The sequence below is a fragment of the Paenibacillus sp. ACRRX genome, from assembly GCF_022346885.1.
Lineage (GTDB): Bacteria > Bacillota > Bacilli > Paenibacillales > Paenibacillaceae > Paenibacillus_B.
This window is the reverse complement of sequence record NZ_JAKRNK010000007.1, coordinates 173014-230684: the sequence shown is the minus strand read 5'-3', so window position 1 is coordinate 230684 and position 57671 is coordinate 173014. Positions and strand designations below refer to the sequence as shown.

The window sequence follows — 57671 nt, the reverse complement described above, 5'->3', positions numbered from 1 at the left end:
CGTCCATACCAGGTCACCTGATCCAGTGTCCCCGGCACGGTAATTGACCAGCCAATTCGCGGCAGCAGTTCCGGTGGCGAGCCAATTGGCTCGCCATTAGCTTCCCAGCGCATTGCTCCACTACGAAAAACCATGTATTTGATCTGACAACGGAATCCCCAATCGTATACAGGCGGTGCTATTCGAATATCAAATGTAATCGTAACACCATCAGTACTCTCTTCGATAGCGTAAGCGTCGACCTTTTGCACCAGACGATCTAGGCAAGCCTTCTTCCAGTTCTGCAAGACATACATATCGTTATCAATCGGGGCTCGCCAGAAGTCAAGCTTCGGCCCTGTATGCAGCAGTGCCTTGCCTTCCAACGTCCAACTATCGAGCGTCCCCTCAAGCATGTTAAACACCATTCTACATCTTTCACTTTCCACCCGCAGCAAATGTTGATCGATCCGACAGCGAAGTGGTGCCCATTGATCCTCATTTACAGCTGTGTCGGCTTCCAATATGTCGGCAGCTGAAGTTGTAGATGTCGTACTTGAGGTATTGGTCGTCCCCCTTGCAGCTGATGCTGCAGCTTCCTGCGCTGCAGCCTGCCTCAACGGATTTGGCATCATCAGCTGTGTCGAGGCTACTTCATGTCCGCGTGCAGCCCATGGTTCATCTTGGACAAGCGTCAGTTTTAAGTTCAGCCAGATTTCCGGCTGTGACGATGCATCTACGTCTGCAGCGCCGCCGCTGACCAACGAAGCAGCAAGCTGAGGGAGCGGCAGGACAACCTGCTCGGAAGCACCAGCTCGAATATGCGGTAAGGCACTGGTTCCACTAGCGAGCACTTGACCATATTTGACAATGGACCAGCCCAGCAACAGATGATCCAGTGAAATAAAATCATACAAATTATGAATCATAATTGCACCCACATTTAAATCTACTGCTGTAACTTGCAAGGGCTCGATTACCTTTTTATACTCCAGCAATCCTGGAGAAGGAACGCGATCTGGTCGCACAAGGCCGTCGATTACAAAGTTGCCGTTATTCGGTTCGTCACCGTAATCCCCGCCATAAGTGTAATAGGCTTCGCCATCGGCACTATATGCCAGTAATCCGTGATCTATCCACTCCCATACAAAGCCACCTTGAAGACGACGGTACTTTCGGTAAACTTCATCATATTCTTTCAATCCGCCCGGTCCATTGCCCATCGCATGAGCGTATTCACAAACAATATGGGGCTTATCCAACTCTTCAAGCTGCCCGAAGCCCTCCAGTTTCTCAACAGAGGAATACATCGTGCTAAATACATCGCATACTGCGGCTTCCCGATCCCCCTCATAATGAATAAGACGTGTCGGGTCAGCTTGATGCACCCATTGGCTCATCGCTTTATGATTGCAGCCAAATCCTGATTCATTACCAAGGGACCACATAATGATGGACGGATGGTTCTTGTCACGCTGTACCATTCTCTCAATTCGGTCGATATAAGCAGCTTCCCAGAGCGGATTGTCGCTCAGCCAATCTGGCTTACCTACCAGTTCGGTTCCATGGGTTTCCAGATCTGCTTCGTCCATCACGTATAGGCCTAACTCGTCACAGAGGTCATAGAAACGAGGATCGTTTGGATAATGAGCTGTACGTACAGCATTAATATTATGCTGCTTCATCATCAGTACGTCCTGCTTCATAACAGTGTAAGGTACATAACGGCCGAGCTCCGGGTGATGGTCATGGCGGTTTACACCTTTGAGCTGAATAGCTGTACCATTCACCAGCATCTGGCCGCCGCGGACTTCTACTTTGCGGAAACCGACTCGACTAGGAATGACCTCAACAAGCTGGTGATGAACATCATATAACGATAATAGCAGCGTATAAAGGTAAGGTGTCTCTGCTGTCCACTTGTTCGGATTCGTCACTGCCGCATTTATCTGCAGAGTATATGATGACAAAGTATGTCCAGCAGCCAATTGCTGCGATTCCTCCGATCCTGTGTGGGTCACTGCTTCACTTGCTCCTGAACTAATAAGACATCCATTTACATCCATCAGCTCATAGGTGACGTAATAACCGCTGCTTACACCTACATGGTCTGCTATTACGCTCTGAAGCTCACACTCTACCAATAGCATCGCATTATGATAAGCGCTGTCCAGCTCTGTCCTGATACTGAAGTCACGAATATGGACAGGTGGCTCCGCTATAATGGACACGTCCCGAAATATACCGCTCAGCCACCACATGTCCTGATCTTCTAAATAACTGCCATCAGACCATTGATATACACGAACAGCTAGTGTATTGCTGCCCTCGCGCACATACGCTGTAATATCAAATTCAGATGGCAATCGACTGCCTTGGCTATAACCGACAGACTGACCGTTGACCCAAACATGAAATGCGCTGTCAACCCCTTCGAATCTTAACGTCTTGCGCATGCCCGTCCAAGCTGGTGAAACGGTAAATTCCCGTCGGTATGAGCCTGTCGGGTTATGCGCAGGCGCATGAGGGGGGTCTAGCGGAAACGGATAATACAGGTCTGTATAATGGGGACTCCCGTATCCCTGTAACTGCCAGTGCCCAGGCACTTCAATGGCGGCCCAGCTTTCCGCGTCATAATCCTCCCTGTAGAAATGAGTAGGCGCTAGTTCCGGCCGCTCATCGTAACAAAACTGCCAGCTTCCGTTCAAGAGACGAAACCATGGTGACCCTCCACGCTCATACTGCCATGCAGTTTGCTTGCGCGCATGTGGAATAAAGTAAGAGCGGCTTGCTTCACGATTCAGATGGAGCACGTCCAGGTTGCTCCAATCCTTCTGCATGTTGTTTGTGGACGACACCTTCAATTTTGGGTCTGTATCATTTAATGAATGTCTGACGTTCATTTGTATATTCCTCCTTGCGGATTCTGCACCTAGTCCGATACCTAATTATCATTTTTCTTTCACAGTACTGAAAGAAGCTGTTCCATTTCTATCATATGACGTTATCCAGCAGTCAGGACTAGCTGCTCCATTTCGACTTTGCTCCATGCTGTGCATGTTCATCCTGATTTCTAAGTCGTTGCCGCGTAAACCTTTACACCTCCGTGCCTAGCTCTTAATACCTGTGGTCGCGATCCCCCCGACAATATAGCGCTGGGCAATAAAGAACAGAATCAGCGGCGGCAAGCAAATCAGGAACGTGACGGCCATTATGGACTCCATTTCTACACCGTACATGCCCCGGAACTGCGACAGACCAAGCGTAAGGGTATACATGCTTTGATCGTTTAAGAAAATAAGCGGCCCCAAGTAATCGTTCCAACTGCTCAGGAAGTGGAACACCCCGACCAAAATCAGCGCAGGACCCATAAGCGGGATGATAAGACGCACAAAAGATTGCAGCGGATTTGCACCGTCAATACGCGCAGCCTCTTCCAATTCAATCGGAATCGTCATAATAAATTGACGCAGCAGGAAAATAAAGAATGGTGCTCCAAAAAATGCGGGTACAATTAATGGCTTCAGCGTATTGATCCAGCCTAATGCGTTAAATTCCATATACAGCGGGATCATCGTCACTTCCCACGGAATCATCATCGACGCAAGCAAGATTACAAATAACGTATCCCGCCCTTTAAATCGAAAGCGGGCAAAGCCATAGGCTACCAGCGCCGACGAAGCTAACTGCCCGATAAGCGATAGAAGGGTTACAATTAATGAATTGGCCAAGAACGTATTAAATGGTTGAATCGTCCACGCTTTGGCAAAATTATCGAAATTAAAAACCGATGGCAGCCACTTCGGCGGAAAGACGTACAGCTCTTCTGGTGACTTGATCGCCGTCGTAATCATCCAATAGAACGGTGCAAGGAACATTAAAGAAAAGAGAACGAGCACCGCGTATACGAGCACTTTTTTCATAAGATCACCCCATCTATTAAGTGCGCAACCAAGCTCTGACCCTTGAGAAGTCGAAGCTAGATGCAAGTCTTGCGACTTCGATTCAAACTTTGTTGGAAGGGATTGGTAGGCGTAAGAAGCTTATATAACTTAATTGAGTACTACACTCATAGCTGCATCAGCTTATCCTTTCTGTCCCGCTTTCATTTCTCCTTCATAGTACACCCACGCAGAAGATGACTTAAACACCAGCATGGTCAACAGTAGAACTACAATGAACATAAACCAAGCGTTGGCAGAAGCGTATCCCATTTTCGAAAATTTAAAAGCGTTCTCATACATATACATGGCGTAAAAATAGGTGGAGTTAAGTGGCCCGCCGCCCGTCAACACCAACGCCAGCGTTAGCTGCTGGAAGGCCGATATAATCGTTGTAATCAAGTTAAACAGAATTGTCGGCGACAACATGGGAATTGTAATCTTAAAAAACTGTGCCACTTTCCCTGCCCCATCAATGGCAGAGGCTTCATAGAGATCTTTTGGAATATTTTTGAGACCTGCCAGAAAAATAAGCATCATCGTTCCTTGTCCCCACAAGCTTGCGATGACCATTGCAATCGGTGCCCATGTCGGATCGTTCAGCCAATTGGGGCCTTCAATACCTATCAGCGACAGGAAGTAGTTCAAGATGCCGTATTCTCCGTCGTACACCCAAGCCCAGATCATCGCCAGAGCGACACCTGAAATAACGGAAGGTAAATAAAACGCCGTTCGAAACAGCCCGCTTCCTTTGACATTTTTGTTCAACAGCATAGCCAGCAGCAGTGCAATAATAATATTAAGCGGCACAAACAATATGGCAAACTTCACGGTTACTTCCAAAGAGGTATAGAACAAGGGATCATCTGTAAACATCTCTTTAAAGTTGGCAAGGCCGACAAATGTCTTGTCTCCTACAATTGGCCAGTCATAAAAGCTGATGATCAGTGAGAAAATAAGTGGTCCGAGTGTAAAAGCGATAAACCCGATAATCCACGGCATAATGAACAAATAAGGAATCGTCTTTTGTAAACGTAGGCTTGTCGGTCTCTTTACTTTGCTCTCCATAGACTTCGTTCCTTTCCATCCTATTCGATGTGGGGCGTCCCCCGTTGTGTATTATTGTATTTCGATTGTAAGCGTTTTTACACACACGTCTGTCTGGCTGGAGGGGGCACTTTGTTAGCCTGTTTCCGCCTATATTTTTAGCCTAGGTGCCGAATTGTCCGCTTGATATCACCATATTGTTAGGTGCGATATAACCGTTGTCCAAGAGCAGCTAGCTGCTCAAGCAAAAGCCTGTGTTGCAATGCAGATTTGTCGGTAAACTAACAATTGTCCTTCCGTCTCTGCTTTAAGTATTTTCACATCAAAAAAAGGTGCTGTCCCACTGTCATCTGAGATGACTCATGGTACAGCACCTTTTCGAAGAGTGGACTACTTACTTCTCTCCCATATACTTGCTTGCATCCTTCACAGCCGCATCCAATACTTTCTGTGCTTCTTGACCCAACATAACAGAATCAACGGCCGTTGACAGGTGACGATTCACCAATTTCCAGTTCTTGCTCAACAAAAATGAAGGTGTCTTATCGGAACGCTCCAGCATGGTATAGAACGGCTTATACAGCGGATCCTGATCGAACTTCTTCTCCTGCACGATGCTCTTGCGGATCGGTAGATCAGCATCGCTCTTCATTTTGACTGCCTCTTCCGAAATAAAGAACTTCACGAACTCCCAAGCAAGCTCCTTCTGCTTGGACTGCTTTGCTACCGAGATCGCGCTCATCGCAATGACACCCTTCACCGGCTTACCGCTGAATGCAGGCATCTCAACTGTGCCAAAATCCACTTTCGCTTCTTTAAAGCTTTCTAGCGGCCAGACACCGCTCTCCCACATCGCCAACTTGCCTGCTTTAAAGATATCGTTGCCGTTCAGTTGGTTTTTGCCGCCTACGAGTACCGCTGAACCGTCCTTGACCATGTCCCCGAACATCTGCAGGGCTTGTGCAGTCTCCGGACTGTTCATATAACCCTCAATCGCCTTACCATCATCACTAATAAAGCTGCTCCCATTACTCCAAACAAAACCTTGCATATCGTATGGATCATTCTCGGCACGAACACCAAAACCATACTGCTTTTTGGACTTATCCGTCAGTTTGGCAGCAGCAGCCTTGAAGTCATCCCATGACCAGCCGTCTTTTGGATGCGGGACGCCTGCTGCATCAAAGAGTTTCTTGTTATAGTAGACAGCGCGGGAGGAGAAGCCAGCCGGGATGCCATAGCTCTTCCCGTCAACTTTTACATAATTAAACAAACTCTCGTAGATGTCATCGAGCTTTAAGCTGGCATCCTTAGCAATATATTCGTCCAGCGGCTCTAAATTGGTATAATAGGTTGGAAAATCCCACATCAGCATCACATCCGGTGGGTTGCTTGCTCCAAAGGAAGCTGCCAGCTTCTGATCAAATCCGTCTGCATAAGGCTCAATCTGTACCCTTACGTTCGGATTCGCTTTTTCAAACGCTTTTGCGATGTTCTCCATCACCTTGAGGCTCTCGCCTGTGTCCCAAGTCGCAAAACGGAGCACCGTCTTTTCTGACTTGCCGCCTTGCTGATCTGTTGAGCCCACGCTGTCCTGCCCGCCGCCGCATCCGCTCAGGATCGCTGTGCACATTACCATTAGAACGGTTATCCATTTTAACTTTGCGCTCATCCGTACGTCCCCCTAATTGATTTTTTTGTTGACGTACCCTCAATTTAAGAGAAATAAAGCGTTTTCAAAACAGTCATTTGTTTCTTTTTTGGGGCTATTTTGTCCGCCCATCCTTTAGTTTGGAGATGCAGCCACTTCTAAATTGATAGGTATTATTCTGCTTTTTGTCCGTTTCTAAATTGTGTAGGCGTCATGCCACAGCAGCGCTTGAACCATTTGCTTAAGTATTTGCCGTCTACCATACCGATCTGCTCAGCCACCTCCTGCAACGTCATAGGTGTGTTTGAAAGCAGATTCTTTGCCGTTTTTAAGCGCATACGATATAAAAATGATACATAATTCTCCCCTGTCACTTTCTTAAATAAGGTACTGAAATGACTTCTGCTCAAGCCCACACGGTGTGCGAGATCGCTCACACTCCATGGTTCACGGAGATTGTCAGCCGTCAGGCGAACCGCCAATGTGATTGTCTCCGGCCAGGAATACGTACGCAGCTCAAACCGCTTCTCCAACTCCGCCTCCTGGTGCAGCATCGTCACAGTTTGAAGCCACGCTTCCATCCCCTGTATCGGGGCGCTCCGACTCCAATAGAAGTCTGCGTTGCGGTGCTTCCATTCCTTTAATACATGTTCCAGCTTCTGCCCTTCTTTTTGGCTGACCATATAAAAGCAGCGGTCAGCTCCGCACGGCACCATTTCCAGAAATCCGTCCTGTTTGTATTCCTGCTTGAATTGACCCGCTACTTCCTCCCACAGCAGATGAGCCTGGCTAGCAGGGTTACTGCTGGCCTGATCCCGTCCCAGTTCGGCACTGCCGCCAGAGGGAAACAGCTTGGCTAAATAGACTTCATGGGGTTCATTCATCCATGACCAATGCTCATTCCATCGGGACAACAGCTCGCTTCGGAACTCGTTGCGGAAACCGCACAGCCAAGCGTAGAATGAGGCATCCCAGCGATCACGGTCATCGTGCGGCATGACCTCCACGGCTTTCATCGCCGCAGACAATTCGTCTTTGAATTTGCTCAAAAAGAAATCAAGTTCCTCGTCCTCAAATGAGGTCTTTAGCAAGTACCCTGACGCCCCGATTGCAATTCCTTGCTGCGCATATTCGAAGTCGCGATGACAGCTAAGCAGCAGCACTTTAGCATTTGGACATTGCCGCTTCACTCTTCTGGCCAGCTCAATCCCATCCATCTCAGGCATTACAATATCCGTAATAATGACTTCTGGCTTGAATTCCAGAAAAGCTTCCCAACCCTTCTGTCCGTTTGGTGCGTCAGCCACGACCTGCATATTGTAACGTGCCCAATCTATCGTAGCCTTCAAGCCCCGGCGTACAATGCTTTCATCGTCAACTAACAGAACCCTAATCGGATCATTCACTGTCATGCTTATCCCCCACTCTCTTTGGCCACCTAATGATAATGGTTGTTCCTGAACCTGCAACAGATTCAATCGTTAAGCCATAAGCAGGACCAAAATGCAGCTTAAACCTTTGATCCACATTAGCAACCCCAAGCCCTCTGCCATCCGCTTGCTCTCCAGCCCTCTCCTTTAACCGCAAAAGTGTAGATTCGCCGATACCCTTGCCATCATCCTGCAAGATCAGCACTAATTCTTTCCCCTCTTCTTTCAAAACAAGTGTAATCAGACCCTGACCGTCCTCAAATCCATGGAAAAATATATTTTCAAACAGCGGCTGCAAACTCATTCTTGGCAGCATGTAATGCAGCAGCTGCTTATCCACTCGCTCCTCGTAACCAAACTCATGCTCGTAGCGAGCTCGTTGAATGTGGAGAAAATGATCGATAATCGTAAGCTCCTGCTCTAACGTGACCAGCTCTTGTGAAATATCCAGATTCCCCTCCAGCAGCTTTGTCAAATGAAAGAGCATTCTGCGAATCTCCTCGTTCCCTTGCAGGCGGGCCTTCCATTGAATCGTATTCAGCGTATTAAACAATAAATGCGGGTTAATCTGGTAGTGAAACGCTCGCAGCTCAGCTTCTTTCTTCTGCTGCTCCGTCCTTCCGATCTCTTCCACGAGCGTCTGAATCTGGGCGACCATACGATTAAAGCTGTGCGCCAGTACGCCAAGTTCATCCTGCTCCTGTTCAGGCACCCGCGTGTGCAGCCGACCGGTGCCCGCCAGATGCATCGACTCTTTGAGACGCTTGATTCTGCCCGTTACGAGTGAGGAAAAGAAGTAACCCAGAAGCAGAGCCACCAACCCTGCGACCACCAAGCCGATGATTGTAAAAGAACGAATCACATTTGACGATTGATAGAATTGATCGTAAGGCAGCCTCGATTCTATTTGCCAATCGTTCATTGTAAGCCCTCTTGTCCAGACAACATCAGTCGGACTCGGTTCATATTGGTGTTCGGATTGATAAATGACCTGTCCCGCTTGGCTCCGAATCGTCAATGCGGCTTGTGTATCCTTTTCGAACAGGTGAAACAGTTCAAATAGCTTATCCGCTTTCATTTCAATGAGAATACGACTATTGTGAAGCAGCCCTTGCTGGTTGCGAATCGGAATTACCAGACCAAGCAGCCGCGTATGCTGATCCGTACTGCTTATATAATGGCTTGACGTATAAAAGCCAGCCCAGTACTTGCCCGCATAGCTTTCCGGCAGCGTACGCCACCATTTCTGATCCGCTAGTTCACTAGTATTTATAAGGCTTTCGCCAAAGTAATAGCCTGAGGGGAGCACAATATAAATACCTTGGTATTTCAACGTTTTAAGCGCTTTCAAAAAATCTTCCAAGTTGCGCTGTTCTTGCAGTTCCGCATAAGTATGCGGCACTTGTTGACCGATCACGACCCGTGTTGGGTCCAGTAAGAACGTGTGCACATACCCCGCAGTCATCTCCAATTGACTTAATTCGGCATCCAATTGGTATTGGAGCTGGGTAACTGCGTTATGCCCGTATTTGCCAAGCTGCTCGTCAAGCAGTTCCGTCGACTTCACGTATGATAACAGGCCAAGCGATATTAACGGCACAAGTGCGGCCGCAAGGAACGACAGAACAAGCTTAAAACGAAGGCTTCGGCGCGGCGCAGCCAGTCGACTGACAAACGAAGTTCTATTCAGACGAAGCATCCTTATCCTCTCCTTATGAGGCTCACGCTAACGGAAGTAAATGAAGTTTATCATAATCGTTATCTGCAATCTATATAAAATTGTAACAAAAAAGCGTGTTCCCAGGCAGCAGGAACACGCTAATTGGCCTTAATTGATACAGCCGCATAAGGTCAGGTTTAACTCGAGGCTTCCGTAATGTATTCATGGGCAAGCATTAAATATACGCTCGACGTCCATGTAAATGCGCGGTCACGCAGCCCCTCACCAGTCATCGCATTAAAGTTCTCAGCCATGCCGCTCTTCTCCGCCATACGACAGAAGCGATCGGCAGCTGTTTGTGCCAAACCACGTTCGCCAGCGCGGACCAAGCCGTCAACTAGCAGCATCATAACAGGTGCCCATATAGGACCGCGCCAATAACCGTCAGACTCATAAGCCTCACTACTAAGGCTTTCCGTGGCAAACCCGTGTGGAGCAAGAAATTTGCTGCTATCCGCCAAGCCGTTTACCAGCCATTCCTTCACATCTGTCGGAAGTCTGTCTGCTAGTATAATCGGCAGGTAGACAAGCAGACTATCTCCCCCCAGCGGCTCATGACTGCCAGAACGCAGCGCCCGCATCTCGCCGTTATGCCAGAAGTGCTCCAGCATAAGCGCTAAGGTACGCTCCCTTAGATTACGCCATGCTGTTCCGTCATGTGGTCTGCCAATACGCTCCGCAATTCTCATAAGCACCTCGCACTGCAGCACTAAATATGCGCACAAATCCGGACTTTCTACCGCACCTCGCTCATGGAAAATCGTACTGTTGTCCCAGCCGCTATCATTGCCGTGATTGTATTGCGGTACACCATCACGATCATCATCGCGGTAATTGAACCACCACCTTGTCCAACGCGATAGCGGCTCGTATACTTCAAGGAGCTGACGCTCGCCGATCCAATCGCTGCGCTCCATCATCCAAAGCAGCGTCCAGCCGTGGATCGGCGGTTTATTACAGTTCCATAGCGCATATTTATCGTTCATAAAATCAGGCAGCAGCCCGCTCTCATCTTGTCGGTCAAAGAAAATCATATACTGATCCCAAGCTAGTTCAGGATTTGAACGAATAAGTGCCATCGCATTAAAGCAATGATCCCAACTCCATATATTGGTCATCCAATTTTTAGACATATACATAGCTGATCGTGTCAGATATCCCCCTTTAGGTACGATACAAGACCAAGTGATATAAGCAGCCAATTCACGTCCCTTACTCAACGCAGGGTCCCCTGTTTGCAAAGTTCCGGTAAGCCATTGTTGGAACTCCGCATCAACCTGCTCAACATCCTGCTCAAAGGTAGTGGAGTGAGATAATTCCTGCCATACTGTGCGGTATTCTTCAATCGTAAATTCGGCACAACCGTCATCGTCTGGCTCAAATTGAAGTGCAACATGTGTGCATCGCGTACGATTCCAAGGTGCATCAACCGATAAAGTGCCTTGCAGGCGATTTGCCATAAACCGCACTTCATTTAAGAAGCTGTTAATTTCCCACCGATTATCTGCCAACTGCATCGCGTAATCATAATCGCCACCTTCTAACGTTAAGCGTACGCCTACTCCATGTGACTTCCATCTCACCGCAGCCGCACTACATATGCATAGATCTGCATAGCCCCTTGCACTTTTCAGCCGTAGGCGTGTTGGCGTGGCCTGAACCTGATAAACAACAGGACTTTGATTCTCTAGCAGCTCGATTCGGAATGCCGCTCCAGCCGTCAGGTCTCCCCCTCTAACCGTACGTAAATACACCCCCTCAGGACGTGAACCTGCTGCTTTCAAATACGAGACAGTTAGAAACGAACCATAGCGACTAAATGGAACTGTATGGATATCAAATGATAATGGCATGCGTATTCTCCCCTTTGCTTTATCCCCATTAAAGAACAACAAAATGTTCCCGATGCCAAGGGATGTCTTGTGCAAATGATTATTCTGCTATCCACGCTCTACGTTCATTATAGGCCGCTCTTATCCAAGTGCAGTTGTACAACTGTAGGGAAAAGTGTTCCTGCTTGTTAGATCATTACGTAAGCGCTTCCACAATAAAAACTGCAAGTGGATCATCTGTTTGGCCCTATTCGTCTATTTGTTTGTTCCATTGCCTATATCGTATTTTTCTTAACGCAAACAACCGTTGCAGCTGTGTTATCAGCCTACAACGGTTGTTTGGTAATCAGAAAATACAACAACGTACTTCACTTGCCTATTTTCCGCCCTCTTCCTTTGCAATATCCTCTAAGTTATAAATAACCTGCTTACATACATCAAGAAAAGCGTGCAGTTGTTCATCATGTACATTCTGGAAGAAACGCTCAAACATTTCCCCACGGTGGACGATCGTTTCTGTGATCGTCTTTCGCCCTTCCTCAGTCAACTCCACATGCACCGTACGGCGGTCCATCTCATCGCGACGGCGTGTCACCAACTGAAGCTCTATCAATTTGTCCGTTATGCCCGTCACTGCTCCTGGTGTAAGCCGCAATGACTTCGCCAGATCCGTTACTTTCATAGATTCATGTCGGTCCAATTGCTCCAGCACACTAAACTGGGTTGGATTAATACCATGATCCATTTGTTCATTCCATACTTTATACATCCCCCGAACCATTGTACGGAAATTCATTTGTAACTGATGCAGTTCTTTCTTATTCGGCAATTTGATTCACTCCATTCCATCCTGCTGGACGTTATTACAGCTTCAACCCTAGGCGTATTCGCCACTTTCCTTCTTCAAAGTGAATTTGTTTCACTTTTACGAACTCATGCAGCCAAGCTCCGGCCTGTATCTGAATCGGTTTTAATTCCATCCAGCCTTGCGGTATCGGAATATCCTTCACATATCCCCCTGTTGGCACAGCTTGAATGATCTGCTCGGATACATTCCAGGATAAGTCCATTGGTATCCGGACTAATGCTCGAATACCTTGCCATGGCTCTATTTCTGCCTTAATGAGCAATTGATCTTGATGCAATTCAATATGCATCCCTGTAGGTTTCCATTTCGTTAGGATTGGGCTCGTCTGGAGCTCCTTCCTAATCCATTCCGCAGCATATCCGTTCAGTTCCGCCTCACTGATTGCAATCTCTGGCGCATGCTGACGAATCATCTGATCGATGCGCTCTGTCAAGGTTACCTGTACAGGCGATGCCCAGCCCAAATTTTCATTTGGCTTTATATAAAAGTATAGCGCTGCTGCAACGATCACAATAAGTATAACGATACCAAAGAAGATACGTTTCAACCATTTCATGAAAGATTTCATTTTCCATCCATCCTTTCCGTTAGCGTTCAGTTACAGATACGGTTTCTAACAGGTCCAAAACCAGGCTAAAAAGTGCGTATGACAAGCTGTATCGCTCCAATTAGCTGCTTGAGACTGTATGTCCTGACGCTTCTTCATTCATCTTAAATTTTCCATTCCTGATTCATTCACACAGACAGCGGTTAGATAAAAGTAGGTGTCGCTGCCACACTTTTACTGTTTTAATCCTCGAAAGACCGCAACTTTTTACGATGAGGATTAATATAATTAATCGAACCTACCAATTGTATAACCATGAGAGGAGATATAACAACCATGAAGAGAATTTTGTCAGTTCTGGCACTAACATTGGCGTTCAGTACATTCTCTGGAGCTGCGCTCGCAGCCGCCTCAGATTCAACGGGTACAGTCATCAAACAGACAGATGCAATCGAACTAAAGCAGGCCACTCCATTTTATTCGACTCCAGGTGGAAAAAAGCTAGGAAGCATTAACCCGCAGCAGATCGGTGTACTGGAAGCAAGCAAAGACGGCAACAACGTGACCTGGTACAAAATCAATACTTGGAAAGGTATAGCATGGATTAAAGACCCAGCATCCCTTCCGCAGCTAAAATTAGTTGAGGTCGGCAACGGTACCGTATTCTACAAAGGCACGAATGGTGCTCGTCTCGGAACGTTGTCCAAACAGACTTTGCACGTTATTTCGCAAAAAACAGATAAAAATGGGTTCACTTGGTATCAAGTGAAAACGTGGAAAGAAAATTCCTGGGTAATAGCACCAGACCAAGCGTTTAAAAGTGTGCAGTTAAATAAGGCAACAGCGTTGTTCAACAAGCCAAATGGTAAAAAAACAGCCACCCTGCAGTCACAAAAGGTGACGGTGAAATACGTAGAATTTGATGGAAACGGAAAACGATGGGCAAAAATTAGCACTTGGAATGGCGACTTATGGATGAAATGGTAGCACAATAGCAGCGATGAAGCAGGCCCTTCTTTCACAAAAGGAAGGGTCTGCTTCATTTAACGTTAACATATACTGGGTTGCATACTATACATTGAAATTTGGATTATTTATATTATACTATCCCCGCGAACGCCATCTACACTCATCTGTACTTCCTCTGCACTTCCCCAATCGAAACTCTATCAAGGTATAGAAAAAGCTCCGCCCGTTAGGGACGAAGCCTGCCAACCTGTTTTGATCTCAACAAATAAACTTCACGCTATGGCGCTAGCAGAGCTTCTGCCACAACCTCATACATCGGTCGCTGTCCCATACGGGTTCGGTACAACACAATTCGGTCTACCTGCCACTCGGGACGCGATAGGGTCAACACCAGATCTTCATCATGTCCGCCACCCGTAATTACTCGCTCCATACCGATCAGATCAAATTCACCTTCACCCCTATATTGACGAGCTGTCGTAATATGTGGATGGTATGCTCTGTCTTCAGGTAAGAAGCCACTCATATGCATCTGTGCGGTCACATGATGATGAAGCTCTGTTAAGACCTGTAAGTTACCCTGTGTACCATACCATAGCACCTTAGGCGCATCTCTACGCCCAAACGTATCCCATTCCGACAACTGCAGCCAAAAGGGAGACAGTCTTTGGACTGCCAGCTGCATTCGGGCTTCAATTTCTGCTATGCGTGATATTTCCACATCTCCGAGAAACTGTACCGTTATATGATAGTCACGCGGATCCGTTATCCGTTTAAATAGCTGGTTTGTCGGAATGACAAAGCTGTTCATTCTGACCTGAATCCACTTTTTCACTTCTTCTGGCAGAGGGATAGCGATAAACACACGCCATTGTTGTTCCACTTTATTCGCTCCTCATCGATAAGTTCGACATTATTTCCCGGAAAATGTTTATCCATATCATCTGGTGCTGCAACATTTCTTTGCTTTGCGACCGCTGCCGCATATGCATCGTTCATTGCGGCCTGGTAGCGCTATGCCTTGTTGGAACATCCATTCATAGGCTAGCTTACGCATCCGTTCTTCCCCATATGCATACAGCATACGATAGCTCTCACAAAAATAGTCGACTTGATCCCTGCCTTGTACTCCCCCGTCGTTTACATCCAAGAAATCAGTACGATTGCGTGGACATCCACCTCCACAATAATGCAGGTATCTACATGTCATACACGGAGACGACATCCTTAGTTGAAGCGAACGGAACATAGACCACCGCTGCTCTTCCAATAGTTGTACAAGTGTATCCTCGTTGCAATTGCCTAGCCGGTAGCGCTCATGAATAAAAAAGTCACACGGATAGGCATCCCCGTTCTGTTCCAGAACTAGTACAGAAGGACATTCCTGCTGATGAATACAAAGTTCCGGCTCGCTGCCAATCAGCTTCTGCAGCCAGTTATCGAACATCCGTACGGATAGGCCAGGCCTTCCATCGTTATACCAACGATCAAAAGCTTCACACAAAAACTGCCCATATTGCTGCGGAGTAATGCGATACTGTCCCTTTGCATCTACATCCTGTGCGCTAAAATTCATACAAGGAATAAACTGTACATGTCGAAACTCATTCTCCTCCAGCCAATCCATCAGCATCGCTGCTTGACCCACATTATCTTCATGGATGACTGTCAGGATGTTGAAGTCCACTTCTGCCTGCTTCAGCGCAGAAACTCCTGCCATTACTCGTCTATAAGATCCCCTGTCTGAACCTGTTCGTCTTCGTTTATCATGAATCTCTTCCGGACCGTCCAAGCTAACACCAACCAAAACAGAATAACGACGAAAAAAGGCCGCCCAATGCTCATCAATTAGGGTGCCGTTCGTTTGCACAGCATTACTAATCGTAGTATTGGGCAGCGCATATAATGCTTGAAGCTGAACGACACGCTGAAAGAACGACAGCCCCGCTAACAAAGGCTCCCCGCCCTGCCAAGCAAATGATACGCTTCCTTCACATTCGTGCATCATCTGGCGGATGACGCGCTCCAGCAGTTTGTCTTCTATACGTCTGATCTCGCTTTGTGGTTTACCGCCACAAGTACTGTAGTAGCAATAATCACATGCCAAGTTACAGTCTCCTGCAACGGTTTTCCACATTATACTTGTTGGTGATTTACGCCGATAGGCAGCCCTCACGTCCATCGCCATCACTCCTCTTCCCGATATCCTGCAAGCCATGCTTCTATGTATCAGAATATAGCGGGACAACAGCCAAGACTAGGAGCATTTTCACAATGAGAGCTACGATTGGTTAGAAACAAGGACTTATCTACCGAATACGGTGCCACAATCCTCGAATAATCGCTACGATCCAGACGGCTGATACTACAACCATCATGTCAAATACGACATTAAACAAGAATAAGTGCTTACCAATATCCGCCTCGCCATCCCCTACCAGCGGAATGGCAGCGGCCAAGAGACCAATACCAGCTATAAGCAGCAGCACTTCTAATATTCCGCGCGAGTAGCGCTTACGAATCCATTCCCAAACAATAACACCGATGTATAATACATAAAAAGCTACAAAGAACAAAAGAGACTCTGGAACGAGGCGTTTCTTACCTTCGCTCCACGTACTATACGTATAAGTGACTTCGCCGCGGGATTTCCCCTCTTCTTTCACGTAATTTCCCAAATAATAAGGCCTAATAAAAGTCGCATTAGCTGCGGCAGCCTCCAGCTTGTCTATAATACGCGAAGGGTGCGTGGCATAATATCGAACGACATCAAAATGCCCCAGCTTGGAATAGACATCCTCCGTTAATTCAGGTGCGTCCTGTTTGATCGCCACATCTGTCTGGAAATAGTTCGTACCAGCCAGCACCTCGTATTTCTCTGGTATACCAAGCGACTTCAAGTCTTCTTTTACATGTGGTGAATCTTTAAGAATGCCAAAGAAGATCGTTTGATATAAATTAATCTGCTTCAGTTCTCCGGGTGCGAATACGTACATCAAAACAGTAGACAGCACCATAATGGACGAACCTGCAATCAGAATTCTCTTCCACTGCACGTCGCTTCTTCGGCGGTAAAGGCGAAATCCATAAGCTGCAAAAGCAAGACCTACAGGTGCATTCTGGATCTTCGACATCGCCAATATCCAAGCACATACAAACAGCAGCACCGCCAGCACAGAGGATGGCTTCTCCTGCGCTGCAAGCGCGATGGCTAATGATGCCGACAATAAGAGGAAGATGAGGGATACCGGCTCACCAAACAAGGACTGAAAATAAGCAACATATCCAATATCAAAAAAGATAAACAACATTAGTACACCCAGTGTAATTTGCAGCCATAAGCGTCCTTTGCCTAACACGTAGATCATAAAGCCAAGGGTAAGCAACATTAAGACACTGTACACGACTCCCATAGCATGCATTGTGAACAGATTGCTGTCCCACAATCTCCCCAACAGACCCGCGATAAATACAAACAATACTTGAGAAGAAGCATAGCCAATTCCAAAAGGAGCATATTCATATTGACTATGTGCGTATCCAAAGTATTTATCCTCATAAGTAAACGTATCATTCAGTACAGATATGCCCCCGCTGGACATAATTCTCGGGTAGTCGCCATTGTCCGCAATGCCGATAAATGGCGGCACAAACAACAGACCAATCAAAAGCGCTGCCCCGATAACTACGATAACGGCAGTCATTACTCGATCTTTGTTCAACATGATCTCTCCTATTAATTTCTCTTTGTTTAATCTCCTTTGGACTCCTCACTGACTCCTGCCGGCAACATGCCCTCCACGTTCTTGGATCGAGCCGGAGCAAAGGTAATGTAGCGATGCAGCAGGAAAGAAGCCCCCGTATAGATACATGCTTCAATTAATATGACGACATTCACCTTGGCGGCCATACTTAATTGGGGCTGTACAGCGTTAACAGCCTGTGTAATCCAATTGTGCATCGCCAGATAGGCTAGCACATAGCTAAGAAAGCTCACGCCAAAAAACAATAGCATACTTGTTGATGTTTTCCCTCGGTGTTGAAACGTGTAGTTGCGATTCATCACGTAGCTAAACATCACGCCTACGCTGTTGCCGACAAAGGTCGCCCATAGATGGGGCCAATGAAGCGCATGCAGCAGCAAAGCAATCGTCCCAAGCCCGATCACCGTATTAGCAACGCCAACCAAAGCGTATTTGATAAATTGAATCATTCCTTCCAACCTGCTTCCTTCCAAGGTGCAGCTGCGGCGCTCGGTTGCTCGTGGAGGACTTCATCTATAACATAGAGCGGACGATGCTTAACCTCGTTATATATCTTGCCTATGTATTCACCAATTACCCCCAGGGCCAACAGTTGAATGCTTCCTATAAACCAGACGGATACCATAAGGGAAGTCCAACCAGAGACGGTCATGCCCATGATTTTGGACATAAGCGCATATATAGCCGCAAGCAAACTGGCTCCCAAGCTTAAAAATCCGATCATCGTTACAATTCGCATCGGCTTCACACTAAATGAAGTAATACCTTCCCAAGCAAATGAGAGCATCTTCTTTAAAGGATACTTGGATTCTCCAGCGGCCCTTTCATGACGATCATATTCAACAACTGTCGTACGGAAGCCGATTAAGGGAACGATCCCTCTCAGAAATACGTTTACTTCCTTATACTCAGCCAAGTGCTCCAATGCACGTTTGCTCATCAGACGATAATCGGCGTGGTTGTATACTGTGTTAACTCCCATCCGCTGCATTAATTTGTAGAATTTCTCTGCGCTCCAACGTTTGAACCATGTATCTGTTTCGCGACTTCTTCTCACCCCATACACCACATCATAACCTTCACGATATCGGAGTACAAAGTCGCGCACAACTCCCGTGTCATCCTGAAGGTCAGCATCCATCGATACCACACAATCCGCAAATTCCTTCGCGTACATCAAGCCCGCTAACAATGCCTTCTGGTGCCCCGCGTTTCGAGCAAGCTTTAATCCGGTCACCCAAGGATTCTCCCTACGTGCCGCCGCAATCTGCAACCATGTCGTATCTCGACTACCGTCATCCACAAACATTAAACGGCTCTCCCTGGAAACTAGCTGCTCCTGCACCATCGACGTCATCACCTCAGTTAGATGCTCGACGGTTAAGGTGAATACCTCTTCTTCATTATAACAAGGTACTACAATATACAAGATAGGCTGTTGTTTGTAAGTAGATGACTGACTGCTGTTGTAAAATGACATTTCTGACTGAACCATATACGACTCCTTTCCACAATCCGTTAATTACTTATGTATCTATTCCTTTATACTCCTAACTTTCTCTATTCTATAACAACACGTTTCTAAAAAAAGTAAAAGCGATACGTCTTTTTTTTAACATTTTTTTAGCTTAAGATCGCATTTGGCCATCCTGCTCGGCCTGTTTGAACACAATAAACTTGTCTCTTTCGGTACATTTTAATTATAAGTGAAGCCTCATCTATAAGATGAACAGCGCTATAATCTGCTGATATCGGGAAATACGTGACACTTCGTCACTACCTCTACATCACTAAAGAGGACTGCATTCACTGGGATACAGTCCTCTATCTGTATACATTTATGTAAACATCAAGCTTCATCAAGCTGTTTCCACTTATTCCCGAATACAGGACGCTTAAATGCTTCCATCTGTTCCAGCAGCTCTATCGCTGTCGGTTCTGCAATAACCAAGCTTCGATGTGTATGAAGAGCAAATCCAGCTTCAATTGAATGATCAATCATTCTCAGCAATGGAGTATAAAAATCCGCGACATTTAATAACCCAACTGGCCTTTCATGAATACCAAGCTGGGACCAGCTCATCACTTCAAACCATTCTTCAAGCGTACCGAAACCGCCTGGCATCGCAATAAAGCCATCCGCCAGCCGGATCATCGTTGCTTTACGCTCATGCATATCTTTAACCTCGACCAGCTCAGTAAGGTCTGTATGCATCATTTCTCCCTTAAATAAGCCCGTTGGCATCACACCTGTCACTTTACCGCCATGCGCCAATACGCTGTTTGCGACTTCCCCCATCAGTCCCACTTTGGAACCTCCATAGATAAGCCGAATCCCCCGTTTAGCCAGTTCCACACCCAATTGGCGTGCCTGTTCCGCATACTCGGGCCGATTGCCCAAGTTAGAGCCAGCGTACACACAAATACTCTTCATCTCTGTTAACACTCCTATTACTTGTTCTTTGTTGCAGCTCCATATAAGCTATAAGAAGTATAAGCCTTAATGGCATAGAAAGGAAGCTTACATATGACAGAACACACAAAAATGGATATTCAATCTTTTGAACAATGGGTACATCAATTCTACGCCTCTCGCCAATGGTCTGATTATGACTCCTTTATCCGTGTCGGATTCCTCATGGAAGAAGTAGGCGAAGTTGCCAGAGCAGTACGTGCAATGGAGATCGGTCGTGATCGGCCAGATGAGGCTGTTCCAAGCGACAGCATGCTGCATCAGGAACTGGTTGAAGAACTTGGTGATGTACTGGCAAATCTGCTCGTGTTAGCGAAGCGATATGATATTTCTATGGATCGTATGATGCAAGCCCATCAGGACAAATTAATAAACCGATTCGGCTCCATATAGGGCCATGATCAAGCTTTGAACATAAGGGTTATCGGCGGTCTCTTATAAATCTCGCGTTGTCAAACTATACAACCCACGCTTCGTATGTCCAGTGTGGGTTTGAGTCTGATTAAAGTGTTACTTGGTTCTCTTATGATCTCAACATTATTAAATAAAGCGCTGGACCTTGTCGGCCCAACGCTCTTGTTTTCAAACGGTATGTACAGCTATAAATGTGACGAATTGTAGCAAACAGGATAGTCTTTTACCTTGAACATCCTTTGTGCTGCAGCTCCAGCATCATACAGGGTACGGATAACAATATAAGTTATGGGACGATCCGAATAAAGGATGTTAGGTAAGCATGATGTAAGAGGATTAACGACGGGAAGCTTGATGTGGATCTGAATAAGGGAACTTCTCTAACAAATTGGACATGTTATAATTGGACTCGAACCAAGTACTCACGAGCAGCGTATCCTGCTTAATTGTAAAGTCAAATACGATCTCACCGTGTGTCCAGTTCTTCTTGCGCTTCAATGCTTCCATCGCCATGAGGCGGAATGAGGTAACATGACTTTTCTGCAGTCCTTTGCGGAGCGGAACAATAACACCGTCATGGCTTTCCATAGCATCATGTCTAATGCCGAACTTACCTATGGAATCATTACGGATACAAACGACTAAGGTGCCCCCAGTCAGGCCTAGAAGTTCCGGTTCCAACTCCTCAAATACATAACTTAGCTGCCTAGCCAAACTCATCTCATAAGCCCTTGACATCTAATTCCTCCTCTCAAAAAATACCCATATATATGCAAGAACATAGTTCTACATGCCCATTATAAGGGGATATATGCTATTAATCAACATATATTCATATATTAATTAGTGCTTAGGTATAAGAAAGAATCTGAATACAAGGGCCTACCGTGATGAATCTCGTTTAAAAGGACTCCATTCGAACCAGACCTAATCGTTTTGCTTCTACAATGGCTTCTGATCTCGAACTAACACCTAACTTCTCAAAGATGCGGGTTAGATTGTACTCCACTGTACGTTGACTCATCATCAACATAAGCGCAATGTTCTTGTTGCTCATCCCATCCGCTACGCCCTGCAAAATCTGTTGTTCTCGTTCCGTAATGGAGGCTTCTTCGATTGATTTCTCGCCCTTCTGAATCTTAACCTCACTTCTGCGTAGCTGCCTCAACAGCGTTACAGGAATCATAGCCTCGCCATGCATTGCACAATAAATGGCATTATGAAGCTGGTCGCGTGGCGCCGTTTTTGAGATGAAGCCGGACACGCCCGTTTCAACAAGCAAGTTGAAATGAGTATTGATCTCATACCCCGTATAAATAAGGACCCGACGATCCGGGTCCTCCTGTATTAACCGTTTCGTTAATTCCATGCCACTTATTGTAGGCATATTCAGATCACACAGAAAAATGTCAAACTCCTCGTGCTTTACCGCTTCCAGCGCCTCAACTGCAGACAGCACAAATGTTACGTTTAAGTTCGGGTCCTGCTCTAACATGGTCTTCGTACCTTCTCCTACAGAAGGATGATCATCAACCAATAAGATACGAATCACGTATATCGTCCCTTTCTTCACGTCGTTTTGACAATTTAATCGGAATCTTCATGCTTACTGCGAACCCATGGCCCTCTTCCGCATGAAACTCAATCTCACCTTCCAGACTAATCACACGTTCACGAATCCCTGACAATCCCATATGGCTGAATGACGATTGTAAGTTGTCCAAATTCATGCCGATACCATCATCTTTATAGGCTAGGTAAATGTGGGTATCATCCTCTTCAATGTCGATAACCACTTTATTGGCCTTCGCATGCTTCTCCGTATTGCGCAGCAGTTCTTGCATAATCCGATATACCGCAGTGATCTGTTCTTCGCTTAAAGTTGCCGTTACAGGCTTGGCCTGAAGAACAACCGCAAAGTTCACCTGAAGCTGCAAATGATCTGTTAAAAACTCAACCGCTTCTACTACACCCAGCTCAGTTAACAAAGGTGGTCTGAGTTCGTTACACGTCTCACGAATCTGATGTATAACGTCAAGCAGCCCTTCCTTAATCAGAAACAGCTCATTTTGCATGTGCTTAGGGATCTTGTTGTCGGCCATAAAGGTTTCCAGCCTCCGGTACCAGATCAACTGGTCTTGAAGCGCGGAATCGTGCAGATCCGAACCAAGGCGACGTCGTTCATTCTCTGATAGCAAGAACAACAGCCGCAGCAGCCAAGGTGAGGTAGAAGACTGCGTTTGACGCATTTCATCTTCCAACTGCTCCATAAAGTTATCAAGAAAATGCAGGTTCTCGTACACAATACTTGTGTAATTAGCAATTGTTTTGAGCCAGCGCAGTTCGTCTACATTAAATAAGGTGCGATTACTCTTGTTGCCAATCCAGATGACATGAATCTCTTCTTTGCGTTGCCCTACTATTAATGCGACACCCTGTGGCATCGTGATGACCTCTGCTACTTGAAGAGATTCCACATTTGCTAGTAGATACTTTGCAATGTCATGATCTACATCATTAAAAGGGTCTGGGTTGACGATACGCTGTTCACCATTCACTGTAAGAAATTGAAAGCTGCATAACGGCAGCATGGAGGTCACTTCTTGCTCAATGGCGCGGACAAGATCTTCCTTTTTCATTACACGGGCCATTGATCTAGAAAATCGATCCAAACTATCTTGGTAGCTATACATCTGTTTAAAGAGCTTGGGTCTAAATTTATAATCGATTTGCTCTTTAAGATACAAGAAAAGAGTAAACCCAATGTGGATCACAACAAAGATTTGGAACCACTGTATCCATGTGTGATCATAATTAATATTGTAAACTAAGCCTAAAAAAAATAGAACAACAAGTGACGGAATAATAGCTAGTGAAGTGTAATATTTAAAACGTGTCAAAATAAAATCGATATCAAACAAACGATTTGATGTTATTAAGTACATATAACTTAATGGAAGAACCAACACAAATAACGTAGTGAACATAGAAGGAAGAAATTGCAAATTCAATAGAATTAATGGTAGTACATTCATCGTGACAAATGGTATGAACGCCATCATATGTGCAGCAAGCATAAATTTGAATAACGGATTAAGCTTAGTAAATCGATACTGCACAAATAAAGTAACAAGTCGGTATAAGCAAATTCCATAAACAACTGTGATAGAACCCAAATATAAGTAATTTAACATTATGTTTATATTCGAACGAATAATATCAAATTGATACAATGCTCGTATTATACATTGTGTTAATACAATAAGCGTCAAAGAGTTTAATATCACATTATTTATAAATTTAACTCTATACCGACATAAGTATGCATTCATGAAGTACATAAAAATACAGAAGCTTACAGGGAGCAAAGACATTACTATACGTCCAATATGATCAAGTCTTGTTGAAGCTGTTACACTAAAATACATCATGCCTAATGATACAAAAAATAGGATTAGCAGCCTTGCGGCCTTATCATCCCCTCGCTTTACATACACAATACTGGCCATCAAGAGGAAAACAATCAGTACAAGGCTGGGCATGATGATCTGAAAAAATAGTGGACCTGACCGTATATTAGTAAGCCAATCGTGATCAATTGTTATTGTCTGTACTGTGCCATTCAGCTTACGAATCATTAACGTATCTACTTGTTCAACCAAGCCAAACTTTCGAACAAACATATTATTTGCAGGTGGATCTCCATCGACTTGTAGTAATATGTCTCCTCGCTTAATTCCATTTTCGTCTGCTCTATCGTAAGGATTTATATCCGTTGCGATATATTGCCCCTCATTGTTCATAGAGACCGTTAATCCAATCTGAGCGCACTTCATAGATGCAGAAACGATTTGAATTATTAATAGGAGTAAACAAATCACAAATATGATGTCCTGCCACTTTTTAAATCGAATTTCAAGTCACCTCTTTATTGCCATTTAAGAAAAACCTTATCTTTTGGAGAATTTTTCTTTGGGCTAAAAGACTCCATGATAACTTGTTGTTGAACAGGTGTTACACCTGCGAAATTCAATTTCCCTTGTAAAAACATTTCTCTTTTAGAGATATCATTCATCAATTCTTTAATTATATCTTTAATCATTTTTAAAATCCTCCTATGATATAAGCTTAATGTGTGCTAACAATACGTTCAATAAACTAATTCAGTCTGTTGGACAAAGGAATCTATAAATTGCTGGCGTAATAACGGTGTTGGTGATAACGAGTCGAAATATTCCAGACACTGATAGTAATTCAATTTCAACAGTACTTGTATGTATTTCCCTACACCAGATTGGTCCAGCAGCGCAACAATCTCTTCCGTATTCTCATGTTCGCTTAAATATAGGGCTAACGGATTAGATCCTTCGCTTGACACAAGCCGTGCCTTCTCAAGCTCTTCCGACATTAATAAGATCGGCAGCGTACGTCTACCGGATATGATATCACTGGACTCATGCCAACGAAGCATATTACGGTAATCATTGTATAGCTGTGCCCCCAGACCCATTTCGGTAGCGTAATTAGCAACAGTTTCATTCCATGCCCCAGTAGCAAGGAGAACTCCTGCCATACAGGCCATTACTAATATGGATGCAGACTTCATGGTGATCATGTTCGTGTAACCATCAGAATCAGCCACATCATTTTGCAAATCCATCATCTGGCCATTAATTGACTTAAGAAGCAGTCGATCTACTTGATCAGTTACAATACGTATCCGCTCATGGTCTAATGAACTATTTCCTATACACTGATGCCCTAAAACCATAAAGCCTAATGCTACATTAATAGCAAGGGGTTGAGGAATCTGCATCCATGGCTTAGACGGCGCGTCCTGATCCTGAATATCATCAAACATGTCACAGCTCAACACAAACAGTTCAATAGCAGCCGCAGCCTTATAGATAAGCTCTCCTTCTCCTCCGAACATGCGATAGTGGAATACGGTTAACAAGCCAAAATGAGTGCCTTCCTCCAGCTTGTCATCCAAGAAAGTACGCGCATATTCCCGTAGCGAATCTTGAAAATATTCGTCGATTAATGCGAGCAATTCCTCTTTAATTCTCACTAACTCAACTTCCATGCCCCACCTCCAAATTGATACTTTACTACTACTGATAATAATAACTATAAAAGAAAAAACAGGCAACCATGAAGGAGTTCATAATGAAAAGAAATCCTCATTTTACTGCCTGAGATCTTCATTTAGCCTTAAAATAAAGTCGAAATATGTCGATTGCTGTGCAACATCACGATAACTAAATTATCATCGTACTCAAGTCCCCTATCTTACATCACAAAATGTATGATCCTAGTTTTATCACAGCTGTAACATTATCCTATATAGCATCCATAAAAAAACCAAATAAGCAGCGCTATTAACAAAGTTAGATATCATTCATCATTATTATGGTGTATTCCTTCGCTATCGCTGCTCCATGAATGAAGATGTATCTGATACATCAAGTAGCGATACACCAATTGGTTTTCATTAATAATGGGATGAATATCCGCAGTGAGATCACATCCGCAGATACTTTCTTTTTGTGTATAAACGAATGAATGCAGTTTCTCCCAATATTATCTTAAGCATATAGTAAAAACAGAAAATGAAAATAGTTTTTATAAACTCTTTAGAATCTAACAGTGAGATTTTTCAACCCAATAATCATAGTGATATTGAAATATTTTATAGTTAGCAAGAGTCTATATAGTGTGTACATGATTTCGTCCGATTTCCACCAATGTTCTTTAGGAGGTAAGACTGTGGGGGTTAAAAGAATACCCTCTCTCGCTTGGATAGCTCTATTCTGTTCTTTGGTTATAGTTATGAGTGTTAATGGACAGATGGCAACAGCTGAAGACGTCCAGTCCAATTACGTCATCAAGTTCGAGGGAAAAGTGGCTAGAGACGCTGAAGTGTACTTAAAAGACGGAAGAACTTACGTCCCCTTTAAGTTTCTGACTCATGCGCTTGGTTTGAACGTGAACTTCTCTCAATTTCATGAAGAATATGTCTATCACAACTATGAGACACAACATAATAACAAAGCCGTTAGGGTATGGGGCAACCTTGAGCGTGGTTACTGGATACAAACTCGTCCGCTCGGACAAGAGGATAGTCCTTATGATACGAAGATATCTGGACCTACATACATTTGTAAGCCAGGAACGGACAATTGCACATTGGATGAAAAGAAATATCACGGCCCATTTGTAAGAAAAGGGACCTTGTACGTACCTGTTCGCGATATGTCAAAGGTATTTGATCTAAACATAAACGTCCAGCGTACAGGCGCGCTAACTATTGTTGATTTACAATCAATGATCAAATAGCCTGAAGCAATCATTCTGACGGGAGTCAGCTTTTTGATTAATTCTGCTTACCAATGCTTTACTAGACATGCTGTTTCATACAAAAATTCGCAGCAGTATGTCATTGCAATGATTCAATCTAGCGTTATTCGGCACGCTCTCTCCCTTGCTATTATGCTCTCTTAATACATAATTTAAGTGCAGAAGAGAATAATGCTCAATACTCCGGACTATGTTCATTTTATAGTATCTAATAGGGCCCATACATAATTTACGTATGGTTCATTAACAGCACAAAAAAGGCAGCAGACTATAGGAACTACAAAGTATCCCTCTCTGCTACCTGCTAATGATACAATAGTTGTTGAGATTGTATAACTAAGATGTAGTGTAATTACGTACAATGAAATGTCATTATGCAACAGATGCGTAAAATGGATGTAGACCCACAGGCTGAAACGAGATGAGTAAAGTAAGGCGGATAGAAAAAGACTAGAGGCATCTGTAGAAGTAAAGAACGCGGACATACGTGAATCATTTAGGAACGTCTTATTTAAACTTGTCTTTTTCCGCGACATGGCCCTTAACGGCTTCGCGACTCAACCCTGCCATTGGATCGTTCATGCGTTGAAACAGGGAAGACAACGCCTGCATACGCATCTGAATAATACTCTCTACCGTTCTTGGAGGACCGCTTCGATGCTGGTTCACGTCCATAGGGTAGCCCTCCTTTACTTGTTATTGGGCGAAACTAGCTGCTGTACGCGTTGTAGTCACTGGCATCCTGCACCCAGCATATAGGCCTTGACTTTCCACGCGTTCCATACTTCGAATAAGCAAAAATTTCAGCATAAATTGTTCATGCCGATTAATATGAAACAATGGCATTAGTGCCACAACACTATCGTTTAGCACTTGATGAGCGGAATACTCATGACAATATCGCCCATAGGCAGCCAGTTGATTAGGGATCACGCCTACTTCAGAAAGTTTGCAGATTGCTTTGTACAGTTCCTTACGTGCGGCTGACCACCGACGCAGGATAACGTCTTCCCCCACATACAAGCCATCCTTGGTCGTATGCAGAATAACTTCCTGGACAACCTCATCGACAGCTCTGCCTAACTGAACATCTGCTGCTTCATACTGCTCCTGAACGAAGTCACGCTCCGGTAAACTTGAGATATATTGGCTCACTTTAGCACGGGGAGAAATGTGACCGCGCAGCAAAGTTTCCTGCAGGTCGTAGCCACCATTCACAGCCATCATCCGAAGCATTTGGAGAAAGCGAAATTGGCTGTTCGAACGGCTTCGTTCGATCTCGCTAAGAATTAGCTCATGTGTATAGGCATAAAAACTGTGCAGCAGCTCCATTATTGCTTCATTGCCATACCATTCGTTTGAAATATGGAGTTCGCTTGCTTCAATGCTGTTATTCGGTGCAATAAGCTCAAATGTCTTTGTATCACGCCCAGGCGATGACCACTTACTAAATAGAGCCTTATAACTTAGTTGATCCAATTGCTTAGTAGAAGGATGCTTCTTCAAATAGGAGCCAATTCGACGTCGGAGTACATGTAACGCGCGGTCAAAAGAAGCCTCGTGTTCTACTTCTACATGGATGGCAATGTGCGGCCCGAAATTCCATCGCCTCTGCACATAGGCTCTAATCACTTGCCCCTCTGCTTGAATGCGTTGCAATACCGGTCGTATGCCATCTAGGAGCAGCGATTCCTGCTTGTCCTCATAGTAGTATACGTGCACAGCTTTCCACACTAAGATAAACCTCCTTCGCCTGACCTAATTGCGCTGCTGTTGCGACTCGTATCCATATATTTCAGTAACTCTACGTCGCTATCGCATGCAATGGGCTGAATTCGAATCGATACTTATAGCTGGTAAGGTTCTACCTTCAGCAGCGAATGAAAAAGAGATGTGTTATCGATATCTCTCTGTATCTGAGACTGAAAACAATAAACGGTGCTGCAAGCGCAAGGGGGAGGCTGCTCGCAGCACCGTTAACCTAGCAGAGGAGGCAGTACCAACAACTAATTGTGCAAGAGGAGAAGTTGCACCTCATGAGTTGTTGACTGAGGAATGACTGACGTAACTGCAACCTTTGTCTTGTCTGTATCATATACTATATTCCGGATTTCTTCACCGACTTCATGCCCCGTAATTCCCACAATAATTTTGCGGGCTATCGGAATGTGTCGAACTTCCAGAATCAAGAATTAATTAGTTGTCGGATATGGCTGTAAAGCCTTTACTGACACGGGTTAAGCGCATTTATGACACAATTTTCAGAACCATTCTATCATATTTGAGAGGCTTTAATTCTACAAGTTTTACGTGTGTTTTCCGAACACCGCAACTTTTCCTCTAGCGTTATTGCGGGGGTATCAATTTGACCTTTTCCACTATTAGACAAGCAATGCACAAATGCCGAGGTTTCCCCCGGCATTTGTCAGTTTAATAAATAGAAGAACTAGTCTCATATGAATTGTCATATCATAACCAAACCTACAGTCCTATTTTTAAGAGTAGCATTCACTTCGATTCCCTGATTACAAGTTATTTACTAGAGTTACTAGTGGTATTAGGTACTGCTGTCGGCGGAATCTCTATCGGGAAAGCCCACGCCTCATCTCCATAGTAGTAACGCTTGGTTACTATAGGGGCGATAAGCTTCAGCTTCTTGTCTTCCCATGACGGATCATAATCCGGAATCCGAATCGTATACTTCGTTCGGGCTGTACCCGCAAGTTGATGCGATTGACGCGCCTCTACTTCATTGCGATTAGATTCAACCAACAAATGCTCCCGCAGCAAGTCTGACTCATTAGCGAGCATCCACGCCCCAAATTTGTAATCTGGTGCCTTCAAGGTGAGATCCATTTCGAGTACAGCATTTTGTTTGCCAGGCTCTCTTGGGTCAGCCTCCGTCTTAAATGAGGTTAACTTAAATTCATGACCATTTACTTTTAATATTACTATTCCTTTACGAACATCGGCAGGCCGAAACGTCAAAGTTAGATCAGACAATTCGTTGTACTCTTCATAATCCAGTCTAAACATTAACTTCTTCCCTTGCGGCCAACGACCCAGCAATAACTCGGGGTTGTTCGTGTCACTAATCACATTTCCCGCTTCGTCCAACAACTGCCATAGAAAGCGGCGCGTATTCAGATCATACTGAATATATTCATCCCGGCTTAGTTGGCTCCAAAATGGTGGTTTATGCTCTATTTGGCGCTGCTTGGCTTCTGCTGTCATTTCATGCGACAGTCCCAAAATCGTTTCTGTAGGAGTTAATACTAGCTTGTTTACGTTTAAAGTTACACCTTGCGGTGACTTCTTTGATTGATTTAACGGAATGTGAACTTTGGCGTGCTCACTCTTCCCGAATGAGAAAGGAACACTCACTTTCCAATGGCCTTCAACCTTCTCATTATATGAAATATTTAAAGATTCTGAAGCATACTCATCCTGTCCACCTACGACTTGAATTTCCATATGAAGAGTCAATTGCTTGCCTTCCAGACCGTAGGGCATATCCACTCGGACTGTAGAATAATCGTTGCTGCCCATCCTGCCGCCTGATCCTCCATTTGCCCTCGCTTCATATACCGTTCCTTGATCATCTGTAACATACAGTCTATTCTGCTTTCCTCTCTTACCCTCGAATCGTAAATAGGGGTCATACACCTGCCCGTCCTTGCTAACTTGATAGGTAATATATACAATCGGTGAATCAGGCAGTACCTGGTGCACCGACAGCGTTATCCCCTTATCCGTAGCTGATGCTTGCACCTGATCTGCAAAGCCCATCTCAGCGGCACGATCCAAATTGTCAAAGCCATAAGCAAAGAAGGACTTGATCATCTGGGCAAATGCCGGCGATGACGTAGCACCTACAACCAAAGCAAATGCAATTCCTGCTGCGATTAATCCCGTGTTTCTGCGCATTCGTTTTGGTTTGGTCGAGGCCTTATTTATCGCATGGATCTGTGCCATCACATCATTCGTAAATGATTCCGATACGTTTACATCTGGTAATTGAGTCATCAGATCCCACTCATCTCGTTCTTCTCCCGGCTCCAGTAGTACAGAACAGGATTCGCACGCTGCAGCATGTGCTTCTAGCGCAGTTATTTCTTGATTTGTTAATGGACGTTCTTCATCCAGCAGCGATATAAAGTGACTACACTTCAAGCAAATCCCTCCTTTCAGCCATCAATTCCCCTAGCTTCTTCTTCGCTCGATGGAGATGAACTTGTACAGTTGTCACCGGGACTTCTAGCACTTCTGCAATTTCTTTGTAGCTCATGTCCTGCGTGTATCGCATACACAGGACAGTACGGTATGGTAAAGACAACTGCTTAATCGCTTCCGCAACTTCCTCTCTTCGTTCCTGCTTAAGGAGTTGTACTTCCGGAGAGGGCTCACTCCCCACTAACGTGTCCTGAAGCTCCGACCATTGGCGTGTTTGATTTTTACGCCAATTGGAGATGCTCAAGTTGACTGCAATTCGATTCAACCAGGCCGGAAACTTGCTTTCAGGATTATACTTGCTTAAATGCTTGTACGCTCTCACAAAAGCGGCTTGCGCGATATCCTCCGCATCCGCAGCAGAATTCCCCATACCTACGAGCATAGCAACAAGCCTATGTTTATATTTATTCACAAGGTGAGCGTAACTCTCCGTGTCGCCGGCCAACACCCGAGCTACCCACTCCTGATCTTCCATCATGATCATTGTTCCTCCGTCTGTCATCTTCCCTATATGTCTTTCCTTGTAGAGCCACATGTGTATTCCTTGCTTCGATCAGCTTGGTCTCCATAGTTGATTCATCCTCATGTCACCCCAAAGTACCTTATTGAATCTTCATTCTTAATACGTTGAAAGTATGGCATATCTTTCATCATAAAAACGATTTCATGTTGCCGGACACAAAAATACCTCTTGGTGCCTCACCTTCTATACCATTTGATGGTATGAAGGAAGGCGTCCAAGAGGTTGCTGGAGAAAGTTAAGGTTGGGGTAATTGAAAACGGATTTGTTGCGCATAAGCGCTGAAGTTCCCCTTAAGGAGTAAAATAATTGTATTATGAGTTATGTCAATAGGATTAGGATCTGGTTCTTTCAAAAGTTTAATTACAACAATAAAATCCTTATAAGACCACTCTATTAAATTATTGTCTAATGAGATCACATTAACTTGCAAATGTTCCAACTCTTTATTGGGGTCTGTGAAATAATTCCTTACGTCCAAGTAGACGGCCTCTCCTACACTCATCGTAAGTGTAGACAGGTCCTTTCCAGGTATAGGCTTCATACCTGCAATCAGGGTTGCCATAAATGTTTGTTCGCTACAGCCACCATCTCGATCACTTACTAGAACAGTCACTTTTGTGGTACCCAGTTTTTTATTATTTGTAGACAGGACAAAGAATCCTTCACGATACGTTACAAAATAAGGCTCGAAAATATCAGTGTTTTCTACTTTTATTTCATATGTTAATTGATCCCCATCTGGATCCATAAAATATTCTTGAATATTTGGGAACCAGCTATTACCTTCTCCAAGTGTAATGTCCGGCAACTGCTTAAGAATAGTTGGCACTTGATTGTTTGCACGCAACGGTTTTACTTTTAGATGAAACTGCTTTTCAACAGATTGAGTAATCAGGGTTAACTTGGCGGTTAAGGTTACATTCTTATGCTCTGTCCCGATCGTGCGGAAAACTTCTCCTTTAGAAGAAATAACAGTTTCATCGGAAGAAGACCAGGCGATGGTAGAACTAATCCCAAAACCTGGAATCATTTCATTTATGCTAGAGTATAGCCTAATTGGTCCCGCCACGTCATCTGAAGAATCACCAGGATGAAATCCAATTTGGAGCATTCTTTCATCCCGTTCAAGCAGCCTTTCTTCCATTATGCGATCTTCTGGCATTGAAGGATACTTTATTACAATCATATTAAAAGTCTTGGACATCTTCGTTGCACCCTTTGTGATGTCGGCTGTCAATATAACATGACGATCCCCCGTCAAGTACCAAGGCCTGTTAACTTTACCGGTCGTGGCGTTAATAATGTAATCGTCACTGGACTTCCATGTAATAGTAGATCCATTCTTCCCAAGTTTAGGTAGCGTTACATCATAAGTAACTTCTGTCACCGATTTGTCGCGAGAATCCAGTAAGACTGCCAAAGCATCCGAATCCGCCTTAACCAACTGCTCATCCGACGGTGTGACAGTTCCTGTTCCTCCACCGCCTCCTCCTGCAAATCCCCCGCTTACAGGCGGAACTGTGTTCTGACCTTCTTGTTTCTTGCGCTCTTCTTCTAGACGTTTTAACTCATCTTCGCGTTTCTTCTCAGCTTCTTCTTTCTTACGCTTGGCTTCTTGCTGACTTTGTTCACGCATCTTCTGAATGGCTGCTTGTCCAGCAGAACTATTCTGGAAGCTGCTAGTTACAGCTGCCACTTGTTCACGAGTAGCCGTTCCTTTAGGATCGAATCGATCTTGAGACGCCCCTCCCATCAACTTCAACTCAATAGCGTAAGCAACAGCATCCTTAGCCCAAATTGAGATCTCCTTCTGGTCCGCAAACTTGAGCGTCTGCCCTTTACCAGCAGCATCAACCCCAAGTGCTCTTATAAAAATGGAAGCCAACTGCTCACGGGTTAGCGTCTCGTTGAGTCCAAATGTATGCTCGCTAAGTCCATTAAACAGCCCCGCCTTAATAACCGCTTCTATGTATGGGTACGCATAATGATCTACGGGTACATCTCTAAATTGGATTGTCCCCTTATTATTCAATTCAACTTCCAGCTTTAGCGCTTTGGCCATTATAATCGCAAAGTCCTGACGATTGATCTTACCTTGAGGATTAAATTTCCCATTCCCTACTCCACTAATCACACCTTGACTAGCCAACTCTTGTATCGCCTGCTTAGCAAACGATTTATCGATATCTTTAAAGGATGAAGATGCCGCCTTTACAGGTGGCACAACTAGACTAGCCGCTAATATGCAGCTTATCGCAACCTTAATAAGCTTGCTGTTCATTTGACTGAATTCGCCTCTCTCTCTGATATTCATACCCCTTCTTAAAATATCATATCTCACTCAACATTCCTACTATATTATTCCATAGTATTATATTGTTGGATTTTTGTCATATTCAGTATGCTATGAAGCTCTCCATCAATTCGTGATGTTCCTCCAATTCGCGGACGACTGCCCCTGCACCAAAGCCACCTAAATAGCCGCCACTTCAAAGCGAAGCAGCGGCTATTATTTAATCAAGCTCAAGCATAAAGGCGGCTTCCTGCTTACGTTCACCATTTACCCACACCGATACGATATGCTCACCAGCATGGTGCTTGCGTGTCGACAGGTCGCGGAATTCCTGCTCCCTAGTTACCTTTGTCCTACCAGGTAGATAGAGCTTGTCCGACAGCTGGAACTTTTTCAGGGATCGACTTCCATTTGCCTTCACATATTCCACTCCGTATTCAATTCGAAGCTTCTCTGACTCTATCGATTCATTTACAATGTTAAATTGAAAACGTAGTCTCTCCCCCAACAGCAACTTATCTGCAGACAGTTCCAGTTCTTCCACGTGCACCGGCAAATGTCCTTTATACCCAAACAATTGCAGCATTTCTTCATCTCCACGCTTCAGCAGCGTTCTCGCGCCATGACGAATAATCCAATCGGTATGTGGATGCCTGCCAATCCACGCGGTGGACAATTGTCTGACAAGTGCAGGATGATCCTTTGTAATATCATTGATATTATTCGCCACACTCTTCCGTACGTACAAGGAGTCATCCTCCTTAAGCAGCTCCAAAATAGGCAAAATCGGTTCTGGATTCCGCTTAAGCTCCCGTAGTGCCATCGCCCAAGGCAAGCGTGGTCTACAGCCCTCACTAGCTAGTCTACGAACATGCTCGTTAGAATGTGATGCCCACTTGAGCATCTGAGCCATCATACGCGGCTGGTCTCGTTCAATAAACGGCCTAACTGCAAACTCTGACGTAGAATAAGGTGTAAAACGTTCCAGCGCGCGAATAGACACGTCCCAATGCTCCTGTCCGTATACTTCCACGAAATCAGGGAACGTAATATAAGCAAGCCCTGACCCTAAAGGTGCAATTTCCATCAACACTTCGATTGCTTCCTCATACGAATCGGGCAGGGTCTTCCTTAATACTCCAGATACGTGACGTACTCGCTGTTTTAATTCACGTTCTTCCCAATCTGTGTCCTGAACGAGAGACAAAAAACGCTCACCATCAAACTTCGGATAAGCATCAGTTAAATGAGTAATCAGTGGACGAAAAAAAGAATCGCCGAAAATTTGTTTGCGCAGCTCAGACATTGGAAAGTCCTCCTATTTAGATGTAATCTCTGCACCCATCTTGTTATGAATCATTTATTCCCTGCTGCATATGTCATCATAATCTTTATGCATATATCAATGTTGCTGGTATAAATGCTGGAATAACTCTACAAAAATAATAAACAATAGCCTTTAAACTGCTTAACAAGTAATTAGCGCACATACGTTCCCTATATAGTATACTTTTTCTCGCTTTTTAGCTAATCCATTTTGTATACAAACCAAATAAATATAAAAAAAAACTTGATAAACTAATGTTATTAGTTATATACTAATGTTATTAGTTTAAAGCAAATAAACACACACCCTTCTGGGAGGTAATATACAATGCGAATGAGTAAAGTTCATCAGGTCTTTCAATTATCTTTTATGCCAAATCTATTTCCAGTGAATTGTTATCTCATTGAGGAGGAACGTGAGCTTACCTTGATTGATGCCGCGCTTCCATACAGCGATAAGAGCATCCTACAGGCAGCGGAGAGAATCGGCAAGCCAATTACCCGTATTGTGCTAACCCATGCGCACGACGATCATGTCGGCGCCTTAGACAAGTTAAAAGTACGATTACCGGAAGCAAAAGTATACATTTCAGCGCGGGATGCCAAGCTACTCCACGGTGATACGTCATTGGAGACCCAAGAACCCACTGTCCCCATACGAGGCAGCGTGCCGAAAAAGGTCAAGACTATACCTGACTGCCACATCCAAGATGGCGATCCTATCGGCTCGCTCATGGCCATATCCACTCCAGGTCATACGCCAGGTTCAATGTCTTTCCTGGATACACGAAGCAAGACGCTTATTGCAGGCGACGCTTTTCAGACAAGAGGAGGCATCGCTGTATCCGGCACGATGAAGCCGTGGTTCCCATTCCCAGCAATGGCTACCTGGCACAAAGAGTCCGCACTAAGCAGTGCCAAGCGCCTGATTGCTCTGCAGCCCGCCACCCTGGCTGTTGGCCATGGGCTTATGCTCGCTAATCCGCTGCCAGCAATGCAACAATCCATTACAGAAGCGGAAGCAGCCATCGAAAGGAGTGCTCATCATGCGGCAAGGTCTTGATCAATTTACCGTGTTACAGGCAGCAGCAGAGCTCGCCGACGCACACGGTTATGAGCAGCTTTCCTTAGCTTCGCTGGCTAAACAGCTTCAGATCCGCACTCCCTCGTTATACAATCACGTGAAAGGAATGCCTGGGCTTAAACAAGCGCTGGCTTCCTATGCTGTACGCAAGCTAAAAGAGGCACTGATCGAGGGCATTATCGGCAAGAGCGGTGATGAAGCGCTACATGCATTAGCGTTCGCCTATGTAGACTTCGTACGCCAACATCCCGGCATATATGAGGCATCTATGGGTGCACCTGATCCGTTAGACCCAGACTTCCAGACCGCTGGGACTGAGGTGGTTCAATTGATTATACGACTTATGGAATCTTATCAATTAGAACCAGAAGTAGCTATACATGCGGTACGCGGCATGCGCAGCATCGTGCATGGCTTTGCTTCTCTGGAGCTACGTAAAGAATTCAATATCGAAATAAGCAAGAATGAATCATTGCACTACGCCATAACCGCCTATCTGAGAGGGGTACAGCATGTAAGTCAAAACCCCGATTGAACAAAGGGAGACGTTATTCGGCTCCTTTCGTATTAGGCTCAAAGTTGAGGATAATAAAATCCGTTATTGTATCGTCTTAATGAAGTAATCTAGTTAAAAAGTCACATCCGAGTTACGTTACCTTATATGGGAATTATTCATATCAGTTCACACACATGAACATCAAGTCCCAACTGTTCGAAAGAATAGTTGGGACTTATTGCTGTTTTTCGTCACCTTCACTTATACTTAACCAGGTAGTTATAACACAATCGGAGGATAGTATGGACCGGAGCACTGCATTATTCGACAAAATGTTAACATTCACCTCATCCGCGTTTTTCGAGCTTGAGTCATCATTGCTATTAGGTCAGGTCTCTTCCTCCGCTCAACATGTACTGGATGTAGGCTGCGGCAATGGAGATTACCTAGCCAGATATATTAACCATTTCCCCCAAGCACAAGCTATCGGGCTGGATTTGGACCCCTTTATTATTCAGCAAGCGAAAGATCGATACGGAGAGGCGATCGCTTTTTACAATTGCAGTTATGAAAACTTGCCTGTCAACGATCCGTTCGATACGATACTGGCTCGCTTAGTCATTGACCATATCTCGGATCGGACTCATTTTTGGAACTGGCTGCAGCAGCGTGCCGCGATAACCGGCTCTATTTTAATTACAGATATAAATGGCTATGGTCTTTCAGATTCAGCCAAACTCCCATTGTTCACAAATATGTACAAAGGAATAAGAGATCGGATTCGCCGGCCCTCTTTTCTTCGACTTCAAGATTCATTACGGTTGGAGATGAAACAATTTCGTTTTCATCATGTGACTACAACAGAATATCAGTTAGCCATTCATACGAAAGAACTGCAAGCACAATTCTATCACTACCTAAGATCAGTAACCGAGCTAATGACCGCTGTGCAATCACACCTACATACTTCATTTGATCATAATCGTAGCGCCATATATGAGGAATTGGAGAATTGGCTGATTTCAGGGGATGACACGATGGAAATAAGTATGTTTTGTCTACATGCAAAACGTATTTAACGACATCTAAATAAACGGGGGACTACACATGTACTGGTTCGAGAAATATAAGCCTGAATTAGAGCTAATCTTCGCTCAAGCAAAAACATACATCAATCAATACCCTCCATCATTAAAGGAACATGGCTTTCGTTATATAGAAACTTACAATCCGCTAAATGAAACCAGCACAAAGAACTATATCTGCTACCTTCTTCCTTATTGGACACAAGAGGCAACCGGCATTACAACCGAGCAATGTCGCCAGTTGTCTCTAGCAGAGGTGTTTATTATGTTGTATCTGTTCCTTCAGGATGATGTTATGGACACTCGTCCTGCGCAAATAAAGGAGCCACTTGCCCTTAGCAGCTTATTTTATAACACAGCCTTATCCTTATACCGACAACTCTTCCCTTCCGAATCGCCATTTTGGAATGCGTTTGATCAATGTACCGCAGAATGGGCAGAAGGAGTTACACAAGAAGGATACGCGAATTACTTTTTAACCAATCCATTTCACATTACGCTGAAGGCAGCACCTATTAAACTGGCATTTGAAGGCGCGGTTTACTTAGGTGGGCGTATCCATATCCAAGATGTTCTATCTCATGAGGTGAACAACGCATTAATTGCTCTACAGATGGTAGACGACTATTACGATTGGGAAGAAGACATGGCAGAGGGAAATTACAATAGTTTGTTGGCGTGGATTACATATAAATTAGACTTATCCTCTTTTGAGGAACTTACCGCGGCAACTGTTCGGCAATCCATCTTTACTTTAGGACATTTTGATGGATTTGCACAATTTGCCTTGCTGCTCCATCAAGCTTCCACCGTTGCATCCGAGCTACATGATTTTCAACATTTACTCATACAAGTCTTAGTAGAAGAGGCTAATCGTATTCAAAGACAAAAGGAGCTATTATTCGAAGGTGGATTCACTCACTTCTTGTCCATATTATAGAAAACAAATGAAATCCAGATCAATAATCCTATCTGAAACACAATCGACAAGATATACAGTAAAAAAAGGACCTATTTTGTCGAAAATAGTAAAAAAGAAATAGAACCTGATTATATCCCATGGTACACTAGAATTATTCGCAAAACATTATTCTGGAAGGATGATTTTTCAGTGTCCGCTGAACAACAGCTCAAGAACGAAATTATTCAAAAAGCTTGGAATGATCAAGAGTTCAAGAATGAACTATTAATCAACCCCAAAAAAGCTATTCAAGAGGAGTTTGGCATTGTAATTCCTGAACATATTACACTAGACGTTGAGGAAGAAACGCCTACTCGATTCGTGCTTGTCATTCCTCCCAATCCCGCAGATACGCAATCCTCTGATCCAAATGTACTATTGCCTCAAAGTAAAATAGCTTGGTAAACTACTGCCCCATACATATATACAGGAGAAGCTGATACTCAGCTTCTCCTGTTCTGCTAGACCGGTATTGGAGGATTATTAAGCTCGCCATAAGGAAATTCTACCATTACTTCTGTACCGATACCTTTTTTACTAGTAAACTTGATCTTCCCTTGCATAACCTCAATAATACGGAATGTAACCATTAGACCTAGTCCAGTACCCTTACTTTTATTTGAGTAATAAGGTTCGCCTAACCGAGCCAGCTCTTTTTCAGTCATGCCACATCCATCATCTTTAATATGTACAAATACTTTATTTCCTTTTTTGTGTGCAGAAATAATAACTAGACCTTTAACAGTAATCGATTCAATACTATTTTTGACCATATTAATAAATGCTTGCTTGAATTTCGAAGAGTTCCCATATATAAACACATCTTCTTCAATATGAAGTTTGAGTTGCCCCCCCTGCATATTGGCAAGCGGTACAAGAATACTTTCAATATGTCTAAGTTCAGCTCCCAAATCAAGTAGAATCACTTCATGCAGTTCTGGCTTGGCAAATGTCAAAAAGTCGGTAATAATATTTGCCGCACGGTCCAATTCAATCAGTGCCATATCCAAGTATTCTTTTTCCTTTGGTCCTGAACGATGGTTCAACAGCTGCATAAATCCTCTTGTTACTTGTAATGGATTTCGCACTTCATGTGCAACTGAAGCAGCTAACTCGCTAATAATCTCCATCTTCTCAGAGTGTTGAAGTTCATTATTGTACATTTCCAGTTCTTTGGAATATCGAATAACTCGTTCATGATTATTAGCGATTCTTCTACCCAACATAATGATAAGCACAAATTCAAATCCTAAAATACCCCATTTCCAGTATACAAGATCATATTGACCTTCTTTTAGAATAAACCATACTAGTTCCCCTATAAACGGAATACTAAAGATTGCATAACCAATGATAAACAAAATAGCGTCAAAATTTTTCTTAACTGAATATACGATGGAAATAATTAAAAGAAGTGCAAGCTGAATAACCAGCAACATCCCATATATATCCAAACTAAAAATATACGAGTTAAAATACTCACTACTCACAAATGCATTACATAATTGGAAGGTAATAAATAATAAAGAATAAACAACTAATAGATGTCTGTATCTTCTAATAATCAAAAATGGCCCTGATCCTACTAACTTCTCAAAATAAACACTTAGTGCAAGCATTAAAGATATAAGCGCTGCTCCGAAAACCATGTCGAGTGCAGTCTCGTATCCAGGTAAAATGACTAACACAAAGTCCGTGTACCCAAGAATAAGAAAACCAAATGAAAGTACAATAACCGCTAGTGTAATCCATGAAGAAAAATAAGCATTTCGTAATAAAACCGAGCAAAACAACATAACAAGCGCCATTAATATCATAGAACATGCAAGTAGAATATTCGTTAATCCCGAACCTACGTAATTAGGAAACATTTCCTGATAATTACCAAGTAGCATAGATTCCTGAATACCTATTCTGTCATCTGGTGTCTTAACGTGAATGAATAGCGATTGCCCGTCTTGTTGAGATGGTATTGGCAATAATAAACGATATTGATCCAAGCCAAACTGACGAACGGAATTATACAAGGTTTTTCCATCAAATGATACAACTTGAACTTCACGCCCGTATAACTTATAAATACCTAAGCCTGGTTGTCCCCATGACAGCTTAGGAAGGTCAACTCTGTACCAAGCTGAACGAACACCTTCTGGAACATCCGGTAGCCCTTGTTCAATGTTAATCGTCTCCCAAGAATGATTACCCTTTGAAATTTCATCCCATTCCTTAATCTCTTTCTCCCACAACACCTTCCATGTCTTTAATCTGATTTCATCAGGTGGTGTCCCTGCACTCGATTTAAGGGGAGCAAATATGCCTCCTAGAAGGATTAATACGATCACGAGCACAGAGCATTTTCGAATTAAATTCATTATAATATGCACCTCGGAACCTATTTAGACCCAAAATATTGTTCGTATTTCGTTACTATTCGACAAATTATTGCAGATTACCTTCTATATTTTATCAAATTTCATTAAATAAATGATCATATTTTCATAAATAAAAAATATCAACTTTCTTTGGACTTATTTTTATCAACTTCACAAAGAAATAACTTAGTACTAGCGTAGGTTTTTAGGAAGTAGCGATTGTTGCGAGTTTCGAAAATTAAAACCATATACTTTTACATCAGACAACTTTAATATTATATATATTATAAAATGAACATATACTCAATAGTTAAACCTTAAAACTTCCGATATAGATTAAGCAAGAGGGGGATTTCCCCTCCAGCCTTAATCTACTCTATATGATCTATATGCTCGCCATTCAAGATTAGTTTCGTAGTGTCCTGCTATCCAATCATTCGATTTGTATTCTTCATTTTTCTGCCCAACATTAAAATCATAACCAGTACAAACCCCAAAATCCCCCATTTCCAATATATAAGATCATATTGTCCTCTTTTTATAATAAACCATATCAATTCTCCAGCCAAAGGTAAACTAAAGATGGCATACCCGATGATAAACGAAATCGCGTCGCTATTCTTCTTCGTAGAATACGCAATCGAAATAACGAGAAGCAAGACAAGTTGTATCACCAGGAATAATCCATAAATATTCAAACTAAAAATATACAGGCTAATAAACTCATTACTTACAAGTTCACCGCTTAATTGATACGCACCAAACAGTATGGAGTAAATGATTAAGAAATATCTATAACGACGAATGATCCCCCAAGGCCCTGCTCCTACCAATTTCTCAAAGTACAAGCTCAGGGTCAACATAATAATGATTAGGGCGATTCCAAAGGCCGTATCGAGCGCAGTCTGATAACCTGGTAAAATCATCGTAATAGATTCACTATACCCCAGAATAAGTACACCAAAGGAGAGGATAAGTATTGCTAAAGTTAGCATCGAAGAAAAGTGATTTCTTCTTAAAAAAATCGAACAAATGAGCATTATAATGGCCACTGAAATCAAAAAACTGATCAGCAGCAGGTCTGTTAAGCCTCCCCAGACATGCTTCGGGAATAGTGATTGATAGTCTCCAAGAACCATGTTACTTTGAATACCTATGCGATCACTTGGAGTCTTAATATGAATGTAGAGCGATTGGGCACCTTCCTGAAAGGGTACAGGTATTAATAATCGATACTGGTCCAAACCATATGTCCGAATGGAGTGGTAAAGCGTCCTTCCTTCAGAAGAAACAACCTCCACATCATATCCGTGCAGTTTATTAATGTTTAGGCTTGGCTGTCCCCAAGGCGTTTCGGGAAGGTCAATCCGATACCACGCGGAGTGAGTTCCTTCAGGAATAGGAGGGAGTCCTTGTTCAAAGTTGATGGCCTGCCACGGCTGATTCCCCGTTGCTATTTCCTCCCACTCATTGGCACTTGTTTCCCATAACACTTCCCACTTGGTTATTATAATCTCCTCTGACTGTGTTGCAGCGCTTGATTGGTAAGGAGCAAATACGCCCGCTGCTATAAACAACAATATCCCAAGAATAGAACATTTACGTAACCATTTCATTTTAAAATGCACCTCCGAGGAACTGACATCATCGTTTTTTTGGAGAACATGTACTCATTAATTGCTTTCTTCCACATATGCCTACCCCTCTCTGCTGAAAGTATGATCACGTATAAATATTCTGCACACAATGTAAATTTCCTCCTTAAATTGAGAAAATTCACTTTACCTCTATACTTTTTTGTCAAATTGTGCAATTAGGTTCTCCCTTTAGAATTCCATTATTTTTATGCATATGTAGTATAATAGTGAGGCGATGTACTTTGATCTGATACGAGAAGGGAATCCATATGAGAATTAATAAATTCATTAGTGAGACAGGCGTCTGCTCCAGACGTGAAGCAGATAAATGGATTGAGGCAGGACGTGTAACGATTAACGGCCAGCGTGCAGAGCTCGGCAGCACTGTGGAAGCAGGCGATGATGTTCGTGTTAATGGCAAGGCAATTGGCGAGAAGAAACGTCATGTCTATATCGTGCTAAACAAACCTGTTGGTATCACCTGCACATCTGAACCTCACATTAGAGGGAATATTGTCGATTTCGTTAATCATAAAGAACGTATTTTCCCGATCGGACGACTGGATAAGGACTCAGAGGGGTTAATCCTGCTTACCAATGATGGAGATATCGTCAACAAGATTCTTCGTGCGGAACATAACCATGATAAAGAATATATTGTAACGGTGAACAGGCCAATAACGCCTGAGTTTGTTCAAGGGATGTCAAGCGGTGTCCGTATTCTAGGAACGACCACCAAGCCTTGTCACGTGACTAAAATAGGGGATAATGTATTCAAAATCGTTCTTACGCAAGGACTTAATCGCCAGATCCGTCGTATGTGCCAAGTGTTTGGTTACACCGTCGTCAAACTGCGCCGTATTCGAATTATGAACATCGGAATCGGTACCTTGAAAAAGGGTCAGTGGCGTGATCTGACCGAGAAGGAGCTCTCAGAATTGATGAGGCTGACAGATCATGTCAGTCGTGATAATAAAGGAGGAAGGACCTGAATAGGTCCTTCCTCCTTTATTCATTATAAGGTCTCTCATTTCTTCCATAGCCTTAACTTATCCTGAGCTTAATATGCTTATTAAGCTTCACTGAATATACTTCTTCAACACAATAACCGCATTGTGGCCGCCGAACCCAAAGGAATTGGACATGCCTACCGTTAATGCTGCCTGTCGTGCTGTATGTGGAACATAATCGAGGTCACAATCGACATCGGGTTGATCTAAGTTGATCGTTGGGAGCACAATCCCTTCTTGAAGCATCCTCACCAAAGCAACCGCTTCTGCTCCTCCTGACGCACCAAGCATATGACCCAGCATCGATTTGTTCGAGGTCACTGGCACTTTGCCCGCATGCTCGCCGAGTAATCGCTTGATTGCCATCGTCTCGACACGGTCGCCCAGCTCTGTGCTTGTGGCGTGTGCACTGATAACATCCACCTGTTCGGGTTGAAGTCCAGCCTCCTGCAGCGCCAGCTTCATCGCTTGATAAGCGCCACGCCCTTCTGGGTGTGTTGCCACCATGTGGTAAGCGTCAGAGCTTGCTCCGTAACCGATCACTTCCGCATAAATCCGGGCGTCACGACGCAGCGCATGTTCGAGTGATTCCAGCACCAGAACCCCAGCACCCTCTGCCATTACAAAGCCATCGCGCGCTTGGTCAAATGGTCGGCTTGCGCGGGTAGGCTCCTCATTACGCGTAGACAGCGCGGTCGCATTGCTGAAGCTGGCGAGCGACAGCTCCGTAATCGCTGCTTCGGCCCCGCCGGCCAAGACCACGTCCGCTCCGCCGTAGCGAATAAGCCGGAAAGCTTCGCCGATTCCGGTATTGCCGATTGAGCATGCCGTCACTGGGGACAGGGTTGGCCCCCATGTGCCCAAACGTATGCTGATCTGTGCTGCTGCACTGTTCGCAATCATCATCGGCACTAGCAGCGGACTCACCCGCTCAGGGCCTCGATTACGCAGCATGGTTTCCTGCTCCATCATAGATTGAATGCCGCCTATGCCAGAGCCAACGTACACGCCAACACGCTCGGGATCGACTTTGTATCCCTCCAATCCCGCATCTGCGTATGCTTGTTCAGCCGCAGCTACAGCAAATTGAGAAAAGCGGTCCATCCGTCTTGCTTCCTTGCGGCCAAAGCGGCCATCTGCATCGAATTCACGCACAATACCTGCAATTTTTACCTTATGGTGACTTGTGTCAAAAGCATCTATGCTTGAAATACCTGATTGTCCTTCCACTAAGCGGTTCCAAAATGTATCCACGTCATTGCCTACAGGGGAGATAACACCCATTCCTGTAACTACAACTCTATTCATGAAGAATTCCCTCCTGCTTTCCTAATCATGGCATTATCTTCACACAGTAGTTATCATATTACAAGTTGTTGTTTATCCTAGTATAATAACTACTAGAATAAACCTGACACTTATCTCCGCTCTAAACCCGATCGAAGATATCCAATAAACACACCTTATGCAAAGCATGCACCCTAAATAGAACACAACCTTTAACCGTATGGGGGGATGATCATATGACTCAATCTAACTCTAACCATCCGACAAAACTACAAGTATTATCCGAGTTTTTGAAGGCACAGCGCGCCAAGATTATGCCTCAGGCCGTAGGCCTGCCTGCTGGTACACGCAGACGAACACCGGGTCTTCGACGTGAAGAGGTCGCTCAACTCGCCGGCGTTAGCACCACCTGGTATACATGGCTTGAGCAGGGGCGTGACATCCAGGTATCCTCCTCCGTGCTTGACAGTATCGCCTCAGCCTTGCAGCTTACGGTTGACGAGCGCAAATATTTGTACGCGTTAGCGACGGAAAGTGGTACAGGCACCTACGTCATACACGAGGAGCAGCCACGAATTAGCCCGTCGCTCCAGCGTATCCTGAACGAATTAAAGCATTGTCCCACCATTATTTCGGATAGAAAATGCGATATCGTAGGATGGAATGAGGCCGCTGCGCATGTATTTCTCGATTTTAATCATATTCCGCACGGGGAACGGAATATGATCCGTCTGCTCTTTACACGCAAAGAGTTCCAGTCGCTGGCTGTCAATTGGGAGCACTTCGTGAAGGGGTTCCTGTCCATTTTCCGCGCCTATTATGGGCAACATGTCGAAGATCAGTGGTATGAATCGTTTTTAGAGGAGATGAGGGAAGTTCACCCGGGATTCCAACAGCTCTGGAATCAGAGCCAGGTCAGCTCTGCGCCAGAAGTTGTTATTGAATTCCGACATGCGAAAGCAGGTAAAATGCTGTTCCATCTTACCTCGTTGCAAGTTCATGGGGATACGGATCTGAGGGTCAGTATTTATACGCCCGCTCCCGAATCTTCCACAGAGTACAAGCTCCAGAAACTGATGGGCAAAGAGATTCCCCTTCCATAAAAGATATACAATATCATATACACATTTCACGGCTCAGATGCGTCATCCCTTCTACCCGCCGTATGCCAAGAAGCCGATCTTAACGTTGTATATAACGCAGATCGGCTTCTTTCTTTCCTTCAAATTAGATGCGATTCGATTTATGCTCATTGGGATAGACGTGACAAAATGGATTTAGTCTTCTCAAGGCTTGCTATAACGATAAGGAACACAGTCAATAGAACAGCACAAATAACCCCCACCATATGTTAGCTCCTCCATGTTCATAGTAGTACATCTATATGAATCAGAAGCTACTAATATGAACAGGCGAAGCTGCTTGATCTCCCTTAGTCACGTTAGCCGTGGAAACGACAATCGGAACCTGGATTGACCGCCCGAAGCTTGCTTTAGTCCAGGAAGCTAGACATTTTGGCTCCCGTATGAAGCTCTCTACCGGCCTCTGAGCCTGGCTTGCCAGCTGTCAAACCCAATCGTTCAGATAACTTATGGTTGGCTTCCGACATACGTGCAGTATGTTCCGTTGCTGTCTGGATGATTGTCCGGTTTGACTGCTCATAAGCATCCATCGCCGCAAACAAATCGGTCATTGCACGATTGATCGAATCCAGCTCTAATCCTGGCTTACCAAGCAGATCATTCGTCTTCTCCGTAGTTTCCTTTAACAACTTTGAATTTTCCTCAAACATATTTTGCAGTGTCTTATTCGCTGTATTGACAGCATCGATCGTATCCAACTGGTCCTGCAGCGCCATCGCAATCATGGCGGAAACCGTCACTAGATGCTGTGTCTTATCGATAGTCGCATTGACAGAATCAATCAGCTTGTCATTGTTATCATTAATAATGTCTGTGCCAGCTATCGCCTGCTGATACAACATCACCATTTCCGTAAAAGACTGGATTCGAGTAACCACCTTGCGAAGTCCTTTTTCCAGCAGTACTTTACGACTCTCATTTTCTGGCTTAGCAATCTCTTGTTCAAATAATTCTTGCAGCTTCTTCCCCATCGCTATTCGTGTCTGCAAGTGATACACTTCCTCCAAGGAGGACCGTTTTAAGCTTTTCATATACACGATATTTTCCTGCAGCGTATCACGCCCATTTCGCAAATTAGAAACGATTGCGTTGACGTTAGTTCGGACGGATTGGTATTTATAGATATAATTTTTGATCGGCGTTTTGCGTAATATTTTGTCCAACAAGCTTAACTGCTTGCTCTTGCTTAATGAATCAATCTCAGAGCGCAGCTTTAAAATATGGTTGCTTACTTCCGCACGTTTGCCAGACGCAAGCTCATTAACAGGACGTTCAAGCATCGCAAGCGATTGTCCCGCTTTCTCCATCGTCTTTTGCCCCATCATTCCGATATCGTCCATGAGCATTTCCAATTCCATCGGATTGGTGTTTGATACTTTGGTAATAAATTGTGCAGCTTCCTGCTCAACTCTGAGCACATCTTCTTGCTTTAACAAAGTCGTCTGCGTTGCAGCCATCTGCTCGCCTCCTTCATTGATTTAATCCGTCGTACGGTAGCGCTGCTGGATAAGTTCAACCTTGGCTTGCAGCTCAACCAGATCTTTATGTTCAATAGATTCCACATAAAATGACAACTTGGAATTAATATCTTTTACACCTGTTAAGAGCAATCTTCGATTTTGACGTTTGGCCTCTCCGCTCAACTTTAAAAAGGGATTAATGGCACCGTTCAAATCGCGGAATACGAGCCGTTGAATATTATGATTCATATTACCATCGTTCATTTCTTTGAGCTGCGGGATAAGCCGCGTAATACGTGTTAACAACGTCAATGTCTTCTCTACAATCTCATTATCGAGCGTATTTTTCTGGCCTTCAGAGATGACCATCTCTTCGATAACGCCGATATATTCATACACGGAAGCCCATACAGGATCCTCTTCCTGCGCGGCTGCAGTCTGCAAATCCGGCGGGTTATCCGCGGATGCTGCATGTGCTGGCTGCGGCGGTGCCTGTGTCGGCTGACCTATGTGCATGGACTGCTGCACAGACTGTATGTTAGCCGGTCCTTGATCAGGCAGGGCCTGTGCCGCCGCCTGTCTGGCACGACCACTTCCTGCGGCTATCGCCACAAAAATAATGGCGGCGGGTATAAGCATGCTGACGTATAACGGCAGCCATATATGGGTTAGCAGAGCCGCTGCATAACCTGCAGCAGCTAGACCTACGGCCCATTTATATTTACGATTCATCCCTCTACACCTCCATATGATCCCGGATGAACAGGATATACTGCCCTGTTATTCCAAGTAAATATTTGGTATCAGGATTCATTCTACGGGTGGTTTTTTGGCTTGTCAATGAAGTCAATTCAGTGCCCAACATGGCTCTTTAAGACGACAGGCTGTTCAATATAACTGATCTGCATATCAAACTTTGGCTCTGGAACAACAAAAGACTGACCTTGAATCTCCTTTACAGCCAAATACGGAATATTAATACCCGATAGGCAGGATATATACAAGCCCCCCGACATACGCGGGTTTATTTCCAGCAGCTTTGGAATTCCCCTGTTGTACTTCACCTGAATATTAAACACATATGGGATCCGATAACGTGCGGCTACACGTTCGGCAACGTCCAGCAGCGCTGGGATTTTCTCAAGCTCGTATACCCGACCGGTCGACTTTCTGCGTGGTATAGCTGTCAGAAGCTTTCCCTCTGCCGAGGACAAGCAGTCAATGCTGTATTCGTCTCCTTCCAGCAGTTCCATTACCATAATGTCGTCGAACCATTCTTTGCTTGAAAAAGCTTTATACGCTTCTTCAAACGAAGTTCTAAGCGTCACCCAGCCATACATTTCCTCTAATGGGTTACTGCGTTCTGCAATAATACGGAATCCCATTCCACCTTCAGAGTTAGTTGGCTTGAAACACACTTTATTCCCTTCTGATGTTAGCTCTTCATAAGCTTGCTTGAACTGTGCAGCCGTATTTACGACCCGATAAGAGGGCAATGTAACGACATCGGTGTTCTGAAGCGCTTCGTAAAACAAATGCTTGTTCATCAGCTGGTGGAGCAGCGTAAGGTCCCTGCACACCATCACCTTAGTCCCAATGGCCTCAAAACGCTCGATTTGTTCGGCAATGTCATACATGTGCAGGCGGGGGATAAAGATATCAATGCCATGCTGTCTACAGAAGTCCAGACAGAACTGCACATATTCCGCGCCCTTGACAGTAGGTTCCACAAAAGCATAATCGCAAGCTTGCAAATGCATATGATTGGGGTCAGGATGAGTCCCATAAAATACAAACGGCTGCTGGTCCGGATTGCTGCGAATCATATGAATGTAATGATAAGCTACGGAAAACCAACGATTAAACCAAATTTTCGTCATGTCACATCTTCCTCACTGTATCCCTAATGGGGTTGTTTCTGCATAGTTAGTACTTGAGGCAAACCACGCCTGTATACGAACTAACAGCTCCTCTGACGCCGCCAATCCTGACTGTTCAGTAAAAGTAAAATGAGTAGGCGCTGCCCCCCCGTAATGTCTGAACAATTCACCATGCTTCGGTGCAATTGCAAAGTCTGCTGCACGCAGCAAGCTCTCATCCAGCAAGGAATCACCCGCAGCAGCCAAACGGGAACAACCCAGAAGTTGAGCGACGTAAGACAAAGCCCGACCTTTACATAATCCAGCAGGAACAAGATAAAGCTTCCTTCCCTGAATCGACATCTTCCACCCCTGATCAGCAAGCAGCAAGCGGAAGGACTCCATCTCAGACAACGGCAGCTTGTCTCTATGAATTCGTATCGCAAAGAACATCTCATCAGCAAATGATACATCGACTACCCATTCTGGATGGGCCAGCTCATCAAACCTTGCTTTCACCTCTAATGCTTCGCTACATTCCCGCATTGTCAAGCGAATCTGCTGCGCCCAATCCTCATCGGGCTTGCCGTCCACGAGCAGATGCCCGCCATTACTCGTGATCGCATACTTGGGCCTGCAGAGGTCGGCAAGGTAAAATATACGGCGATATTGCTCAACCGTCCTTGTCGTAACAGGAACAAACTCCACCTGATTCATTAACGTCCTTAACCTTTTGATCGAGGTATGGGACATATAAGAAATAATGCGACCTTCATATCGTTCGACAGGCACAAGTTGATCCAGACTAACCTGCCCCATAGAACGCTGTGAATAGATCAAGGTCTGATCGAGATCACTCGCAAATAACATCCGTTAAGCATCCTCCTTCATCGACTTTATAAGTCCGCAGCAGGAATACGTTAATCCCTTGTATACTTCAACAGGTACATTTCGCTGCTCAGCTAGCAAGAGGATATGCTTTAAGCTCGGATTGTCGAGGCGATCCACAATAATCTTCCAGGGTACACGACGAAGCAGCACCCTTGTCGTCTCTCCTACGCCAGGCTTAATCAGATTCACATTGTTGATGCCAAAGCGATCTTGAATGCCTACTACATCCTCAAGTCCCCGCCAAGTTGCACGATGCTCCCGTGGATGCGCGTACGCATAAGCTGCTTTTACCTTTGCCTCAGCAGCTACTCGTGCAAAGCAGCGGGATACGGTGTCAACAAATAAGTTGGACAAGTCCTCTTGCTGCCATTCGCGATAGAACTTTGCACCGTGATATTCATCTGCTCCGATCAAATCTGCTCGATGCACCGTTCGGCTGATCAATCCAGATACAGTGGAATTCAAGCAGGCACTCGGAATGAGATAATCCTCCCTTGTGCCATAGGTGTCCGAGCAGCGGCCAGGATCAGCCAATACAGCCAAGTCGTCATCCACCTGTACACCATACTTGCTGAACATATGGTCGCTAGCCTGCATGAGTACTGTACGGATCGCCCCCTTGCCTGTCCAGCCGTCAACAAATTGGATCTGGCGATCCGGATGCTGCTGCAGCATATAACAGACAGCATTCTCATCGATCCCTTTGCCACGAATAATCGAAATGCTGTAATGCGGCGCTTCGATCTGACATATTTCACGCCAGTATCGCTTGATCAATATCCCTACGGGTGTTCCTGCTCTAGCTAGCGAGGCAAGCACAACGTTGTCGCCACGCTTCAGCCGGATCAGCTCTGCCACGATCCCTACGGCTAATGCCACCCGCTCAGCATTATCTTTCAGCGCCTGATGGAACAGTTGAATGTAAGCGTCAGACGGTCTATACTCCAACGGCAGCATTTCCGAATAATGAACGCCCGCTTGGATCGCTTCCTCCCGATCTTCTGTTCCTTGTTCCATCATTAGACCACTCAGATCCTTAAGCACAAATCGTACATCTTCAGCACGGTAACTGCCCATATGTGGCGGATCCGGTAAGCGCCTGGACATGAGATTGGTTAGCATCCGATCATACCCCCATTAATTCATTGATCACCATACACGATATGTATAACCGGAATACCCGTCAGACGACATGCATCAAGAAAAGATGCTTCCTGCTCGTCTCCTGCTGCCCGTTCTATAAATACAAACAATTCATCGTACGTATCCAAAGGCACGTTATAGAAAAAGTTTAACGTTCCCCTGCAATCCATTGAATCAAATGAGAACACGTTCTGAATCCCATATCCTTGCTGACGATGCGGGTATATGGGGCTGCGTGTACTGGATTGATAGGACACACCTTCCCCCATCTCACTGGCAAGCCGCATCGGGATATACATAAATTCGCCCGTTCCCATACATAATGTTCTATTCCCCGTCCGCAACGATCGGATGTACTGTCCCGCACGAGCTAACTGTTCCTCTAATTCCTGTTGGTGAAGAGCGTCCATTCCGAATCTTCCCGTATCCCTCATGTAGGACTCCTCGTGAACCGACCGCTCCGCAATCATCGTTTGAGCCCGAGCAGGTTCAAAATAACGACCTATGTAGTGACGCCTAACTGGCATGTCTTGATGCCCTGGCCATACATCCAGCTGAGGTCGTTCCAGTTCAATCGGGCCTCCGCTTACTCGAATTTCTCCTTGCAGCAATGACAGACATTCGATTGTAATCCCGAGTTCCTTCTCCAGATTGGCAAATCTCGCTTTGTCCGATGCTGATCGCCAATCCAGCAGACTAGCGATCACATAGTGGCTGCGCGGGTGCTTGCTGTGAAGATCACGAATAATATTCAACGACGTATTGCCTGTTGTTATCTCATCATCTACTAATACCACACGTTCCGTTCCATTAAAAAAAGTTGCCTGTCTCGCATAACAGCGATGTGCTGTCGCATGTGAATGCTCCTCTTCAAACTCCAAAACCGGTGTCATACCTGCAACTATTTCTCTAGTTGTGTGCAAGAATCGAGTCTGACCCTTGAAGAAACTGTACATGCTGTGTCCCAAAGCTGTTGCCGTTTCCGCAAACGCAATAAACAACAAAGGTTCTTCTACTTCAAGAGGATTTGTCCGCAGCGCTTCATATTTATCCTTCGCTGTATCCGGTTCGACAAACGCTTGAATCATATCATCAAGCCCTATTACGGGTGATCCCTGCAATCTGTTCTGAAGCAATAAGGCTAATGCCGCTCCTCCCAACAAAGAGACATGCGGATGAACGGGAATGTGTTTGCCCAATATTTTGCTGACAAAGAGAAAGCTTCGCTTTTTATTGATTCTTGCCGCCATTTCGAATAACACATCAAGCGGAAGCCCAAACGGATTGCCTGTCACTTCGATCTCTACCAACAAATCCCCTAGTATGTTAAATGAATGCTTGCTCGTATTCATTTTTCCCGATAAGCAGTGCGGTAAAGTTTTGGTTTTCATGCAGCACCCCGTATATTTCGGAACGAATCATAATGCGGCGCGCCCAGTTCATGTGCGGCTTGATTTCGTTCATTTTATTGGAATATTCGCTTTTCATCACACCGAGCAGTCCATTGTTGTTGGCGATAATATGAACTGCGTCCACATACTCTTCGTGTGTAACCGCATAGAGCGCCTGAACCGGTCGAATATGTGACGGATGAATAATGGTCTTGCCGATAATGCCGTTCTCCTTGTCCATAGCGACCTCACGAATGAGTCCATCTACATATACATTGATATACTGCATGCGCAATCTTCGTCCCAATCGACCAGCACTTTCTTCAAATGGCGTCTGACGGAGTTGTGGCTTCAGCACACGTTCACTCTTGAAGTACTCCCAGACCGGACCCGAAACGACATAACTGTCCTCCATCCGTCCAAATAAGTTAATAATGTCCGTGATGCAATCCCTGATTACACCAATATCGTAGATCGTCATATCGGGGCTGCGTCTTAGTCCGAATAAACTGGAGAAATCGGTAGCTCCAATCCGTACATTTAATATATAAGGCCTATATTCATCCAGCAGCTGCTTGATTTCGATAAGCGTCTGCCTTCTCGACTCACAATATATAACACTCGAAGATTCCAGGATCGGCATCGCGTACAGCAATGGCAAGGCAGGGTTAGCCAAATGGTATTCTCTTAGAATGGATAAGTATGAACGTCCATTCAGCACCGAGAACTTAGGCAGCACAAAGCCTGCAACCAGTTCAATCGTATCTTCCAGCACTGCGATCATTCGTGTCAGCTGCTCTGGTGCACGCACACGAATAAACAACAACGGCAGCTGATCACGAGTCATCAAACCGTGGTGCAGCAGCGTTGATAACCTTCTGAGATGATCCCTGATCGACTCCTCGGCAACCTGAAGATGCTGATCTCCTACCGCATCTTCCAAGTCAAGCACAACGGTAACAAGACCCTCGTACTTGCCTGTCAAGATATCCTCACTTATCGTCTGCCGAGTAGCCGGCATGTACAAAGCCGCGCCAAGAGCATGCGACAGCAATTCTCTATCTGCCCTATTATCGAATGGGACCGGCGCTTTATGAAAAATCAGCGTTTCTTCCTCTTCAGAGAGATTGTTGAAGTAACGCATTCGAATGACCTCCTCCGTAAGCGGGGACTGATTGTTAAGTAAAAAATAATCCCCCTGATCTACGGTTCAGAAGGGGGATTGTACTGCGAAGGAGAGTGCTGATTAAGCAGAAGTCGTATGCTCTGTTTTTTTCTTGATGGAGCTGACGATCATCGTACCTACGAAGACACCGATAATGACCGAGAAGAACAAGATGTGCGACACATGGATTCCGTATGCTGCGGCAATCATTTTCGCACCGATAATAATAATGAGAATAAAAGCAGCCTTCTCTAGTTCCGGGAACTTTTCAATAAGCCGCAGGAAGACTTGTGCCACGCCGCGCATCATTAGCACGCCGAGAATACCGCCGAGGAACAGCACCCACACTTTCTCGCTTACACCAAATGCCGCCAACACACTGTCAATACTAAATGCGATATCCATAACTTCAACGGCCAGTACGGTTCTCCAGAAGCCATAGCCTTTATTCTCGACTTCCTCTGCCTCTGCTTCCGCTTTTTTGCCGATATAAGGAATTAACGGGATGCCGCCGACTTTGGCCAGTTTAAATTGTAGTCCAAACAGATGACTAAGCGCGATCCATAACAGATATACACCGCCGGCAACTTTAACCCATGTGATCTTCACTAAAAATGTACCTACACCAATAGCGATGAACCGGAATATATAAGCACCCAGAATTCCGTAGAACAAGGCCTTTTTCTGCTGTTCCTTCGGCAAGTGCTTAACCATAACGGCCAAGACAAGCGCATTATCTGCGGATAAAAGACCTTCCAAGATAACAAGCGTGCCGATAATGCCCCAGTTAACAGGATCACTAAGTGTAGCTACAATGTTGGACCATTCAAAGAAACTGGAGAAATTGCTAATAAAGCTGCTTATGAAATCAGACATATCGAATATTGGCTCCTTCTATAAAAGAGGTTGCTTTATTATTTAGAACCGGCTCTCCATTGCAATCCCCAGTCGTACGCATGGTCCATATCTCGATGGCCCGGGAAATAATCAACCAGCTTTTCAATACTGAATGTTTCATTATTCACGTTACGGATCATAGCAATCGCGCACATTCCCTTACGATTCTCTGGCTGATCGAGCTTAATAATGATATCGGGTCCCTCTGGCTGCTTAATCGTAACAATGCCATCTGCTTGCGCCCAGTTGGCTACTCCTTCATAGATAAAGGCATACACCAGAATACGCTTGATCTGGGACAGATACTGTCCGTTGATGCGCAAGTTCTCTCCCGTCTTGACCATACCTGTACGATCATCTCCGTCAAGAGCGACATACGGTGCATACTGGAGAGCACCAAATGAATTGCCTAAAGCTTGCACGGTTGATTTATCCCCGTTTGTTAACTCATACAAGCAGCCTACATCCAGGTCGACACCTTTCGCCCCGAAAAAACCAGATGACTTCTTACGATTCCAGTTGAGATTAACGACGATTTCGCCAATTGGTCCCTTTGTCTTCGTCAGATTAACTACCTCGCCGCGCTTCTTTAGTTCAATCTTAGTCAAATTAACAGGCGTTGGCGCAGGAGATGGTTGAACAGGAGGTGTCTGTACCAAGGGAGCTGGAGGTACAGGCTTAACCGACGCTTGCGAGTTCATGTCATCGCGATCCCCTGAAGAATTGCCTGCGGATGCCGATGGCTTCTGATCCTGCACTTCGATGCCGAAGCTCCCGCACAGCGCAGCAAGTCCGCCCCCATATCCGGCTCCTGTTCCATTAAACTTCCATTCCCCGTTATGACGATAAAGTTCACCGACAACAATAGCGGTTTCGACTGTAAAAATCTGCCCAAGATTGTAACGAATGAGCTCATTGCCCGTCATCGGGTGGAGAATACGAATGTACAGTTCCTGAATATCTGAAAACTGATGCGACACATGTGCATCCGAATGAATCGTAAGTGTGAAAGCAATTCGCTCATACACAGCAGGTACCTGCTGTAATTGAATGATGAACTGCTCGTTATCCATTATGCCTGAATAAGAGCGCTTCTCCGCTGCGGACTGGACGCTAACAGAGCCAACACCGCCTGTTGAATTGCCATAGAATACAAGATCCTCATCCTTAGTAACTTTCGAATCCTTGCTTAACAGAAAGGCAGACAAATCAATATCTACCTGCTTCGGGTTAACCCAGCCCATCCCTACAACAATCTGATCTAGACCAGGATTACTTTTTGTCAGATCCACCTTCTGACCTTTTATCAATGCTAATGACATATGTCTCCGCCTCTCCGCTGCAAACGATCAGCCCGTTACTGGGCATCCAGTCCATAATTGCGGCATAATGCAGCAAGTCCGCCGGTGAAGCCGGACCCAACAGCCTGGAATTTCCACTCTGATCCATGACGGTATAGTTCACATATGACTACTGCCGTCTCAATGGAGAAATCCTCGCCCAAATCATAGCGCAGTACTTCTCTGCCGCTCAGTTCATCCACTACACGTACGAATGCATTGGCTACTTGGCCAAAATTCTGACTTCTCGCCTGCGCCTCATAGATCGTAACCGTGATGCCAATACGCTGGACTTCCGCCGGAATTAAAGCGAAGTTAATCTTAATCTGTTCATCGTCCCCATCGCCTTCTCCCGTGCGATTATCGCCCGTGTGAAGAACGGAGCCGTTAGGTGTCTTCGTATTGCCATAGAATACGAAACCTTCCACACCTTTGGCTTTTCCATCCTCATGCAGCAGGAAAGCAGATGCATCCAGATCGAAATCAACGCCATTGCTGTACTTATTCGTATCCCAACCCAGACCGATGATGACTTTCTCCAATCCAGGATTCGTTTTGGTCAGATCAATTCGCTGTCCTTTTGACAAGCTGATTGTCATGTCATCACTCCTTATCACCTGTTCACTAACGTCTTAGACACTAACGCCATAGTCACGGCATAAGCCAACCAATCCATCTTTGTAGCCGCTGCCTACAGCGCTGAACTTCCATTCGGCTCCATGTCGATATAACTCTCCAACAACTACAGCAGTCTCAATGGAGAAATCTTCGCCTAGGTCATACCGAATAAGCTCCTCGCCTGTTTGCTCGTCAACTACCCGAACATAAGCGTTAGCGACTTGACCAAAGTTTTGGTTGCGAGCTTGCGCTTCATGGATCGTAATGCAAAACGCCACTTTTTCCACGGCTGCCGGAACTTCTGCCAGTTGAATATGGACGCTCTCGTCGTCTCCAGATCCTTCTCCTGTACGGTTGTCGCCGGTACTGCGAATGGAGCCGTTGGTGTTAACTGGGTTGTTGTAGAAAATAAAGTCAGCATCAGAGCTTACTTTGCCGGAAGCGCTCAAACAAAATGAACTCG

At 44.7% G+C, this 57671-nt stretch carries 51 protein-coding genes (2 of these 51 only partly in view); 11 read left to right on the top strand and 40 right to left on the bottom strand.

Features of this window, described 5'->3' with window-relative positions; genetic code table 11:
• The 9 genes from MH117_RS20175 to MH117_RS20135 form a co-directional block, all read right to left on the bottom strand.
• A protein-coding gene (locus tag MH117_RS20175) for a glycoside hydrolase family 2 TIM barrel-domain containing protein (RefSeq protein ID WP_239331758.1) crosses the window boundary here: on the bottom strand, nt 1-2882 show its 5' portion. The gene continues 460 nt to the left of window position 1, outside the view; the window shows 2882 of its 3342 coding nt (coding positions 1-2882); it begins with the start codon at nt 2880-2882; its stop codon lies beyond the left edge, outside the window.
• Between the two features lie 207 nt (nt 2883-3089).
• On the bottom strand, nt 3090-3902 hold the full coding sequence (locus tag MH117_RS20170) for a carbohydrate ABC transporter permease (protein WP_239331756.1): 813 nt from the start codon (nt 3900-3902) through the stop codon (nt 3090-3092).
• A gap of 162 nt (nt 3903-4064) precedes the next feature.
• Entirely contained in the window at nt 4065-4988 is a 924-nt protein-coding gene (locus MH117_RS20165) for a carbohydrate ABC transporter permease (protein WP_239331754.1), read from the bottom strand.
• A gap of 373 nt (nt 4989-5361) precedes the next feature.
• Nucleotides 5362-6639 carry an ABC transporter substrate-binding protein gene (locus tag MH117_RS20160; protein WP_239331752.1) on the bottom strand — a complete coding sequence of 426 codons (1278 nt, stop codon included), beginning with the start codon at nt 6637-6639 and terminating at the stop codon, nt 5362-5364.
• Nucleotides 6640-6791: 152 nt separating this feature from the next.
• A complete protein-coding gene (locus MH117_RS20155) occupies nt 6792-8030 on the bottom strand; it encodes a response regulator transcription factor (RefSeq protein WP_239331750.1) in 1239 nt (412 codons plus the stop codon).
• Complete coding sequence (locus MH117_RS20150; RefSeq protein WP_239331748.1) at nt 8017-9747, bottom strand: sensor histidine kinase; 1731 nt, start codon at nt 9745-9747, stop codon at nt 8017-8019. Before MH117_RS20150 ends, MH117_RS20155 begins: the two co-directional genes overlap by 14 nt.
• Nucleotides 9748-9905: 158 nt before the next feature.
• A complete protein-coding gene (locus tag MH117_RS20145) occupies nt 9906-11621 on the bottom strand; it encodes an amylo-alpha-1,6-glucosidase (protein WP_239331746.1) in 1716 nt (571 codons plus the stop codon).
• 355 nt (nt 11622-11976) lie between these two features.
• Entirely contained in the window at nt 11977-12429 is a 453-nt protein-coding gene (locus MH117_RS20140; protein ID WP_239331744.1) for a MarR family winged helix-turn-helix transcriptional regulator, read from the bottom strand.
• A 34-nt stretch (nt 12430-12463) separates the two neighbouring features.
• A complete protein-coding gene (locus MH117_RS20135; protein ID WP_239331742.1) occupies nt 12464-13036 on the bottom strand; it encodes a hypothetical protein in 573 nt (190 codons plus the stop codon).
• Nucleotides 13037-13351: 315 nt separating this feature from the next.
• Between MH117_RS20135 and MH117_RS20130 the strand changes: the two genes are divergently transcribed.
• A complete protein-coding gene (locus MH117_RS20130) occupies nt 13352-14002 on the top strand; it encodes a hypothetical protein (RefSeq protein ID WP_239331740.1) in 651 nt (216 codons plus the stop codon).
• 259 nt (nt 14003-14261) lie between these two features.
• On the opposite strand, the gene thpR is transcribed toward MH117_RS20130, so the two are convergent.
• The 6 genes from thpR to MH117_RS20100 all read right to left on the bottom strand — a co-directional run bounded on the left by thpR (nt 14262) and on the right by MH117_RS20100 (nt 20182).
• Nucleotides 14262-14867, bottom strand: a complete 606-nt coding sequence (thpR, locus tag MH117_RS20125) for an RNA 2',3'-cyclic phosphodiesterase (RefSeq protein WP_239331738.1) — start codon at nt 14865-14867, stop codon at nt 14262-14264.
• A gap of 57 nt (nt 14868-14924) precedes the next feature.
• Complete coding sequence (locus MH117_RS20120; protein ID WP_239331736.1) at nt 14925-16166, bottom strand: anaerobic sulfatase maturase; 1242 nt, start codon at nt 16164-16166, stop codon at nt 14925-14927.
• A 127-nt stretch (nt 16167-16293) separates the two neighbouring features.
• A complete protein-coding gene (gene wsfD / locus MH117_RS20115) occupies nt 16294-17706 on the bottom strand; it encodes a glycan biosynthesis hexose transferase WsfD (protein WP_239331734.1) in 1413 nt (470 codons plus the stop codon).
• 29 nt (nt 17707-17735) lie between these two features.
• The gene (locus MH117_RS20110) at nt 17736-18197 is read right to left on the bottom strand and encodes a GtrA family protein (RefSeq protein ID WP_239331732.1); all 462 of its coding nucleotides are present in this window, start codon (nt 18195-18197) and stop codon (nt 17736-17738) included.
• On the bottom strand, nt 18194-19243 hold the full coding sequence (locus MH117_RS20105) for a glycosyltransferase family 2 protein (RefSeq protein WP_239331730.1): 1050 nt from the start codon (nt 19241-19243) through the stop codon (nt 18194-18196). Before MH117_RS20105 ends, MH117_RS20110 begins: the two co-directional genes overlap by 4 nt.
• Before the next feature lie 354 nt (nt 19244-19597).
• On the bottom strand, nt 19598-20182 hold the full coding sequence (locus MH117_RS20100) for an LOG family protein (protein ID WP_239331728.1): 585 nt from the start codon (nt 20180-20182) through the stop codon (nt 19598-19600).
• 111 nt (nt 20183-20293) lie between these two features.
• On the opposite strand from MH117_RS20100, the gene MH117_RS20095 reads away from it, so the two are divergent.
• Entirely contained in the window at nt 20294-20614 is a 321-nt protein-coding gene (locus MH117_RS20095) for a MazG nucleotide pyrophosphohydrolase domain-containing protein (protein ID WP_239331924.1), read from the top strand.
• 357 nt (nt 20615-20971) lie between these two features.
• Here the strand turns inward: MH117_RS20095 and MH117_RS20090 are convergent, their stop codons facing one another.
• From MH117_RS20090 to MH117_RS20070, 5 genes are all read right to left on the bottom strand, one after another.
• Nucleotides 20972-21373, bottom strand: a complete 402-nt coding sequence (locus tag MH117_RS20090; RefSeq protein ID WP_239331725.1) for an O-methyltransferase — start codon at nt 21371-21373, stop codon at nt 20972-20974.
• 163 nt (nt 21374-21536) lie between these two features.
• A complete protein-coding gene (locus MH117_RS20085) occupies nt 21537-22208 on the bottom strand; it encodes a response regulator (RefSeq protein ID WP_343224476.1) in 672 nt (223 codons plus the stop codon).
• The gene (locus MH117_RS20080; RefSeq protein WP_239331723.1) at nt 22165-24438 is read right to left on the bottom strand and encodes a sensor histidine kinase; all 2274 of its coding nucleotides are present in this window, start codon (nt 24436-24438) and stop codon (nt 22165-22167) included. Before MH117_RS20080 ends, MH117_RS20085 begins: the two co-directional genes overlap by 44 nt.
• 125 nt (nt 24439-24563) lie before the next feature.
• Nucleotides 24564-24737 (bottom strand): hypothetical protein, encoded by a 174-nt coding sequence (locus MH117_RS20075; RefSeq protein WP_239331721.1) that lies wholly within the window; start codon nt 24735-24737, stop codon nt 24564-24566.
• Nucleotides 24738-24785: 48 nt separating this feature from the next.
• Nucleotides 24786-25721 carry a polyprenyl synthetase family protein gene (locus tag MH117_RS20070; RefSeq protein WP_239331719.1) on the bottom strand — a complete coding sequence of 312 codons (936 nt, stop codon included), beginning with the start codon at nt 25719-25721 and terminating at the stop codon, nt 24786-24788.
• Nucleotides 25722-26404: 683 nt separating this feature from the next.
• Here MH117_RS20070 and MH117_RS20065 point away from each other — a divergent pair.
• Nucleotides 26405-26974, top strand: a complete 570-nt coding sequence (locus MH117_RS20065; protein WP_239331717.1) for a stalk domain-containing protein — start codon at nt 26405-26407, stop codon at nt 26972-26974.
• Nucleotides 26975-27502: 528 nt separating this feature from the next.
• Here MH117_RS20065 and MH117_RS20060 read toward each other — a convergent pair.
• Together MH117_RS20060 and MH117_RS20055 are read right to left on the bottom strand one after the other, a co-directional pair.
• Entirely contained in the window at nt 27503-27670 is a 168-nt protein-coding gene (locus MH117_RS20060; protein WP_239331715.1) for a hypothetical protein, read from the bottom strand.
• A gap of 21 nt (nt 27671-27691) precedes the next feature.
• Nucleotides 27692-28729, bottom strand: coding sequence for a lantibiotic dehydratase C-terminal domain-containing protein (locus MH117_RS20055; RefSeq protein WP_239331713.1), 1038 nt, complete (start codon nt 28727-28729; stop codon nt 27692-27694).
• Nucleotides 28730-28814: 85 nt separating this feature from the next.
• Between MH117_RS20055 and MH117_RS20050 the strand changes: the two genes are divergently transcribed.
• The gene (locus MH117_RS20050; RefSeq protein ID WP_239331711.1) at nt 28815-29054 is read left to right on the top strand and encodes a hypothetical protein; all 240 of its coding nucleotides are present in this window, start codon (nt 28815-28817) and stop codon (nt 29052-29054) included.
• Nucleotides 29055-29527: 473 nt separating this feature from the next.
• Here MH117_RS20050 and MH117_RS20045 read toward each other — a convergent pair whose 3' ends face one another.
• From MH117_RS20045 to MH117_RS20030, 4 genes are all read right to left on the bottom strand, one after another.
• Nucleotides 29528-31168, bottom strand: coding sequence for a DUF4179 domain-containing protein (locus MH117_RS20045; protein WP_239331709.1), 1641 nt, complete (start codon nt 31166-31168; stop codon nt 29528-29530).
• On the bottom strand, nt 31158-31706 hold the full coding sequence (locus tag MH117_RS20040) for an RNA polymerase sigma factor (protein WP_239331707.1): 549 nt from the start codon (nt 31704-31706) through the stop codon (nt 31158-31160). The genes MH117_RS20045 and MH117_RS20040 overlap by 11 nt, the downstream gene beginning before the upstream one ends.
• Nucleotides 31707-31986: 280 nt before the next feature.
• A complete protein-coding gene (locus tag MH117_RS20035; RefSeq protein ID WP_239331705.1) occupies nt 31987-34032 on the bottom strand; it encodes an S-layer homology domain-containing protein in 2046 nt (681 codons plus the stop codon).
• 232 nt (nt 34033-34264) lie between these two features.
• Nucleotides 34265-35350, bottom strand: a complete 1086-nt coding sequence (locus tag MH117_RS20030) for a DNA alkylation repair protein (protein ID WP_239331703.1) — start codon at nt 35348-35350, stop codon at nt 34265-34267.
• A gap of 348 nt (nt 35351-35698) precedes the next feature.
• On the opposite strand from MH117_RS20030, the gene MH117_RS20025 reads away from it, so the two are divergent.
• The 5 genes from MH117_RS20025 (at nt 35699) to MH117_RS20005 (ending at nt 39401) form a co-directional block, all read left to right on the top strand.
• On the top strand, nt 35699-36433 hold the full coding sequence (locus tag MH117_RS20025) for an MBL fold metallo-hydrolase (RefSeq protein ID WP_239331701.1): 735 nt from the start codon (nt 35699-35701) through the stop codon (nt 36431-36433).
• Nucleotides 36417-36989, top strand: a complete 573-nt coding sequence (locus tag MH117_RS20020; RefSeq protein WP_239331699.1) for a TetR/AcrR family transcriptional regulator — start codon at nt 36417-36419, stop codon at nt 36987-36989. Before MH117_RS20025 ends, MH117_RS20020 begins: the two co-directional genes overlap by 17 nt.
• Nucleotides 36990-37252: 263 nt before the next feature.
• Complete coding sequence (locus MH117_RS20015) at nt 37253-38029, top strand: class I SAM-dependent methyltransferase (RefSeq protein WP_239331697.1); 777 nt, start codon at nt 37253-37255, stop codon at nt 38027-38029.
• A 28-nt stretch (nt 38030-38057) separates the two neighbouring features.
• The gene (locus MH117_RS20010) at nt 38058-38975 is read left to right on the top strand and encodes a hypothetical protein (protein ID WP_239331695.1); all 918 of its coding nucleotides are present in this window, start codon (nt 38058-38060) and stop codon (nt 38973-38975) included.
• A gap of 171 nt (nt 38976-39146) precedes the next feature.
• Entirely contained in the window at nt 39147-39401 is a 255-nt protein-coding gene (locus tag MH117_RS20005; RefSeq protein WP_239331693.1) for an NHLP leader peptide family RiPP precursor, read from the top strand.
• A 56-nt stretch (nt 39402-39457) separates the two neighbouring features.
• On the opposite strand, the gene MH117_RS20000 is transcribed toward MH117_RS20005, so the two are convergent.
• Both MH117_RS20000 and MH117_RS19995 read right to left on the bottom strand, forming a co-directional pair.
• Nucleotides 39458-41368 carry a sensor histidine kinase gene (locus MH117_RS20000; RefSeq protein ID WP_239331691.1) on the bottom strand — a complete coding sequence of 637 codons (1911 nt, stop codon included), beginning with the start codon at nt 41366-41368 and terminating at the stop codon, nt 39458-39460.
• A 425-nt stretch (nt 41369-41793) separates the two neighbouring features.
• Nucleotides 41794-42996, bottom strand: a complete 1203-nt coding sequence (locus tag MH117_RS19995) for a hypothetical protein (protein ID WP_239331689.1) — start codon at nt 42994-42996, stop codon at nt 41794-41796.
• A gap of 278 nt (nt 42997-43274) precedes the next feature.
• Here MH117_RS19995 and rluF point away from each other — a divergent pair, with 278 nt between their 5' ends.
• Complete coding sequence (gene rluF / locus MH117_RS19990) at nt 43275-43997, top strand: 23S rRNA pseudouridine(2604) synthase RluF (protein WP_239331687.1); 723 nt, start codon at nt 43275-43277, stop codon at nt 43995-43997.
• Between the two features lie 87 nt (nt 43998-44084).
• Here the strand turns inward: rluF and fabF are convergent, their stop codons facing one another.
• Nucleotides 44085-45323 (bottom strand): beta-ketoacyl-ACP synthase II, encoded by a 1239-nt coding sequence (gene fabF / locus MH117_RS19985; RefSeq protein WP_239331685.1) that lies wholly within the window; start codon nt 45321-45323, stop codon nt 44085-44087.
• Nucleotides 45324-45538: 215 nt separating this feature from the next.
• Here fabF and MH117_RS19980 point away from each other — a divergent pair, with 215 nt between their 5' ends.
• A complete protein-coding gene (locus tag MH117_RS19980) occupies nt 45539-46405 on the top strand; it encodes a helix-turn-helix transcriptional regulator (RefSeq protein ID WP_239331683.1) in 867 nt (288 codons plus the stop codon).
• 389 nt (nt 46406-46794) lie between these two features.
• Here MH117_RS19980 and MH117_RS19975 read toward each other — a convergent pair whose 3' ends face one another.
• From MH117_RS19975 to MH117_RS19925, 11 genes are all read right to left on the bottom strand, one after another.
• Nucleotides 46795-47901, bottom strand: a complete 1107-nt coding sequence (locus MH117_RS19975) for a toxic anion resistance protein (RefSeq protein ID WP_239331681.1) — start codon at nt 47899-47901, stop codon at nt 46795-46797.
• Nucleotides 47902-47922: 21 nt separating this feature from the next.
• Nucleotides 47923-48636 carry a hypothetical protein gene (locus tag MH117_RS19970; protein ID WP_239331679.1) on the bottom strand — a complete coding sequence of 238 codons (714 nt, stop codon included), beginning with the start codon at nt 48634-48636 and terminating at the stop codon, nt 47923-47925.
• Between the two features lie 119 nt (nt 48637-48755).
• Nucleotides 48756-49784 (bottom strand): ATP-grasp domain-containing protein, encoded by a 1029-nt coding sequence (locus tag MH117_RS19965; protein WP_239331677.1) that lies wholly within the window; start codon nt 49782-49784, stop codon nt 48756-48758.
• A gap of 12 nt (nt 49785-49796) precedes the next feature.
• Nucleotides 49797-50633, bottom strand: coding sequence for an HAD family hydrolase (locus MH117_RS19960; protein WP_239331675.1), 837 nt, complete (start codon nt 50631-50633; stop codon nt 49797-49799).
• 3 nt (nt 50634-50636) lie between these two features.
• Complete coding sequence (locus tag MH117_RS19955) at nt 50637-51761, bottom strand: cysteine protease StiP family protein (protein ID WP_239331673.1); 1125 nt, start codon at nt 51759-51761, stop codon at nt 50637-50639.
• A 35-nt stretch (nt 51762-51796) separates the two neighbouring features.
• The gene (locus MH117_RS19950; RefSeq protein WP_239331671.1) at nt 51797-53188 is read right to left on the bottom strand and encodes a phosphoribosyltransferase family protein; all 1392 of its coding nucleotides are present in this window, start codon (nt 53186-53188) and stop codon (nt 51797-51799) included.
• The gene (locus MH117_RS19945; protein WP_239331669.1) at nt 53124-54332 is read right to left on the bottom strand and encodes an HpcH/HpaI aldolase/citrate lyase family protein; all 1209 of its coding nucleotides are present in this window, start codon (nt 54330-54332) and stop codon (nt 53124-53126) included. Before MH117_RS19945 ends, MH117_RS19950 begins: the two co-directional genes overlap by 65 nt.
• A 102-nt stretch (nt 54333-54434) precedes the next feature.
• Nucleotides 54435-55229, bottom strand: coding sequence for a TerC family protein (locus MH117_RS19940; RefSeq protein WP_239331667.1), 795 nt, complete (start codon nt 55227-55229; stop codon nt 54435-54437).
• Between the two features lie 38 nt (nt 55230-55267).
• Nucleotides 55268-56572, bottom strand: a complete 1305-nt coding sequence (locus MH117_RS19935; protein ID WP_239331665.1) for a TerD family protein — start codon at nt 56570-56572, stop codon at nt 55268-55270.
• A gap of 35 nt (nt 56573-56607) precedes the next feature.
• On the bottom strand, nt 56608-57189 hold the full coding sequence (locus MH117_RS19930) for a TerD family protein (protein ID WP_028544482.1): 582 nt from the start codon (nt 57187-57189) through the stop codon (nt 56608-56610).
• 33 nt (nt 57190-57222) lie between these two features.
• A protein-coding gene (locus MH117_RS19925) for a TerD family protein (protein ID WP_239331663.1) crosses the window boundary here: on the bottom strand, nt 57223-57671 show its 3' portion. 130 nt of this gene lie beyond the right edge of the window; only the last 449 of its 579 coding nucleotides appear in the window; the start codon falls outside the window, past its right edge; it ends in the stop codon at nt 57223-57225.

Excerpts from the sequence above, each read along its gene's own strand:
- MH117_RS19930 (WP_028544482.1), bottom strand. The coding sequence starts at position 57,189 with ATGACAATCAGCTTGTCAAAAGGACAGCGAATTGATCTGACCAAAACG.
- MH117_RS20165 (WP_239331754.1), bottom strand. The coding sequence starts at position 4,988 with ATGGAGAGCAAAGTAAAGAGACCGACAAGCCTACGTTTACAAAAGACG.
- MH117_RS20010 (WP_239331695.1), top strand. The coding sequence starts at position 38,058 with ATGTACTGGTTCGAGAAATATAAGCCTGAATTAGAGCTAATCTTCGCT.
- MH117_RS20000 (WP_239331691.1), bottom strand. The coding sequence starts at position 41,368 with ATGAATTTAATTCGAAAATGCTCTGTGCTCGTGATCGTATTAATCCTT.
- MH117_RS20030 (WP_239331703.1), bottom strand. The coding sequence starts at position 35,350 with ATGTCTGAGCTGCGCAAACAAATTTTCGGCGATTCTTTTTTTCGTCCA.
- MH117_RS19945 (WP_239331669.1), bottom strand. The coding sequence starts at position 54,332 with ATGCGTTACTTCAACAATCTCTCTGAAGAGGAAGAAACGCTGATTTTT.
- MH117_RS20150 (WP_239331748.1), bottom strand. The coding sequence starts at position 9,747 with ATGCTTCGTCTGAATAGAACTTCGTTTGTCAGTCGACTGGCTGCGCCG.
- MH117_RS20160 (WP_239331752.1), bottom strand. The coding sequence starts at position 6,639 with ATGAGCGCAAAGTTAAAATGGATAACCGTTCTAATGGTAATGTGCACA.
- MH117_RS20070 (WP_239331719.1), bottom strand. The coding sequence starts at position 25,721 with ATGGAAGTTGAGTTAGTGAGAATTAAAGAGGAATTGCTCGCATTAATC.
- MH117_RS20120 (WP_239331736.1), bottom strand. The coding sequence starts at position 16,166 with ATGGACGTGAGGGCTGCCTATCGGCGTAAATCACCAACAAGTATAATG.
- MH117_RS20145 (WP_239331746.1), bottom strand. The coding sequence starts at position 11,621 with ATGCCATTATCATTTGATATCCATACAGTTCCATTTAGTCGCTATGGT.
- MH117_RS19950 (WP_239331671.1), bottom strand. The coding sequence starts at position 53,188 with ATGAAAACCAAAACTTTACCGCACTGCTTATCGGGAAAAATGAATACG.
- MH117_RS19955 (WP_239331673.1), bottom strand. The coding sequence starts at position 51,761 with ATGTCCAGGCGCTTACCGGATCCGCCACATATGGGCAGTTACCGTGCT.
- MH117_RS20110 (WP_239331732.1), bottom strand. The coding sequence starts at position 18,197 with ATGATTCAATTTATCAAATACGCTTTGGTTGGCGTTGCTAATACGGTG.
- MH117_RS19975 (WP_239331681.1), bottom strand. The coding sequence starts at position 47,901 with ATGGCTGCAACGCAGACGACTTTGTTAAAGCAAGAAGATGTGCTCAGA.
- MH117_RS20035 (WP_239331705.1), bottom strand. The coding sequence starts at position 34,032 with ATGAACAGCAAGCTTATTAAGGTTGCGATAAGCTGCATATTAGCGGCT.
- MH117_RS20060 (WP_239331715.1), bottom strand. The coding sequence starts at position 27,670 with ATGGACGTGAACCAGCATCGAAGCGGTCCTCCAAGAACGGTAGAGAGT.
- MH117_RS19960 (WP_239331675.1), bottom strand. The coding sequence starts at position 50,633 with ATGTTATTTGCGAGTGATCTCGATCAGACCTTGATCTATTCACAGCGT.
- MH117_RS20090 (WP_239331725.1), bottom strand. The coding sequence starts at position 21,373 with ATGTCAAGGGCTTATGAGATGAGTTTGGCTAGGCAGCTAAGTTATGTA.
- MH117_RS19965 (WP_239331677.1), bottom strand. The coding sequence starts at position 49,784 with ATGACGAAAATTTGGTTTAATCGTTGGTTTTCCGTAGCTTATCATTAC.
- MH117_RS20015 (WP_239331697.1), top strand. The coding sequence starts at position 37,253 with ATGGACCGGAGCACTGCATTATTCGACAAAATGTTAACATTCACCTCA.
- MH117_RS20075 (WP_239331721.1), bottom strand. The coding sequence starts at position 24,737 with ATGATTAAAGATATAATTAAAGAATTGATGAATGATATCTCTAAAAGA.
- MH117_RS20130 (WP_239331740.1), top strand. The coding sequence starts at position 13,352 with ATGAAGAGAATTTTGTCAGTTCTGGCACTAACATTGGCGTTCAGTACA.
- MH117_RS20135 (WP_239331742.1), bottom strand. The coding sequence starts at position 13,036 with ATGAAATCTTTCATGAAATGGTTGAAACGTATCTTCTTTGGTATCGTT.
- rluF (WP_239331687.1), top strand. The coding sequence starts at position 43,275 with ATGAGAATTAATAAATTCATTAGTGAGACAGGCGTCTGCTCCAGACGT.
- MH117_RS20155 (WP_239331750.1), bottom strand. The coding sequence starts at position 8,030 with ATGACAGTGAATGATCCGATTAGGGTTCTGTTAGTTGACGATGAAAGC.
- fabF (WP_239331685.1), bottom strand. The coding sequence starts at position 45,323 with ATGAATAGAGTTGTAGTTACAGGAATGGGTGTTATCTCCCCTGTAGGC.
- MH117_RS20170 (WP_239331756.1), bottom strand. The coding sequence starts at position 3,902 with ATGAAAAAAGTGCTCGTATACGCGGTGCTCGTTCTCTTTTCTTTAATG.
- MH117_RS20025 (WP_239331701.1), top strand. The coding sequence starts at position 35,699 with ATGCGAATGAGTAAAGTTCATCAGGTCTTTCAATTATCTTTTATGCCA.
- MH117_RS19970 (WP_239331679.1), bottom strand. The coding sequence starts at position 48,636 with ATGAATCGTAAATATAAATGGGCCGTAGGTCTAGCTGCTGCAGGTTAT.
- MH117_RS20080 (WP_239331723.1), bottom strand. The coding sequence starts at position 24,438 with ATGAACAATGAGGGGCAATATATCGCAACGGATATAAATCCTTACGAT.
- MH117_RS20105 (WP_239331730.1), bottom strand. The coding sequence starts at position 19,243 with ATGGTTCAGTCAGAAATGTCATTTTACAACAGCAGTCAGTCATCTACT.
- MH117_RS20095 (WP_239331924.1), top strand. The coding sequence starts at position 20,294 with ATGGATATTCAATCTTTTGAACAATGGGTACATCAATTCTACGCCTCT.
- MH117_RS20020 (WP_239331699.1), top strand. The coding sequence starts at position 36,417 with ATGCGGCAAGGTCTTGATCAATTTACCGTGTTACAGGCAGCAGCAGAG.
- MH117_RS19935 (WP_239331665.1), bottom strand. The coding sequence starts at position 56,572 with ATGTCATTAGCATTGATAAAAGGTCAGAAGGTGGATCTGACAAAAAGT.
- MH117_RS19980 (WP_239331683.1), top strand. The coding sequence starts at position 45,539 with ATGACTCAATCTAACTCTAACCATCCGACAAAACTACAAGTATTATCC.
- MH117_RS19940 (WP_239331667.1), bottom strand. The coding sequence starts at position 55,229 with ATGTCTGATTTCATAAGCAGCTTTATTAGCAATTTCTCCAGTTTCTTT.
- MH117_RS20100 (WP_239331728.1), bottom strand. The coding sequence starts at position 20,182 with ATGAAGAGTATTTGTGTGTACGCTGGCTCTAACTTGGGCAATCGGCCC.
- MH117_RS20040 (WP_239331707.1), bottom strand. The coding sequence starts at position 31,706 with ATGATGGAAGATCAGGAGTGGGTAGCTCGGGTGTTGGCCGGCGACACG.
- MH117_RS20050 (WP_239331711.1), top strand. The coding sequence starts at position 28,815 with ATGCAATGGGCTGAATTCGAATCGATACTTATAGCTGGTAAGGTTCTA.